This is a genomic window from Mesorhizobium sp. Root102 (assembly GCF_001425625.1).
Taxonomy (GTDB): domain Bacteria; phylum Pseudomonadota; class Alphaproteobacteria; order Rhizobiales; family Rhizobiaceae; genus Mesorhizobium.
Genome location: NZ_LMCP01000007.1, coordinates 1 through 57671, shown reverse-complemented (window position 1 = coordinate 57671; position 57671 = coordinate 1). Strand labels below are relative to the sequence as shown.

The window sequence follows — 57671 nt, the reverse complement described above, 5'->3', positions numbered from 1 at the left end:
GCCGAAGATCGTCGTGCCGGGGCACCAGCTTAAGGGTGCGCCGCAGGGACACGACGCGGTTGCGTTCACGCGCAAGTACCTCATCACCTTTGACAAGGAGGCGGCCAAAGCCAAGGATGGTGCCGCACTGATTGCGGCAATGAAAAGGCATTATCCCGCTCTCGCCAACACGTCCTCGCTTGAGCTCGGCGCCAAGGTGGCCAAAGGCGAAATGAAGTGGGGCTGATGTCCGACATCGCTTGCCTGGAACGACTTCGGGCGTGTCACCTACCCGCTGTGGGGCGACATGCTTTCGCCCACAGCTGGCGAGCGTTCCGCGGGATTCCCAGCCTCGAGCGCTCGGATAAACCCGATCGGTCTCCCATTGCGCCGGCGCGTACGTCGGTCCCAGAGACGCCAGATTTGGCGTGACTTTTCGTCACCAACTCAAGATGCACGCGCGCTAAAGTAGCCAGCCTTTGACCCACCATCGATCACTAGAATTGCACCGTTTATGTAGGCACTTTCAGGAGGGGTCAGAAATGATACGAGCTCGGCGACATCGTCGGGCTTGGCAAATGGGCCAAGGGGAATTGCTTTTGCGTAAGAGCTGCGATTATCGGGAGTCTCAGAAAACAAACGGTCAAGAGGCGCACAAAGTTCAGTATTGGCCTCTAAAGAGCAGGCTTTCATCAATGTCGGCGAGCGTACGGCATCCGCTAAGATCCATAGTCATCGCAAGTTCGTCTGAGAGTATCTGCATCATCTGCATGGCTCCCTGACGCCCACCCGCTGCAGTCGCGTAGAGCATGCTACGTCCGACAAGCACCGCCTTGGCTCCCGCTGCAATAAGCTTGAAAATGTCACTGCCCCGCTGGATGGAGCTATCGGCGAGAACTGTTAACTCGTGACCGACGCTATCGGCGATCTCTCTGAGAACCTCGATCGGCGGGACCGAGCTATCGAACATCCGGCCGCCGTGATTTGATATCACGATACCCTGGGCCCCGACGTCGATCGCCTTAAGCGCATCTTCCTTCCGCAGAATTCCTTTGACGATCAGATTGCCTTTCCAATGCTCTCGCACCTGGCAAACATGGTTCCAACTAAGTTCAGGCATGAGGTTAAGCGATGGTCCCCCACCGCGCTTTAGGAGGCTCTTTCTATATTTTAGCGGATAATTGGCGAAATTCGGGAGCCCGGTTGTCACCATATACCGCCCGAGCACTCCGCACGCCCAACCAGGGTGCAGCGCCACGTCAACGATATTCTTTGATGAAAACCGAAATGGAATGTCGAAACCGTTCCTTCGGTTGAATTCACGTTTCGGCATCACAGGTGTGTCAGCGGTAAGGACGAGAGTCCGCGCTCCTGCTGACCATGCCTTATCCATCAACTCGTAAGAAACGGCTTCATTGTCCCAGAGATAAAGCTGGAACCAAACCGGCGCGGGACTTGCGTGTGCGATTTCTTCAACAGACGTAATTGCCTCGGTAGCAGCGCAGAAGGGAATCCCGAATTCTGCGGCGGCTTGCGCCAACTCGATCTCACCGCGATATCGAACAAGCCCAGCAAAAGCCGTGGGAGTCACGATCAAGGGGGCAGGATATTCAGATCCAAAAAGACTTACGCTGGTGGAACGAGGTTTCACCCCTCCCCGCAATACGTATGGCTGGATTTTAACGCGATCAAACGCTAGCCGATTTGATGTCAGCGCTCGCTCATCTTCAGCGCCACGATCAATATACTCAAATATTCCTCGCGGCAGTCGACGCTTGGCAATCGCGCGAACCTCCGCGAAATTCTGAAAATCCAAAGACTTACTCAACGCCTTGTCCCATCGACCTTGCTCTAAAACAGATATTCGCCGTGCAGATTCGAGAGCTTCACAGTCGCACCTGATCATCAGCAACTGAGAACCGCATGGCAATGCGTTGCTCAAAACGGGCCGTTCGCTGGCGGCAATCAAGCCGCCTGGGGCACTGACAATGCATCAACATTTGGACTTGAACCACGCCGGCATGCATCTATGCATCCAGAAATATTGCGTCTTACCGTCCGCCCAGTTCTCGTTCGTACAACAACAAATCTGCTAATTGCGATCGCATAGCTTCGGTTACCTTTGTTGATGCATTCTTGTTCGGAAGCCGTACGGGACCGGAGTTGAAGCCAGCAATGGCCTGCGCGGCCTTCATCGGGCCAGGATTGGGCTCCGAATAAACTGTTGCAATGAAGTTTGACAAACGTGCCAGCTGCCGCTGCGCCCGAACCAAATCACCACTCTTCGCCGTTTCAAAAATCTCTACCCATGTGTGCGGAAGGATATTACTTGATGCGAGTACGCCCCCGACCGCGCCCAACGCAACCTCGACGGCAAACAAGTCCTCGTCTCCCGACATAACGGCAATTTCGGATCCGACGAGATTTAGCAGTTTTGTGAAGAGGACTTGATCTGGATTAGAGGCCTTCATCGCGAAAATCGATCCATCATCGACAATCGATCGGACCGTCTCGGGCTGGATGGAAACAAGCGTCAAGTATGGGATGTCATAAAGCATGACGGCTTGGCCGAGACCGTCGGCGACCGCTTTGTAATAGTCTCTAATCCCCTGCTGACTCGGAGCGGCACCGAATGGCGTGATCACCATCAACGAGTCGGCGCCGGCATCAAGAAAAGTGCGGCCGGCTTTAAGGGTCTCAGGAAGACCAGGGGTGACAACACCGGCCACAACCGGCACTCGCCCCTTCACAGCCTGTACCGTCGCCGCAACCACCTCCGTCCGCTCCTCAAGCGCGAGCGCGGCCCCCTCACCCGTTCCACCTACGGGAACAAGTCCGGTAACACCTGCACTTAAGAGAGCCTCAACCTGTTGTGGGATGGCCGCAGTGTGCAACTGACCGTCTGCCATCAGTGGCGTGGTCGTTGCGGTGAATAGCCCGCGCGTCGAATCCTTACTTAGCGTCATCAAAGCTCTCTCTCTAGACAGAATAAGCGCGGCAGCAGAAACGCCGCAAAGGCGAAGTTAGGCAAGGCTTGAACGGGGTCACTGTCCGGGCTTGAGGTATCTGCGATCATAGTCAGAGACATGCTATTCCGCCAGTGGGAGTGTTCAAAAAAATATGTTGTATGTTGAAATTTTTCGACATACGTTGATCGAAGTTGGGATACTGAGGTGCGGCATAAATCCAGTCGTAAGCGCCATCCTGGAAATGCTCGGAAGACCATGCTTCGGGCACGTACGGCTGCGCGATGAGAACTGCAGCAGTGCTGCGCGGCAAACACAGCACATGCCAATATGACATCCAAGGTATTCACCAACTTCACAACCCGTTGCCGAGCAAGGCTTGGCGATAACAATTTCGAGCGGCTTTAGAAAAGCGATCGCGCGATCAAGGAAGGGCCCAGCGTAGCTCTGTCCCAGCTCTTCGGCACCGTCAAAGGACTGCGACAGGCCTCAAAACTGGACAAGAGGAGAAGACAATGTCGTTTCAGCATGAATTTGATCGACTATCAGGAACGCTGTTCGTCGATGGGCAGTACGTAAAAAGCAAATCGACGGAGCAGTTTTCTGTCATCGATCCGGCTACGGAAGATCGCATCGCTGAAATCGCGAACGCTTCGGAAAATGAAGTGGACGATGTCATCGACATCGCCAATTCTGCTCGCAAAGCCTGGCTCGCCTTCGACCCGCGCACCCGGTCCACCATGCTGCATGAAGTCGCCGCGAGAATTCGTCGCGATAAGGCAATCTACGGGTACTTCATGACCCGCGAGGAAGGAAAGCCATTCAAGGAATCGGTCGACGAAACCTCATGGTGTGCAACGGCTATTGACTACTACGCCGAACTGGGCCGTCACGATGCTGGCCGTGTTGCGGGAACGACGGTACCTGGCCAATTGCACTATTCGATCAAAGAACCGCTTGGCACGGTCGTCATCATCCTCCCCTTCAATTTTCCTCTCGTCCTCATGTGTTGGGAACTTGCAGCAGCGCTCGCGGCCGGGAACTCGGTCATCGTCAAACCCCATGAGCAGACCAGCATCACGACCCTGAAGTTCATGGAGGTCTTTACCGACCTTCCAAAGGGCCTTGTCCAAGTTGTCACCGGTGGGCCTCGCGTGGCCCAGCAACTGGTCAGAAGTCGCAAAACCCATTGCATCGCCTATACCGGCACTGTTCCAATCGCGCAGGAAATCATGAAGGTCTGCGCGGAGTCGTTCAAGCCGGTCCTTATCGAAGCTTCCGGCAATGACCCATTCATTGTTATGCCCTCCGCACCCCTCGATATAGCCGCGCGTGCCGGCGCGTTCGCCGCCTATCTTAATTGCGGCCAAGTGTGCACTTCTGCCGAACGTTTTTACGTTCATCAGGATATTCACGATGAATTCGTGGAACGTTTGGTGATTGAAGCAAAGAAGCTGCGTATCGGTAATGGCCTCGACGCCGTTGACATCGGTCCTATGGCGACTTCTCGTCAGAGGGACCGGTTCGAAGCACTTCTGTCGCGCGCACGTAGTGAAGGTGCGAGATTTGCGACCGGCGGCAACAGGCCGACTGGTCTCAACCATGGCTGGTTTATTGAGCCGTCAGTGCTGACTAATGTCTCGCCGGATTCAGAGATCTTGAACGGCGAATCCTTCGGACCGGTAGCGCCGATTTGTAAGATTGCGAACTTTGAGGAAGCCCTCGTGCTTGCAAATAGATCGGATTTCGGACTTGGGGCGACTCTATATTCCCGTGACATGCGCGAAATCATGCGCGCTGTAAACGAAATCGAAGCAGGGATGGTCTGGGTGAATACGCCCGTTCTCGATAATGACGCATTGCCGTTCGGCGGGCGAAAGATGTCAGGTGTCGGACGGCAGCTTGGCCCAGAAGGCCTGGCGCAGTTTCAAAGCTCGAAGTGGGTGATGATCGATCCCGAGGCCAAATCTCAAGACTTCTGGTGGTTTCCCTATCCTGAAGCAGAGACGTACAAAACCACAAAACAGCTATAGGCTTGAAGGGCCCAGCGTAACCCCTGGCCCTTTACATTCATACTCAGCGAAGTGTTCATCAGCATCGAAGCGATCAACCGCTTCGGTTTCTTGAAAATTGACTGTGGGTTCTGCGCTATGTTCTGCCCCGCGGTTCGAACCGGACAGATGAGCCTCGCGAGGGTGGGCCCTATCGTCTCCAGGTCGGGCTCAAAATGGTTGCTTTCGCGGCCTTTTTAGCTTCGACCGGTATCTCCTTCGTGAGAAAGCGGGCGCGGTCTCGCGTTCGTTCTGGTCTGCGGAAGGGGACCTGCGCCAGTCGTCGTAGTTCAGGTAGCAAAGGCCACTGCCGGCACCGACTCCAGCGTGACAACTCTGCGGTTGAACCCTTCAATATCTTGGCAGGCCGCCGTTGCCAGCCTCCCGTGTCGTAGGGCGGGACCGGTCGGCCTTGGTGGCGTGCATCGCTTCGTGGCATTGATCAGTGCTGCGGCAGGGGCATGAAAAGGACGAAAGACGAGCCGAACTCGGTGGTCAGTCGTGTGTTCAATTTTTTGCACACGCAACTTTCATTGGCGCTGGTCGCACTATATAGGAAATATGGATCGCGACTATGGCGGAGAAAATTGTGAAAGTTACTAAGGACGCTGAGACACATGCCGATGTCAGCGAGGCCGTCTCCGCGAAATCCCGGGCAAAGAGTGAAGCTACCGACTTGGCCGTCGGGGCGCGCCTAAAGGTCGTTCGTGAGCAAGCGGGCCTGTCACAACGAGAATTGGCCAAGCGCGCTAAGGTGACGAACTCAACAGTTTCTTTGATAGAGCAGGAATCCCACGCCCCGTCACTCGCTTCGCTGCACAGAATTCTGAACGCGATCCCCATATCAATGGCGGATTTTTTCGCGCTACCCGCATCGAGGCAAAACGTGCTCGCGTATGACGCCAAAGATATGGCTGTGGTCACGCGTGGGAAAGTTGATATGCGGGTGATGGGTAGTGAAAGGCGAGACAAAAGACTTCAGATGTTCATTGAGCATTATTCGCCAGGAACAGATACGGGCAAGACGCACATTTCTCACGAAGGTGAGACCGCGGCTTTGATTATCGAGGGGGTCATGGAACTTGAGACCAGCGAGGGCGTCCGGCGAATTGAAGCAGGTGGGGGGTTCCATATCCTTAGCGCCGTACCATATCGATTGAAAAATATCGGAAAAACAGTCGCGGTTGTGGCCTGTGCCGTCACCCCTCCCATGTTTTGACGAGCGCAGTTTTCTTATCCGTATCGACCACGCGCACGATTGTCTAAGACGCTAGTGAATTTGCGGCACATGTCTTCGACGTCCTCACCGAGCCGGAAACGCTTCGAAGGCTGACGGCACTGGCGACGAGATCCCGCCTAGCTGTTCCACTACGAGCCGCTGTTGCGCGACGGCGTCATTGTAGGCTCGATCATGCTGGGAGCATATTGGGGGGCATCGCGTGAAAGCTTCGCTGGGCCTAGGTCACGTATTCAAGAAAAAGGCGTCACGAGGGAATGGCTCGCGAGCGGAGAATGGGAAGTCGAAGCCGCCAAAAGCGATATCCCGTTGATATTCAGCTCGGGCCTTGGCGCGGTCCCAGGGGCGATCGGATTCGTAGCTGACGTTAGCGGGCCGGAGGCAAGCACATCACCTCCGGTTTCCATGGAACCGTGCAACGCGGCCAACCGGAATTAGAGATTTAGTTGTCGAATATGCCGATCGAGAATTCAGCGCCACGATGCCTGCCCTGGGGGATGTTCTGGACGAGACAACGAGGACGCGCGTTTGACCCATTTATGTAGGCGTGAGTGGTAACCAGGATCGGTCCGCACGCTCACATTGAGTCCATTGGGTGTTTAAAAAAACGTGTTGCCCGTGCTAAAAATTTGAACTATCGTTCCTCCAACACAATGTACAAAATCAGGGAACATGAGGCCGGGCGGGTCGGCGTCCTTCGAGGAGATCGAGAAGGCGACACGCAATTTTCCCGGCCAATCTATTAGATCAAGCTAACTGGATCTGCGCACCGGAGCCGCGAGGTCGCCCATTGCGGTCGAGCATATGCAAAGCTGTGCGTGGATTATGTTTGACCTAAGCGAAGACCGTGTTGGCAGTTCGAAGAGCTCGGCCGATTAGCTTCGGTGTGCATACGGCTTATTGCTGGGGCCGTTAGGTTCAGCTCATCTTTCATCTCTAGAGGAGGAGTGTTTCAATGCGAATTACGCGATCAAAATTCCTGCAAATCTTGGCAGCCGCCACGCTCAGCGTGTCCTTGCCGAGTCTTTCATTGGCGCAAGCCTCGAAAAAGTATGTCTTCGTGACGGGCGGCGATTTTGCTCCGTACGACATGACAAACCCGGACGGCACGTTCTACGGATTTGAGATTGACCTCCTCCAGCAAATATCGAAGCGCGCCAAATTTGACTACGAGATTCGTCAGATGGCGTGGGACGGCATGATGCAGAGTTTGATGGATAAGAAATTTGACGCGATCATTTATAGCGTCACCATCACCGACGAACGCCTTAAGGTTGTTGATTTCTCGCTGCCATACACATCGGAGGCCTCATCATTCGTCGCTTCCAAGGGCAGCGGAATCAAACTTCCCGATACAGGCGGTAAAGTAGACCTTGGTCAGCCCGAGGCACAGGTCTTCATCGATTCCCACGTCCTTCCAGCTTTTGCGGGAAAAGCAATCGGTGTTGAGGCAGGGAGTACCCAACTAGACTTCGTCCAGAAGTATTTTGGCGACAAAGGAATTGAGATCCGACAGTATGTAGGCGTTCCTCAGGCCTACCAGGATCTGCAAGCTGGCCGCGTCGACGCTGTTGTCGCAGCAGAGACAAGCCTCGCTGATTTTGTAGAAAAAAATAAGGACACGGCTGAGATCGTCGGGCCAGGGTATTCTGGCGGGATGATGGGCCATGGGCTTGGCATTGTAGTGCAGAAGGGCAACAGCGAGCTTCTGAACCCAATCAATGCCGCACTTAAAGAAATGTACGCGGATGGCAGTCTCAAGGAATTGACCGTGAAATGGTTCGGCCGCGATCTGTCTCCTCATCTCTGAGTAACATATGATCGAGAAGCTATCACTCGTCGGTTTTGGATCCGCGGGCTGGGGTTGGGTCTTTGCGCAGGCCGGACTCATGACGCTTTTGGTCGCGTTTACTGCCTTCGGCATCGGACTTATAGTTGGGACTCTCGTGGCGTGGGCGAGGGTTTCAGGTTCGAAACCAGTTCAAATGGCTGCCTCGGCATACGTAAGCGTATTCCGGGGGGTGCCCGACATCTTGGTCATCTATCTGTTCTTTTTTGGCGGCAGGCAGGCGGTAACCTTTGTTGGAACAGTGCTTGGCATGCAAGGCCCCTTTGAAGTTAGCGCGTTTGCAGCAGGTGCGCTCGCCGTCGGACTTATATCCTCGGCAAGTCAATCAGAGGTTCTTCGGGGCGCCTATCAGGCGGTGCCCAAGGGCACCATTGAGGCGGGCGTCGTTGTGGGCATGCCACCGCTGACGCTTTTTCGAAGGGTTATCGCGCCTCAAGCGCTGGTCACTGCAATACCTGGAATGGGCAACCAATGGCAAGGAACGGTGAAGGATTCGGCCGTGGTTTCGGTCACCGGTCTCGTTGAAACAATGAGGCAGGTCGCCATCGCCTCCGGCACAACACGTGAATACCTTCTTTTTGCTGGTGTAGGTGCAGTAATCTATCTGCTGATAACAACGTTTTCGGACCACATAATTCGCATTACTGAGCGGATGGTAAGATATGGCGAAGAAGTGAAGGTGGCGTAGTGGATGGCACCTTTCTGATCGATATCGTGACCAAGCTCCTGTCGGGATTGCCGCTAACCCTGAATCTAACGATCATCGGCCTCATCGGAGGCGGCTGCTTGGCCCTCATTCTGAACGCAATTCGCACGTCTCCGTTCGGAAATTCGGTAGCATCCGCCTATGTTTTCTTGTTCCGTGGAACGCCACTGCTGATTCAGATTTTCGTAATTTATTATGGTCTCAGTGCCGTCCCTTTCATCCGTCAAAGCTTTCTGTGGCCAGTCCTGCGGGAGCCATATTGGTGTGGTTTGCTGGCTCTAATCCTCAATGACGCAGCCTACACGTCAGAAATCCTCCGGGGCGCTTTTCGTGCGGTTCCACACGGGTCTCATGAAGCAGCCAAAGTGGTCGGTATGACTCGTTGGGAAACCTTCCGTAGGATTAGCTTTCCGATCGCACTAAGACAGGCTTTGCCTGCCTACTCCAGTGAGGTTGTCGCGCTGCTGAAGGGCACTGCCCTGGTGTCGACCATCACGTTAATGGACGTTACAGGTATAGCTAGTGCGGCCGTTAGGCAGACTTGGCGCGCCATCGAGGTATTTCTTTGTGCAGCCTTAATCTACCTCGCATTGTCGCTGCTCGTGACATGGCTATTCGCGTATGTCGAAAAACGTCTTTCCCCTTGGCAGTTCCGAGAAGCGCGATGAAATCGTCAAATGCAAAAGCGGCGATATCCATAGGGTCTCTTCGCAAGTCGTACGGTACCCATGAAGTACTGCGCGGAATCGACCTGACGGCCAACGATGGCGATGTGATATCCATTATTGGCGCAAGCGGATCGGGCAAAAGCACGCTGTTGCGCTGCATTCCAATGCTCGAAGTACCAAACTCTGGTGAGATTGCCGTCGGCGACGATCAACTGCGGTATGTCGGTAAAAAGCTTTCAAAGTCGGAGGCAAATACCGTTCGTCGCATCAGGAGAAACCTCGGCTTTGTCTTCCAGAGCTTTAATCTCTGGCCCCATCGAACCGTCTTGCAGAACGTTATCGAAGCGCCAGTGCATGTGCAGGGGCGGCGACGTTCCGATGCAATAGAAGAAGCTATGGCCCTACTAGAGAAGGTTGGGCTTGCGGACAAAAGACACGCCTGGCCGACTCATCTTTCTGGAGGTCAGCAGCAACGCGTCGCGATTGCGCGGGCGTTAGCTCAGCACCCTCGTGCAATACTGTTCGATGAGCCCACGTCTGCACTGGATCCAGAATTGGTCGGAGACGTACTTCGGGTTATTCGCGAACTTGCCGAAGAGGGTCGTACGATGATTATCGTAACGCACGAGATGGGCTTTGCGCGCGAAGTTTCATCACGAGTGGTCTTTCTGCATCAAGGCATGATTGAGGAGGATGGTGCGCCGGAGCAGGTGTTCGGCAATCCAATGTCAAGCAGGTGCAGGGCCTTCATTGGCAGTCATTTCGACCGGAACCGATAATGCCACACCAACGGATCTGTCGTTGAGTTCTCTTGGCCATGATCAAAGTTGCCGTGAAGGATTTGATGGAGGCGGCTGGACCGTCATCCCAAACGTCATCCTGGAGCGGCAGAAAGCACTCGGGCTTGACGCAATCGACATCAATAGCGGCTCCATCGCGGAAGCGATCTCGTCAAGCTCGTCTCGCTCGGGCCAAATCCGTGCTGGTCGGCCGCGCCTTCCTGTTCGGGACGGCGACCGGTGACGAGAAAGGCGTGCTCGGCGTCATGAAGAAGCTTCAGGACGAAATCGATCGGTCGATGGCGTATTTGGGATTTCTCAACGTCGGCGAGTTGCACGCCGATCTTCTCTTCAGCAAGCTTAGCACGACCATTGTAAAACTGACCGAGATGCGTGCGGCCGATGCGGCCTGAGGGACGACTCGTCTCGAACCCGTCTTCTCGGGATCGACTTCAGACGACAACAGCAAGGTGAGGATTTGATGTGAGCGCAGATCCCATAAGATCGGTTCTGGTCCTTGGCGCCAGGGGGCAGACGGGGCGGCAGGTGATCGCGTCCCTCAGGCAACGGCCCGACGTCCGCGTTCGCGCGGCGGTTCGAAACATGTCGACCCCGGCCATGCCGGACACCGTGCTGGCCCGCTTCGACTGGAACGATCACGCAACCTTCGCGTCCGCCGTGGAGGACGTCGACGCGGTCTATGTGGTCAAGCCGACCGACACGCTGACGAACGCCGATGGCGTCGATCCCGCCCGGACCGTGGCGACCTTTCTATCTGTGAGCCCGCGCCTGAAGCGGATCGTTCTCCTGTCTGAGATCGGTGCGGGCTCGAGGCCCGAGACATCCGACGAACGGCAGGTCGAGCGATTGATCGAGACCTCCGGCGTGGACTGGACGATCCTGAGACCGAACTGGTTCCTGCAGAACTTTACGGACCCCGCCTACTATCTCGGCGATCTGCGGGAGATAGGCGAAGTCGCGGTACCGACGGGTGGACAGGCCACGAGCTTCGTGGATACCCGCGACATTGGCGAGGTAGCCGCGGCGGCGCTGCTAAATGCTGGGCATGCCGGCCGGCACTACACCCTGACCGGGGACAAGGCTCTGACATGGCACGAGGCGATCTCGCGGATCGCAGACGCGGCTCGGCACGACATTAAGTATATCGATCCGCCGCTCGAAAAATACTTGCGATTGCATGCTGAACACAATGTCGCTCCCCATGTCCTCGAGCATCACCGGGACGTCTATGAGACTCTTCGCGGCGAAGACGGCGCCAACGTGACGTCCGACATCCGCCAGATCACGGGTCGTGCGCCACGATCTTTCGAAGCGTTTGTGACGGAGAACGCCGATCTCTGGAGAAGAGGGGGCGCCTAGGCAGGGAGACTGCCATTCCAACACGGAGCCAGGATGCTGCTTGCCCGTCTCGGATAACACCTGGCCCATTCGAGACCACGTGGCGAATGGAGGAAGGGTCGGGGCGCGGGGGTGCCGATGGCCGGCCGCCGCGCGATCAGTCTTCATGGCGGTAGAGCCCTGAGCCAACGCAAGGGATAGGGATCTATCGGTTGAACGCCATTACGAGTGGCCGATCGAACAGGGACGCCCAACCCTGCGAGCTCGCACTCTGAATCGCCACGATGCCGGTGCCCTCCGTCCACCAGCCATTTCCGCTCGCGACGATGATATCGGGGCGATGGAGCATGGATTGGATCACTGGCCAGACGATGAGCTGCTCGTAGCAGATCAGCGGCGCAACCTTCACACCCTCGACATCGACGACCGGATTGGCAAAGACATGCGCCCTCGCCCCGCTGCGCTGCCCGACCCACGCGAGCCACGGCTGCCACATGGAGACCGGTACCGGCATACGCTCACGATAGAGGATTTCGCTTCCCTCGGCCGAGATCCGCATCATGACGTTGTCATAGCCAGCTTGGTCGACCACGGCAGCCCCGGCAATGACCGTCACGCCGCTCCCAGCCAGCTCCCGTGCCCAGAGCCGTGCCGCGGTTGGGGTCCAGAAGCCGGCTGCACTTTCCGGCAGGACGGCGATGCTCCCGCCGTCCATCGACGTGGTCTTGGCGAGAGCAACTGTCTCGAGTTGTTGTGCGAAAGTGGCATAGTGGACGGCTGAACCCCCAAACCGTGTATCGACACCGACCCACCCTTCTGGCAGATCGGGAGGCGTCCAATTTGCGGCGGACCAGGCCCAAAAACCTCCCAGGAGCGCGGCGGCGATCAACCATCGCTTCGTCGTCATTGCGAGCATCAGGATCGCGGCCGCAGCCAACCCGAACCAACCCCATCCTGGAAACAGAATTCCGGCGGCCGTGATCGGATGCGCCCACCCGACGATACCGAAGGGCGGGATACTCATCACCAGCGCGGCGATCGCGTAGCGGAGCGCCTGTCGCCAGCCCTTCGTGGAAGTCCAGAGTGTCGCGTGGACGGCAACGAAAACGAGCGACGCAGCAGACCAAAGCCCGATGCCGAACGCGAATTGCGATCCGTAGAAATTTGCGACGCCCTGTGGCAAACCCCGCGAAGCCGCCAGGAAGTACCCAGCAGACACGCAGGCTGCGACCATGCGGGAGGGCGAAAACGTCCACAGCGCTGGAAACACCATCGCTGCTGGAAGAGCGAGCGGATTTCCGCTCCAGCCGATCGTGCCAATGGCAGTGCTGGCGGCTATGAGCGCGAGCGTCCGAAGCGCGTCACGGCGTGAAGGTGAAGACCGGTCTTGCGAGGCCGAGAATGCCGTCGGCCGGAACCGGCCCAAAATAGCGCGAGTCATAGGAACCTGGATATTTCGAGTGAATGAAGATGCTGCCAGCCGGAACCACGCCGCCGGCAAAGGCCGGCAGTGACCTGCCCTCAGCGTCCGATGTGCGGACATCGGAGTGTTCGAGGAGGCGGCCATCGATACGCACGCGGCGGTCGATCGCGATGTCCCGGCCGGCGAGCGCTGCAACCGTCTTGATCAACGGACCGGTACCACCGGTACAAAGACCTTGCGGTAGATAGCCGCGCTCAAGTGCCAGATCGAACGCCGGCTCGACCGGCGGACAGATGAAGACGATGTCGCCCACTTTCGGTTTGCGCTGCAGGCCCTCGATCCGCCAGAGCCCGAGCGGATAGCTCGGCGTCATGTTCAGCCGATATCCACCCAACGCGCCGGCAACGGCGATCGACGCGATCAGCGCGGCTCCGACGCCAAGTGTGGCGATAGCGTTTCGGCGCTGATGGCGCATCGTCACAGTCCGTGTTTCAGGGTCGGGCGCTGAACAGGCTTTGCGGTTTCGGCCTGCTTCATCGCCTGCAGGGTGCGCTCGTGCGCGGCGAGTTGCTGTGCGGTTCGCAGCGTTGGCCAGGCTTCGGCCAACTTCAGTTTCTGGGCATCGGGCATGTTCGCCGCCAGCACCTTGTAAGCTGAGCCATTGATCGTCTGAGCATCCAGTCCAAGCAGGGCGCGATCGCCGAAGCGTTGCCCGAGTGCCGCGTGCAGTCGGTCGATCTCGGCCTTGACCATGCGGTCTGCTAGCGCGAAGCCGAGTGCCGCCGGCAAATCGTTGCGGTCGATCGCATCGCGCACCCGCTCCATCACCACGATCGCGGATTGTGAGAGCGCAGGGATATCGATCGATGCGCGCCGTCGCGCTTCGGTTTCGGTGCTTTCCACCCGAGCAGAAACTTCCGAACGGAGGCGGATGTAGCGCTCGATCTCGGCCTTGAGCGCAGCACCCCCTTCCATTGCCTGTTGCCGTTCCTGCCTCTGCGTCTTCGTAGCAAGCAGGCCGATCTTGCCGCGCAGCTCGCCGAACATTTCGGGACTGGCTGCCAGCTGGTCGAGCACCGCACGATGCCGATCGGGCGCCTCGACGATGGCGTCGATCTTCATAGCGTTCGCGGCCCCATGCGGGTCCCGATAGACGCGCGCAAAGCGGTCCGACACTTCACGCCATTGCTGCTTCACGGTCGTTTCGGACATCACATTCTCCCTGACGATTTCGTTGATCGACCGAACCCATTGCGGCACGCCGCGCAGCAGTGGTTGGGTCTCCGTTGCAGACGCACCGAAAGTGGAGGCACGATTTGAGATTGACGACCGGAAGCCCGCCAGCACTGATGCGACCGGGCTAAGACCCATGCTTGAGGCGAACGCCGCGAGCTTGGCACCGAGTCTTGCCACCTTCTCCCTTGTGCGCACGATGAGGCGCAACTGATCGTCGAGCAGCGCGCGAGCGACGCGGACGGCATAGAGGCCACGGTTCATCGCGTAGTGGAGCGCGTCGAGATAGTCGCGCGAACCGGCGTAATCCAGTGTCGTCTCCTTGGCGTTGCGGCGCGACAGAAGCGGGATCAGACCGCCCGCCTTCTCGAAGGAGCGGCGACCGTAATAGAGCGCGACATCCTCGCGATGACGGGTCATCGCGACATAGGAAAGGTGTTTGTCGAGCGACAGCGAGGCGAGCACTTTTACCTGGTCGACGGTCGCGCCTTGCGACTTATGGATTGTCGTCGCGTACCCGTGATCGATATCGCGATAAAATGCCTGTGCGATCTCTATCCGGTGTTTGTCGTCGCCGATTTCCACTGCGATGTGGCCGGCTTTCGCCGCGACGACGCGGCCGATCATGCCGTTTTTCACACCGAGCGAATTCTCGTTTCGCAGGAACACGACCTGGTCGCCGGGGGCAAAATTTCGTGCGCCCTGCTCCGTCTGGAAACGAAAGCCCTCTCCGATGACGCCGCGTTCGATCAGCGCGGCGCGCGCCTGCTCGTTCAGCATCCGTACATCGCGGCGAAGATGGGCGAGAATGAGCGACGTTTCTTGCGGATCGTAGTCGCGGGTCCAATCGGCGATCAGCGCCTTGATCGCTTCCGCCTTAGTCTGGCTGCCGAGAACTTTTCCGTGCTTGCGGTAAGCATTGATCGCATCCGCCGTCCTGCCGCGTGCGAAATCGACGCTCGCCTTGCGCATCCAGTCCTGTTTCTGGCGGCGGACATTTTCGAGCACGACATAGCCGATGCGGTCGTGTATTGCGCGGAAGGCGGCGCCCGCCTCGATCGGCTGAAGCTGCTCCCCGTCACCGACCAGAACAAGCTTGGCGCCGCCGCGGGCGACCGCATCGACGAACAGTGCCATCTGTCCAGAGGCGACCATCCCGGCCTCATCCATGACGAAAACGGTGCGCGCATCAAGGCGATCTTCGTTTCTCTTCCAACGCTGCTCCCACGACGCCAAGGTGCGGGATGCGATGCCGCCTTCCGCCTCCAGGCCTTCGGCCGCCTTGCCGGCAAGTGCGCCGCCTACAACACGAAAACCTTCGCGTTCCCAGGCTTCGCGCGCGGCCTTCAAGGCAGTGGTTTTGCCGGCACCTGCAAGGCCGACAATCGCCGCTACGCGGGAGGCGCCGGTGATGTATTCGACCGCACTACGCTGTTCATCATGCAGATAGGCATGCTCCTGGAATGTCGCCGCGAGCGCGTTTTCCGACACTGGGAACGCGTCGTGGCCTGACAGGTGCGATGCTTGGCGTGCCATGTCGGCTTCCGTGCGGATCATGGTCCGTGTGGCCAGCTTTTCCGGGATACGCTCGCCCGTCTCGAAGTCGAGCGTCTCGCGCTGCAGTCTTACCAGTTCCGGGCTCGCCATCAGCCGCGCCATGACGTTGGAGAACATGCCGGGGTCATCGACATAGCGATGCACGAGCTTTGCCAGATCGCGCTCGGCAAAAACACTGCGCTCGCGCGCGATCATGTCGAGGATGATTTCCGGGCGGCGTTCGATGCGCTTGGCGGATTCCAGCCGTTGCGCCTCGAAGATGCGCAGCCGATCGAGCTCGGCCTCACGTTCCCGGGCTTCGGCCTCACGGGCGATGTTCTTGGCGCCGACGCCGATCTTGGAGGTCGGCGCGAGCTCCAGGCCCTGCTCGTGGAAAGACCTGTGATCGACGCGAATGTCGATCCCCTGTTTCGCCAAATGGCGGTTCTGAAGAATCGCCCAGGCTTCGCGCCATTCGTTCAGCGTCTTTCCGTCGCCGGCCCATAGCCGATACACGATCTTTCCGCGTGGATGGAGTTTCGATTTGATCCGCAGCGGGTTGCCGTTCTCGTCCAGCACCGCGATCCGCTTCGGCCCGAATCCGTTCTCAACGAGCGGCCTCAGCGTCGTCATCAGATGGATGTGGGGGTTGCCAACACTGTCATGATACGCCCAGTCCGCGACCATCCCGCGCGGCAGGATCTGCTCGGCGACGAAAGCCCGCATCAGCTCAATGTTCTGTTCTCGGCTGAGTTCGACTGGCAACGCCAGATCCATCTCCCGCATGAACTGCGCATCGGCGCGTTTCTCGAATGCCTCTACCGCGTTCCAGAGGGCGGCCGAGGCCCCAGCCGCATCCCGGCCGTCGATTAGGGTGCGAAACCAGGCCGGCGTTTTGTCCGGCAGCGCGAACTCGGAATGGGCAAGCCCCTCCTTGTTCGAATAGTCGGCGACACGCGCCTCCGCCTCGATCTCCATCCGCGCGCAATGCCGGTAGGCGGCGGATGCGACGGCGCTTCGGCCTTCTCCCCGGCCGATGATCTGGGCATGAAAGTGATAGATCGCCATCCGGCTCCCTGGCTCCCACCGGGAGCACAACGTCGCGCAAGCGACGTATAAGTGCGCCCTTAGGTCCTCTCTTTGTTCGGCGGGATACTGCGTCGGCGCCTGGCACGAGGGCACCTTCGGAAATCCGCAGGTTCCTGCACCACGCGCCACCGCCATGATCGGCTTCTGAAAATGGACGTCACCAGGGAGCGCAAACATCATGAGAAAATCATCGTCAAAGATCCGCGAGGAGATCGAGCGCCTGCATGATCAGCTGAAGGCCGCCGAGACCAAGGAGGCCGAGCGGATCGGCCGCATCGCGGTCAAGGCCGGCCTCGGCGATTTCGACATCGACGAGGCGAAGCTTGGCGAGCTTTTCGCCGAGATCGCCGGACGATTTCACACAGGAGGTGAGAAGCGCCGGCAGGCCGCGCCGAAGCCGGCTCAGTCTCCTGAAGGCGATGCTTGAGCGGACGATGAACATGCAACGCCGGCAATCGTCGCAAGGGCGTAAGCGCGATACTCGCGAAAAGATTCAGCTCGGCGGTCTGGTCGTGAAGGCAGGCCTTCGGACGGCCGATCGCGCCGTGATCCTGGGCGCACTGATCGACGCCGCACGACGCATGGACAAGCAATCGGAATTGGCGCGCCTGCGCGCGGTCGGAAAGGCAGCGTTCGGCAATGACAGCCAAGAAGCTCATGCTCACGATCGCGCCGGCAGAACTGATGATCGCAACGCTGTGGGGTCTGACTGGGATTGAGTCCTGGCTGGCTTCATTTGGAACATCCCATGCCGCCTATCTGTTTCTGGGCAAGCTCGGGCTTGCGCTTCCCTACGCCGCCGCCGGCCTTGTTGGCCTGATCTTTCTGTTTGCCGCCGCGGGCTCGGCATCGATCAGGTCGGCGGGCTTGAGTACGCTTCTCGGCGCGATGCTCGTGGTCGTGATCGCCGCGATCAAAGAAGGCGACCGGCTCCTTTCATTGACAGATCGTGTCGCCAAGGGAACGCTGTTGTCCTATGCCGATCCGTTTACGATCGGCGGCGCAACGATCACGCTGTTCGTCGGCGTGTTTGCGCTCCGTGTTGCCCTGCGCGGCAACACGGCCTTCGCGTCGCCATCACCAAAACGCACCATCGGCCAGCGCGCGATCCATGGCGACGCCGACTGGATGAAACTGGCCGAGGCAGCAAAGCTCTTTCCCGAAAATGCGGGCATCGTCGTCGGCGAGCGGTATCGCGTCGACCACGACAGCGTTGCCGCAAGCACGTTCAAGACGAGCGACCACGAAAGCTGGGGAAGCGGTGGCAGGAAACCGCTGCTGTGCTTCGACGGCGATTTTGGCTCTGGTCATGCGATCGTCTTCGCAGGTTCCGGCGGCTTCAAGACGACATCCGTGACTATTCCAACCGCACTGCAATGGACAGGTGGACTGGTGGTCCTCGATCCCTCGATTGAGGTTGTGCCGATGGTTGGCGCACATCGCACGTCACGCAACCGACAGGTCCATGTGATCGACCCAAGAGGCGCTGGAACCGGCTTCAACGCGTTAGACTGGATTGGAAGGTTCAGCGGCTCGAAAGAGGAAGACATCGCCGCGGTTGCCTCCTGGATCATGACCGACAACCCGCGGATTGACGCCGGGCGAAACGATTTCTTTCGCGGATCGGCGCAGCAGCTGATCACGGCCTTGATCGCCGACGTCTGCTTGTCCGGACACACTCCAGCGCAAAACCAGACGCTGCGCCAGGTTCGCGCCAATCTCGCCGAGCCGGAGCCGAAGCTGCGGACCCGGCTGCAGGAGATTTTCAATTCCTCTCAAAGCCCATTCGTCCGCGAAAATGTTGCCCCTTTCATCAACATGACGCCGGAGACGTTTTCCGGAATCTATGGCGCCGCATCGAAGGAAACCCACTGGCTGTCCTATGAAAACTATGCGGCACTCGTTTCAGGCAGTGGTTTCGCAACCGACGAGGTCGCTGCCGGCAATACCGACATCTTCATCAACCTCGACCTGAAGACGCTGGAAAACCATCCCGGACTTGCCCGCGTCATCATCGGCGCGCTGATGAACTCCATCTACAACCGCAATGGCGATGTTGAAGGCAGGACACTGTTCCTGCTCGATGAGGTCGCGCGGCTCGGCTTCATGCGGATTCTCGAAACCGCCCGTGACGCAGGCCGCAAGTACGGCATCAGCCTGCTGATGCTGTTCCAATCGATCGGCCAGATGCGCGAGGCCTATGGCGGGCGCGACGCCTCCTCGAAATGGTTCGAGTCCGCCTCCTGGATATCGTTTGCAGCCATCAACGATCCTGAGACAGCCGAGTATATTTCAAAGCGTTGCGGCGACACGACAGTCGAGGTCGGACAGACCAGCACGTCCTCGCGGATGAACGGAACGTCGAGAACCCGCTCGAAGCAACTCGCCCGACGCCCGCTAATCCTTCCACACGAGGTCATGCAAATGCGCACCGACGAGCAGATCGTGTTCACCGCCGGGAACCCGCCGTTGCGTTGCGGCCGCGCGATCTATTTCCGGCGCGATGACATGACCGACAGAGTCGGCGCAAACCGGTTCGGGCCGAAGAAGAAATGACCTGCCCGATCGGGCAGGCACTTCTCGTCAAGAAAGCTCCGGGGCTTCTCTACGGCGCATTTTGGATAGCGCGTTCAGCCCCTCCGCTTCGCCGCCCGGCAAGCGAGCGGCGGCCCTTCGGGCGGAAACACCTCCTTCACAATGAACTGCATCGCTGACGCAGATGTTCTCCGACAGGGATCGGATACGGCCGCCAGCTGAGGAGATCCCACGGCCCCGAAACTCGCTCGGCGAGCGTCATGGTCGAGGTAGGACTTGCGCGCTGCTGGAGCGATCCGGAGTTTGGCTCGTGCGTTCCCGGGCAAAACCAGGGCGCAGGGCAGCAATCGAGAATGATCAGCGCGATTAAGGCAGCCATGGTTCGGGACTTGGTCGTTATGTCATGACGCCAAAACAACGATGTCCACCCGGCGTTTGCTGTGGAGTGCTGTGTAGTACGGCGGAGCCGGAGCGACTGACCCATCACCACCACGAATCGATCACCATCGACCGATTCACGGAAATCGTTGGACGCCGCTTCCAGGGGAACCGAGAGTCCGGTCATGTCGAATGAACAAACAAGCCAGGTTCACCTGCGCCGTATCGATCCTACGCAGAACATGCGTCGGTTCTATATGCTCGCAATCCAGCCGACATTGTTTGGCGGAGCCTCGGTCATCCGCAACTGGGGCCGGATCGGCACAGGCGGACAATCGATGATGCAAACCTTCGATCAACCGCAAGAGGCGCAAGGCGCGTTCATGCGGCTCGCCCTGACGAAACGGCGTCGCGGCTATGGCGACGCCGACGCTAGCGGAAGCGGTTGACCCGGTACGGACTTCGGCCGGGCGATGAGCGCGAGCACGCTCGGCAAGAAGAGGCCTCTCTGGAGCAGCCGGTCTGTGGCTCGGGCTCCGGGCGCCGGTTCGTCAAAAGCGGCGGACAGGCCTCGCGCTTGGCCTTCAAGTGCATCTGCCGAAGAAGGCTGAAGGCCCCGCCTTGCGGCGAGGCCCTCTGTCCGGGGCTTCAGTCCCGGTTTGGTCGGGACCAGATCAGCTGGAGACCTTCCTCACCTTCCACCTCGATCAAGGTGGCGTAGATCGGAGCTGGGAAGCTCGGGTCGTCCAGCTTGACCGAGAGGTAGTCGCGGCCTTCGGCGGAGACCTTCTGCCAGGCGGCGCCCAGTTCGACATTCGCCGCTGCGAAGATGCGGAAGTGCGGCCCCTTGTCCGAGGGGTTCTCGACGCGGATCAGTTTGGCTTTGACGTTGAGGTTGAGGGTTTTGATCGTACCGGTGAAGCCGTTGCCGGTGGAGGTGAAGGTGCCGATGGTAGCCATTTGTCGTCTCCGTGAGTTTCTCGGGCCGCGACCACCGCGACCTCGATGGCGGTCGACAGACCGGAGGCGGTCGGCCCGCACCCTCCAGGCCGGAACGCCAGTGAAGGGCAGCTAGGACGAGACTTTCTTGTCGCGCGAGGAATGCCGGCGATCCGGGGTCCCACCACGTGGTGGTGGGGTGGTCCCGGCAGGGGAAGAAAGTAGCGGCCGGCTGTTGCGGGCTTGAGAACGAGGCGCAGCGCAGCGAAGACGGCCTTCGGTCAGACCAGCCACATCGAGGACGCAGGCGGTTGTGCCCTTCCATGAAACCACTTGCCAGACGAGGGGGACATTCGATCGCCATGATGACCGACAACGGCGACATCGGTCAGGCGGATCAATTCGCACCATCTCCGTCATGCGCATTGCACCGCGACAGCCAGTTTGGGGCGAAAGGGGCACGATCCGCTCCAATCGCCGGCCGAGAGACAACAGACGTGCTAGTGGAAACCGTTGAACCGTAGTCTGCTATATCAAGCAGGCGAGATCATTTCTCGCTCGGGAACTACGCTGACGAACAAGAAGACGCCGGAGAACTTGTCGATTTGACCTGCAGCCAGACCGACGCCTCTCGGGAAGCTGCCCCATGGCGGAGCCCCCAGGCATCGTTGAACGGCATGTTGCTGCGATTGGCTCCCATCCCATATCTGAGAAAATCGCACACTCCACGGAGCCAAAATGACAATGAGCCGCCATCAATGCGTGCGCGGTTGACTGAACCTGTGCGCCGAGATTGAGCCCGCAGAAGGATTTGGGATGGCCGAGCGCCATCCCGTTGAGCGGTGAGCGCAACATCACGCGGCCTCCGCGACCTGTGTCGCCTGTGGCTGGAGATCATGTAGATAATTGACCGCCCGCTGGGCATGGGCTGCCGCGGCGAAGATGAAACGCTTCTCGTTCTTGAGAATTTCGAGCCAGCTCGCAAGATAGCTTGCGTGATCGGGCCTCGGCTCGAGCTCAGGGACGATGCCGAGATCAGCCGCCAAGAAGCAACCACCCAGATCGGCCACGAGTTCCTCATGGGCCCTGGAGGAGCGATCCTTGTGATATCGCGAGAGATTGCGATCAAGCCGCTTCTCAGCACCAGCCCAATGGGTCAGCTCGTGCCCGAGGGTCGCATAATAACTGGGCGCGTCGCGGAAACTCTCGAACGCAGGCATTTGCACAATATCGAGAGCTGGATTGAAATAGGCCTGGTTCCCACCATGCCGGATGACCGCTCCTGTGTTGGCAAAGAAGATATCCGCATGTTCGATCCGCTCCAGATTGGTCGACGGAGCGGGACTGACGTAATATTGATCGGGAAGGCCCTCAATCTGGTCGGCGCAAAACACCGTGTAGGCCTTGAGGAACGGGATACCCCGCTCGACTTCCTCGCCATGTGCGTCGGTTTCGGTCCTGGTGAACCGGCTGGCGTAAACAACCATGGTGCCGGCCTCGCCCTTGCGAACGTGCCCCCCGAGCTCTGCGCTCTGCTTGAACGTCATCCAGACCGGAGACACAAAGCCCCTGGCGACTGCCTCCGCCCACAAAAGCAGTGTGTTGATCCCTTGATACGGCAGGCCGTTGTGACGGAGCGGCCGCGTGATGCGACCCGTCGTATTCGCAACGCTCCACGGTTTCACCCAGGGACGCACTCCCTTCTCCAGATCCGCGACGATGCTATCGGTGATTTTCGCGTAGATATCGACGCGGGGCTTGTTGCTTTTCCTGTCCATTTCAAACCTCCATTCGAGGCCGCGCCAATCGCGGCCGTCACGAGGTCCGCATGCGCAGGACCGCAGTCCGCGAACCGGCAGGAGATCGAAGGGGAAGCTGAGAACCGTCGCTTGCCGGCCGCAACGTCAGTGGAGGACGGCGCAGCCGTTTCGCGGGACGAGGACCGGAGCAGGACCATCATTCGTGGTGGCCGCGATTGGTGCGATCGCGACGACAGGCCCATTTCCATTTTCAAGTTCGGGGCTTTGGCACACGCAAAGAGGCCGGCGCCTCGAACGGACACCAGCCTCAGTGTGAGCGATCAGGCGGAGCCGAAGCTCCGCCCATTGGGGGGTTAGCCAAGGGCGGCCATCTGGAGATCGGCCGCCTGCCGGTTGAGGGTCTGGCCGGGGTTCTCGGTCTGGCGTTCGTAAGGCTTCCAGCTTTCGCCAACAACGTGCTCGTAGGCGGCAACGGCGCCCTCGGCCGCCATGCGCAACGCATGGGCCTGCAGGCCCATTTCGGCGGCGAATTCCCGCTTGCGCTGGGCCTTGCTGTCGAAGCCGACCGGACCGTCAATGTCCTCGTCGCGGGTGTCATTGGCGAGCTTGGCCGTGGCATCCTTCGCCTCGGTGACGGCCTTCGAGTAGAACTGGCCTGCTCCGTAGGCGGAGCCGACATGGGAGCCGACGATCCTTTGCAGGTGGATCTGCATGGCCTTCTCGGAAAGACCCTCGGAGAGCGTATCTGCGCCTTCGATCAGGCTGCGCTCATGGAAGTCACGGATGCCGTCACTGTCAAGGACGGGAAGGCCGAAGCTCTCGGAGATGAGGGACGCCTGGTTGCCATCCGGGCAGCAGAGCCGGACCATTTCGAGGGTCGTGCCTTTGCGGAGCTGGACGACACGGGCCTTGGACTTGGTGGAGCGGGTTGGACTGGACATTGAGCTTACCTTTCTAGCGATGCCCTTCAGGTGATCCGGCCCTTGCCGGTCTTGCCTGCGGGTGCGGTCAAAAGGAACCGGCGGAAGCTGGACGCTTCAGGGTCCGGAGCCTGCCAGGCGAGCGAGGTTGGCTTGCGGACAAGCGGGGCCAGTTCTTCACTTGCCCTGCGCAGGACGCGGGCCAGCCTTGCCGAGATCGGCGGGTTCCGGCCGCTCCGCGGCGCGATAGCGGCCTTGAAGCAACCAGCCGCAGGTTCAGACCGCAGCAAACCCGCCGGCAAGACGGGCAAGAGGTAGAAAACCGATAACGGCATTCGAGGGATAAGCTCCTGTTCAGCTCGGGACGCCCTTGGCCGCTTTTCCGCGTTGCCGCGTGAGGCATACCGCAGTTTGAACTTCGGCTCCGGCTGGTATAGGTGACCGGTGCCGGTCCGCCGTTGCGGATCAGATCTTTGGCCTGCTCCCACGTCGGACTGACGGCGCACGGTGTTCAATTCCGCAGCGAGGACAGTAGTGACAGACCAGAACGACGACTACGTCTATGACGACACGACAGGGGAATGGCGATCGGCTTCGGAGATGGCTGCCATTGTAGCTTTTGCCGGGCATGTCGAAGTTCGCGATGCTGCCGGCAATGTGCTTGCCGACGGCGACTCCGTCGTGCTCGTGAAGGACCTCAAGGTCAAGGGCGCGGGCCAGACCCTGAAGCAAGGCACGGTGATCAAATCGATCCGGCTGACCGACAATCCCGAAGAGATCGATTGCCGGCATGAAAGCCTCAAGGGTCTCGTGCTGCGGACCGAGTTCGTGCGCAAGCGCTAAACAAGGACAATTATCAGGCGCGCAACAGGTCTGGGGGCAGTCCGGCGCGCAGCGCCGCGCGTCCTGCCTTGCCAGTTTGCGCGACAGCGCATCGATCTCCTGCAGCCTTTACAGTGTGATTCGCGGCACGGCTCGACCGATACCGTTTCCAGAAAGGTTCTGGCATCGACAGGTTTGCCGCGTCGGTGGCCGGTACGCTGCGGCTTGAGCTGAGGAATGAGCGCGGTCATCCGGCATGACGATCTGTCGATCGATCACATCAAGCTGACGCTGGGTCTTGCCGGCGCGCCTCCTCCATAAGGAAAAGCTGCGCACGATGGTCTCCGGGGAACATCATCTGGCCCTCCCCTGCCAGCTGACGAAGCTGGACGGCCCGCCGTAGACGGCGTGGCGCTCCTGATCGATGACGAAGCCGAAGCGACCGACACGGTATTCATCCGAAGGAACAAGGAAGCGTCGCTCCTCGGCGCCCGGCCCGCGCTTACCGCCCGGGGTCGCGATGACCTCGGTGAAACCAGGCTCGTGATCGGAGAAGATCGCCGACACCACGATCCAGTCATTGGCGTGGTTGTCGAAGAAAGCGCGCTGATCCTTCTTCCAGGATTCGCCGGGTTCCAGCACCGAACCTGCGATCGCTTCCCAGGCATCCGGGAAACTGTCCTTCATCGTGCGTTCGGCGCAACGGCGCTCGAAGCCGGTGAAGAGGTGCGGGAAGGTGAAGGCGACGATCGCCCAGGCCTCGTCCTCCTCATAGGCTCCGCCGTGGACACGGAGCGTCGGATGAATGTTTCGATTACGCTGCGGCGAAAGCACGAACCCACCATGACCGGCAGTCGAATGAAAACCCACACCGTCGGCGTAGACTGTCGCCCCCTGCGACGGTCCCCAAGGCGTGCTTGCCGTTGATCGCTCTTCCCGCCGGCCGAGCGCGAGCTTCTCGCGCTGGTGTTGCGCCTGTTCCAGCACCTTAGCCCTGAACTCCGCCTCGTCGGCGAGATGTCCGGAATGGCCGTAGAAATCGCTGTGCGTCCATTCCGGCATGGGACGCCGCATGTGCCAGCCGGTGGCAAGATAGTGTCTGCCGTTTCGGGCAGGAACCATCGCGAAAGCCATCTCACCGACAAGCGCCACGGGAAAGCCGTCGGCGCTGCGGCCAAAAGAAACCCCCGGAAATCCGGGGGTTTCGTTGGTGCCAAGCTGAGATGCTGTCGTGGTCATGCGCCCATCCTCCCTTCGATGGAGGCAGACGCGACCTCGTCGGCCGTCACCTCGTCCAGAACGGCTTGCGGATATCCGTGCCGGGTCAGCCATTCCCCGGCATCCTGGCGGTTGGTGGCAAGATAGACGAGCTCGGCATTGTCCCCGGCGCGGTCGAATACGCGGACAGCGCCAGGCGAAGGTCGTTCGACGACCTTGAATGTCAGATCGCTGCCGAGCGAGAAGGTGCGATGGATCCGGATGGTGACGATGCCGTCGGCGCCGAGATCGCCCTCGTGGATCGTAAAGCGCGAAAACGCGATGCTGCCGACGCCGCGCTTGCCCTGCTTGCGGATCAATCGGCCCTGGCTGTTTCGAGTTTTCCAGGCTGAGAGTTTCTTGTTGTGCCGTTCTGGAGGACGAGAGGTTCCATCGGACCAGGATACGATCGAGCCGATGGGGGCGACATCATAGATCAACGAGGCGGACATGAGAGTACTCCTTCGATTTTGAGTTTGAAACGAAACCGCCGCCAGCGATGGCTGGCGGCGGGGGTGCATCTGGATTGATGGTTGAGGCGAAGACGACCTATTCGGCCGCGACTTTGTAGGCCTCGACGTTCTCGTCGGTGAGGGTCTCATCCTGGGTGGCAGGATCATCATCAATGCAGTCATGTGCCGGCTCGACGATGGCATCGCCGTCAGGCTCGTCCTGACCCTGCGAGATGGCATTGTCCTCGGGTTGCTCGACCGCCTCGTGCTTCTTCAGCCAGCCAGTGAGCTTTTGCTGATCGGGCGCAAACAGCGCCGACGAATGAACGAAGCGATCCTCCCTGAAATGCTCGGCCAGAGCCGCTCGGGTGTCCTTGACCCGCTGGCGGGGCAGGATTGGAGTGCCCTCGCAAGAACCCTCGAGCGCCGGGCGCGACAGGCACGACAGAAATTCTTCTGTGCCCATGTTGGCTAAGAAATTGTCCGCCCGGATCACGTCACCCGCGATGCGGGCGACCACGCCACTGGCCGAGCGGTTCTCCCGGCAAGACAGCACGTCGATCAGCAGGGAACGCACCACGATGCGCAGCGTGTCCATCTCGAACTCCAGCCGGCCTTCTTCGTTGAAGAGGCGTACCGCATGTTGACCAAAGCTCGCCGCCCCGTGATGAGAGATGTCGCGCGTGCCAGAGGCCACGGTCACGTTCTGGCCGGCAAAAGCCAAAACCAGCAGCGCCATTAGCGTGTCGTCCTCGATCGATGCCCGTGACAGCGCTTCGTGCAATGCGTCGGTGCGCAGGTCGCCGATCATCTCGATGCCCTTGCGGGTGACATCCGGGCGCGTCGTCACGGCGACCAGGGAATCGTCATCCCCGGCTGCGGGCGGCTCGCCCCTCTTGCCCTTGGACTTCTTCGCCTCGGGCATGCGATAGGCAACCGACTGCACCTTTCCATCACGGTCGAGATACATGGCTGTATGGTCGGACTTGCCGGTCTTGCCATAGACGCGCTCGGCCTTGGCAGGGAGCTTCGGCTCGCCCCACGGACCGCCTTCCACGATTACACCGCGCTTGGGCAGATTGTTTGCCATCCATTCCTGCTGGGCGCCGAGGAAGGCTTCGACATCGGTCGTGTAGCGGCAATCTTCGTCCGCCGGCGCAAACAGGTCTTCGACCCAGGCGATGCCATAGGCCCGCGCCAGGTCGTCGCCGAAGCTGGCGTGCCTGGCGAACATCCGGGTCTTGGCCAAGCCCTGCGCCACGTTCCACCACGACACCTGCGGATCGGCCTTGGACGGCTTGTGCTTCTTCCAGACCTCCTTCTGCTCGTCGAGCGACGCGGCCGCGATCGTGCGCAACTGTTGCTCGTTGGGCATGTCGCCCTTGGCCATGTGGTCGAGCATGGCTGGGAGCACGTTCGCCAGCAGGCGCAGTTTCCTGATCTGTCGTACCGGCAGCGCCAGCGCCACGGCGATGGCTTCTTCGGTCCAGCCCAGTGCTACCAGACGCTCGATCGCGCGCCACTGGTCGACAGGATTGAGCTGCTCGTGCGCCAGCGTCTCGGCCAGCGACCGCATTGCACCGCCATCCTCGGCCCTCTCGATCACCAGGACCGCGATCTCTTCCAGACCGGCCGCGATCGCCTGCTTGACCCGGCGATGACCGGCATCGATGACATAGCCATTGCCGCCATCCGTCTCCAGCGCAACGACAGGCGGCTGCACGATGCCGACGGCCCGAATAGTCGCAAGCAGCAACGCGTCTGCCTGCGGGTTGGACTTTGAGCGCCGGGCCTTATCGGGGTTTTCCTTCAACGCGCGCGGGTCGACAAACTTCAGTTCCATGGGATGTGCTCCTTCAAGCGTTTGCGGACGCGGCCTGTCGCCCGTCCTTTCCCGTCTTCTTCCCGAAGACACCCCTCGGACCGCTGAGCAGGCGGGCCGGTGCAACTGCGGCCGAGCATCCCTGTCCGGCTGGCCGAGCGGGGTTCTTGAGCCCTGCGCAGGACGACGGGCCGGGATCGCGAGCGGCGCGGTTGAGCGTCAGCGGCGACGGCTTGCCTGGTCTGCGACTGATTTTTCTCCTCCTTTCCCTCCCCGCTGAATCCGGATTGAATTCCACTTTCTGATGCTGCGTCATAATGATTGGCGTGCAGGATTCGAGATCAGCTACCTGGGACTTGCGCAGAATGCGGACGGACCACTTCCTGACCATAACCAGAACCGGTTGCTGCGGTAGTCGGGTGGGAATTGATGAAAGACACGAAAATGGCCGGTCGGGCCTGACGGCACGGCCGGCCTAAAACAATTGGATCAGGCGGCGACAGCTTCGATGTCACCCGCGCCTGCGATATCCGCCGCCAGCGACTTCTCGACGCCGGCAAGCTGCCTGCGCTTTTCGGCCAGTTCTGCCGCGAATGCGAAGTCGCCGCCATCACGAGACTGGTAGGAGGCGAGCCGGCGGCGCGCGTCGGCCAGGCTCTGGCGATAGCGTTCCTGCTCACCCTCGAAGTCGTCGAGCGAGTGTTCGAGGCGGGAGACGGCTCCGAGCGGCGTGACGGTGATCGGAAGCTCGATCTCGTAGCCGGAGCCCATCCGCAACAACTTTGTGGTATACCGATATCCGTCACGGCCGAAGCGTTCGCCGGCATATTCCAGGTCGAAGCCGCCGATCGCCGCGATGGTGGTCTCGCCCTCTTGGCCGAGCTGCACCAGGGTCAGGATCTCCTTCATCAGCGCCCTGCCCGCCTGCTTGCGCTCGCCATAGGCCTTGCCCATGACAGTCATGGCGAAGGCCTCGCCAGCAGTCGGAATCAGGCGCTCGATATCCTGGCCAACCTCCGCGATTCTTCGCATGCAAAGCTCGACGTCGCGTTCGGCATCACGGATATGCCGGCGAATGGCATGCCTGTCGTCGATGTGCGCCGCGCGCAGCCGCTCCAGCCGTGCGATATCGGCTTCCAGGCCTGATTTCTGCATAAGGCGCTGATCGCCACTCGCGATGGCTTTCGCCATAGCGAACTGGTTAGCCTGTCCCTCGCCGAGATCGTCCAGCCGGCGGATCGATGTGTCACCGGAGAGCGCGGCTGTGATGAACCGGGCCTTGCGCTCATTGTTCTGCCACATGGTCGCGTCGAGCGAACCTTCCGTGGCATAGGCGAAGATGTCGACCTCGTCGTGCTGGTTGCCTTGGCGCACGATCCGGCCCTCGCGCTGTTCGATCTGCGATGGCAGCCAGGGCACGTCGAGATGGTGCAGCGCTTTCAGCCTGAGCTGTGCGTTGACACCGGTCCCCATCGTCTCTGAACTGCCGACAAGGAAACGCACCTTGCCGGCGCGAACATCAGCGAACAGGCGCTGCTTGGCCTCGGTCTTCTTGAAATCCTGCATGAAAGCGATCTCGGACGACGGCACACCCATGCGGATGAGCTCGTCCCGAATCCAGCGGTAGGCCGAAAAGCCCCGCCTTTTCTCGACGCTGATGGTGCCGAGATCGGAAAAGATCATCTGCGCGGCGCCCCGAAGTTCGAAAGGTTTGCCGTCCGGCCGGACATAGGCGGCGGGTTCGGTCTCCTTCCAGATGCGCAAGGCGTTCGAGATGAGATTGTTGAGCTTGTTGTCGGGCTCGTTGTCATTGTCGGGATCGACCAGGCGCAGGTCGATTGCCGCGTGACGGCCGTCGGTGATGACCGAAAGCAGGATGTCGTCGCCAGGCTCGGGCGGCCGGTCGCGTTCCTCGATGGCCTTGATGCGTGCATCGAGCACCATCTGGTAGTGCCTGAAAGCCTGGCTCGGCTTCGATGTGATGATCTGCCGCTTGCCATTCGAGATCGCCGGCACCTTGACGTACTGGTGCAGGTCTTGCGGCATCACGACATCGGCGAAGGAGCGGAACAGCGAAATCAGTTCCGGCACATTGACGAAGCTGGCGAAGCGGGTGACTGGCTTGTACTTGCCCGACGGCTGAAGCTCCAGTTCTGTCGTGCTTTCGCCGAATGTGCTCGCCCAGGCGTCGAACTCGTGCAGGCCCCGCTCCAGCAGGGCAGCGTGGTCCATGAGCCGCTGGACGGTGAACATTTCGCCGAGCGTGTTGGTAATCGGCGTTCCCGACGCGAGCACCAGCGCCCGGCCCGGGTTCTTGGTCTCGATGAAGCGGGCCTTCACATAGAGGTCCCAGGCGCGCTGCGAGCCGTTCGGATCGACACCCTTCAATGTCGACATATTGGTCGCGAAACTGAGTTTTCTGTACTCGTGTGCTTCGTCAACGATGATCTGGTCGACGCCGATCTCGGCAATGGTGAGGAGATCGTCCTTGCGGGTGGCAAGTGCTTCGAGCCGTTTCTGCAATCCTTCCTTCAGCCGCTCGAGGCGCTTGCGCGAGACGCGATCATCGCTTTCGACCTTCGTCAGCAGATCTTCATAAAGGTCCACCTCATCGTAGACCATCTGCTGTTCAAAGGCTGAGGGGACACCGATGAAGCGGAAGGCCGAATGCGTGATGATGATGGCATCCCACGTCGCCGTCGCGGCGCGGGAAAGAAACCGCGCCCGCTTGTCCTTCGTGAAGTTGGTTTCATCGGCAACGAGAATGCGGGCGTTCGGATAGAGCGCCAGGAACTCGCGTGCCGCCTGCGCGAGGCAATGGCCGGGAACCACCAGCATGGCCTTGGCGATCAGGCCGAGACGACGCTGCTCCATGATGGCGGCCGCGATCGTGATCGTCTTGCCAGCGCCAACCGCGTGGGCGAGATAGGTCGCTCCGGCGGAGATAATGCGCCAAATTCCCCGTTTCTGGTGCGCGTATAGAACAAAGGCGCCCGAGGCGCCTGGAAGCTTCAGATGGGAGCCGTCGAAGGCCCGTGGCGCGATGTTGTTGAAGCGGTCATTGTAGACGCGCGCCAGACGGTCGGTTCGATCGGGATCGAACCAGATCCAGCGCTGGAAGGTCTCCTTGATCTTCTGGAGCTTCTCCTTGGCCGCCTCGGTGTCGACGACATTGAGAACTCGGCGTTCTTTGTCGCCTTCCCTAGAAATGTCGAAAATCTGCGGCACGCGGCTGTTCAGGGCGTCGGCGAGCAGCTCGCCGGCGTGGCGGCGCTGCGTGCCCCATTCGGATGTGCCGACGGCGAGATAGGCAAGTTGTCGTGAATCGACAGTCCATGACGCCAGTTCCGGCATGTGATGGATTCTGATGTCGACGTTCATCGTCTCGAGCACGAAGGCGACGACATCAGCTGCGGGGATCCAGGGTGCGCCGAGACGCGCGGTGATGTCGGAGGGGCGCAGATCGGCGGGCTGCACGCCCTGGAGCGCGCTGACGTTGCGCTCGTAGTCCGGATCTAGCGCGGCGGCCGCCTCCGCGATTTTCAGCTTGTCGCGGACATGGCCGGACAGATAGGCGTCGGCCGTCTGCCAGGAGCCGTCTGCGGGATCGCGGAAGATGGCGCTGCCCAGCTCCGCGACAGCGTCCTTTGCGTCGCGATGCAGCAGCTCGGCGATATGGTCGAGATCGACGCGGCCGCGTTCGTTTAGAACGACGGCAAGTGCATCGGCCGCGCTGACGATCACCGGCGGGGCGGGCGTAGAGATGACCTGTCCCGTGAAGATCGCGCCGGGTTTTGCGGTGTCATTTTCGAGATCGTAGTCCTCGATCGAGGCCACCAGCCAGCAATCAGGGTCGTCGGCAAAGGGCTGGAGGTTGGGCCGTCGATGGCTCTCGCGCGCCTCGCCGGTGTCCGGGTCCTCGGTGATCGAAATTTTGGTGTGGTTGATCGGGCCAAAATCGCGCACGAAGCTCGACCAGGCGATACGCAGCTTTACCTGCAGGTCCTTCCACGGCTGGTCGAGTTCCTGGGCTTTTAGGACCTCGCGCACCGCGTCGCGGACCGGGATCAGCTTCTTGATGATGCGGACATGCTTTTCGGGAACGCCGTCGGCGCTACGACCCTTCCGGACTTTCACCGTGACCGGTTCGCCGTCGATGACCTGCATGAGGCCCTGCCTGTTGTCGAAGAAGAAGCTGCCTTCGCGCACATGCCGCTTGACAGGCAGGTCGACGACGCACTGATCGGCAGCATTCTCCAGGTCGAAATCGATCTCGGTGGGATTGCCGTCATAGCGGTCTTCCGGAAGGAGATCGATGACGGCCGACAGCGAGGCTGAGAGGTCCTCGCCGACACGGGGCAGGCATGTATAAGTCTCGCCGAAGGGCCCGGAGGTAAGCGCGTGCGTGCCGAGCACGAAATCCGGATGCTGCGCGAACCACCGGTTGACGCGGATCGCGCCCTCATCTGCGGTTGCTCCCCGGACCTCCTCGGTGTCGAGCCATGACAGGTCGCCCTCTGGCTTGCCGATCTTGCGCTTGCGGAAGAACAGGATGTCGACCACGACATCCGTGCCGGCGCCGGCCCGGAAACTGCCCTTGGGCAAGCGGATGGCCGCGATCAGGTCCGCGGTTTTCGCGATATGCTCGCGGGCGGTCCTGTCGGCCTTATCGAAAGTGCCGCAGCTGGTCACGAAGGCAGCGAATGCACCGGGCTTTAACAGGTCTACGGAGCGCGCAATAAAATAGTCGTGCAGCCGCAGGCCGAGCGAGCGATACGTCCGATCGGAGCGCACGGTGCGATCGGAGAACGGCGGATTGCCGATAGCGAGGTCGAAGCTCGGTGGCAACTCCGTGCCGGCAAAATCGCCTGTGACGATGCGCGCCAGCGGCTGTAACAGCCGGGCGATGCGTGCTGTGACGGGATCGAGTTCGATCCCGGTGACGTGGGAAACATCGCGCAAGGACTGCGGCATCAGCGCCGCAAACAAGCCCGTACCTATGCCCGGCTCCAGCACGCGGCCGCCGCGCCATCCGAGACGCTGGAGGCCTGACCAGATCGCCCGGATGATGAACTCCGGCGTGAAGTGGGCATATTGGGTGCAGCGCGCTAGCGAGGCGTAATCGATCTCGCCGACGGCATCTTCCAGGTCTGAGCCGATCTCGCCCCAGCCCTTGCGGAAATCAATCTCGCCGGGGCGTCGGAATACACCATTGGCAAGGTCGGATGCCCCGAAGCCGGTGAACCGGATCAGCCGCTCCTGCTCCTCACAAATGGCAGGACGCTCGTCGGCCTCGCTCTCGGCAGCGAGCCGGATCGAAGCGATGTTATCGCGGGCACGATCCTTCCAGCCCCGGGCGAGACCGCGATCACCGGCAAGATAGAAGTTTGTGCCGCGCGTTTGGCACGGGGTCGATGGCGGCCGTGCGACTGCCGCGACCGGCATCGGTCGGGCTGGTGACGATGGATCGGGATCGTCGCCCTCTGGCTCGAAATGACCTGCAAACGCGGTAACACCGAGACCGAGCCCCGACGAATGCGCGGTATTGCCGAAGAGGTTAAGTGTAAAGGGGTCGTCATGAGACATGGGAAATCTCCTTGGATTTGAGGGCGCGCACGATCGCGCGGACGGCGTTGGCGGCCGCGTGAAGGGGCTGGCATGGTTGCAAGCGGGTTAGCGGGCGATCAGCGACAACGAGACTTCGGTCTCGGTAAGCTGCACGCTGAGATGCGTGCAGCGCAGGTTGCGATCGAATAGCGGGATCAGTTGCTCGGCATCGATGAATTGGATGCCGTCGTCACCGCCGAAATGGTGCTGCTTGTAGTGAAACCAGTCGGGATTGCCGATCGGGTGGCACTCTTCGGAATAGACGACGAGCGGGCGCTCGCCGTGTGGGAGTTTTCCGTTCGACATGATGTAGACCCCCTGGTCCCCAACCAGCCATACGCCGGGGATCTCGCCCTGACCGGGCTTGAAGCCATAATAGGGATTGCGGAAACCGCCGCTTTTGGCGGCATCGGTTTTCCCGCGATCGATGATCTTGCGAACGGCAAAAATGGGAAAAGTGAACATCGCCTCCCCCTCACGCAGCTGCGGCCAGGGGAAGGTGGCGCAGATGAACCGGTAGCTTGTCGGCAATCTGCTCTTCGGTCAGGTCATCGAGCAGCGTGAGCGTCGTGCCGCGACGTCTGCCATAAACAAGGATGGTTCGCTTGCCGCGATGCTCAGGCATCCAGCGTTCGCCGGCGTAACCACGATACTCGTCGTGGGTGGCGCTCCAGATATGCTCGATCCGTTCATCACGGGTCATCGCGCGGACCGCGCGTGACTCGCGTTCGATGATCGTGTCGCGCATCTCGACGGCGGAGCGGGAAACATCGAGATCGCAATAGCCGTGGAAGTAGCGCAAACGGCCGTCGATGCGGAGCGTGTAAAAAATGCTGGTGATGTGATCGGTGAGGAATTCGCGCAGCGCGAACATCTCGCCACGCATCCATAGCGGCGGCAGGATCTCGAGCATGTAATCGTGCTCAACGCGGGCGACTTCGAACCATTCACCAGCATAGAGCGGACCGGCATCGTCCTCGAAACGATTGGGGCGCTGCGCGTGTCGATCGAACATGCAAAACATCTGCCGGCGGTCGGGCACACCTTGGTAGATCTTGCGGATTGGAGAGGTAGCATTCATGAGGGGTCTCCTTTTGGCCTCGTGGGGCTGGAGTGCTCATCCTTGCGATGTCGCCATCCTCTTCAGCCCTTCCTGACCCCTCCCCGCGGCCGCCTCTCCGTCCGGCCGGGTCAAGGGCCGCGCAGCGGGCGAAGCTTCACCCTTGACGCGGCCGGCGGGCATGCGGCAGCCGGGTTTATTCTCCATTCCCCTCCTGCCCTTTCCGGTCGGGCTTGTGCTCCAGATCGGCGTTCCAGTCATCGTCCTGCGGACGCAGACGCTCGAAGTCGCAACTGGCCTGGACGGCAATCGCCAGGAGGCGATCCGCGTAGATGTCGCCTTGCGTGTTGTTGTCGGTTGCAGCGACCAGGAGCATCCCTACCCGTGCCGCTAGAGCGCGGATCGCCGCTTCGGTCGCCGGTGCCCAACCTCCGCCGGTGCTTACATAGAGAGTGTCGCAACGAACGCGTTCCAGTGCGGCGAGGCTCAAGGCATCGATCGCCGCTTCGGTCACGCATATGCGTCGCGCGTCGACCGGGCCGAGACGGAACAGCACCTTTGCACCAGCGGTGGAAAAGCCGCGCCATTGCGGACCACGTTCCTCCCAGCCGGTGATGGCGCCCTCGCCGTCCCTATGCGCGGCCCATATGCTTCCACGCGGACCTTCGCGCAGAAGATTGTCCCGCACGGCGGCGCGTACGACGCTCTCCGGAAGGTGACGCTTGTTACGCAGGTAGCGCCAGGTCATCGACCCAGGCCATGGCCTACGGCGCATGACCCATCGTTGGGGAATGGATGCGGTGGGTTCGATGTCACGCGCGGGCCGGCTCCAGATCGGCCCTGTCGGAACGAACCCGACCAGTGAAGCCACGCAGGCGAGGACCTCGACAAAGGTCACGCCCTCCAGATGCCCGACCAGGCTGAACACGTCGCCTTTGGCAGCGGACAGCGGATCGAACCATCCCCTGCCCTCGTGGATAACGATAATGATGTCGCAGTCGCGTCGGTATTTGACCGCCCTTCGAGTGCTTTGCTTCAAATCGATGGCAAATCCCGCCTGCTCCAGGACGGCGGCGCATTCCACACGGTTCCGCAGTTCTTCCAGTTCGTTCTTTTCCATTGTCTTGCCGGCGCTCTCGCGGCCGCCTTCCTTCCGGTTTCCTTTCCCCGCACCTTGCGGGATCGCTTCTGGACGCCGCGAAGAGCAAAGGAGGCAGGGGCGCGGCTGGCAAGATGAGCTATCGTGCGCCTTGCGCCGATCGCCGCTTGCGAGCCGCGGCGCAGCTTCCCTTGCCGCCGCTGCTCGCAAGCGGCACCTGGGGAAGAGGAAGCCGGCTCAATGAGCCGGCCCATACTGGAAGGGATCGAATTCGGCGATGGTTTCGACCTCGCCATCTTCGAGCTCGTCGCTCGGGAGAACACCGAGTTCACCACCGGACCTGAAGAGCGTGACCGGGACCATAAGGGTGCGGGCGAGGTGGAAGGCGTGGTTCTGCGCAAGGGAAAGGTCTTGAGACATCCGAGGGCTCCATCTTTGGAGCGGGCCAATTCCCGCTCGATGGCTCCGTCAGTGTCCGGCCCCGGTCGCGATCACCGCGAATGCGAAGCCGAGCGGCGGCAGCTTGCTAGCCGACCCCCAGCGGGTTGATCGTGGAAGATCCGGGGATGGACCAGGCAGCCATTACCGAAGAGCGGGATTGGATCGCGTCCTCAGAGGCGCTCGGCAAAGGTCATGCCTACCGCGAACCTCCAGGCGGCGCCCGATTCCGGCGCCTCCCAACGCCCGGAATGCATGCGTCCTCAGGGAGTGCAGGGAGCATCATTTGGCGAACTGGGTTCGATCAGGGCACCCTTTTCCCGTCAGTCGGGTCGGCGCTTGGGCTGCATTTCCATGTCGAAGTCGCGACGGCTGACAGATTGCCATTGGCATCATTCAGTCTGGACTCCAGGAATGCAATGCTTCTCCCGCGTCGCAGGAACTTGGCTATGCATGTGGCCGATCCCGTCTTCAGGGCGCTCAAGTACTGAAGCTTCATTTCCAGTGTCGCGCCGGCGCCACCGTAGGCATGACGCAGTAAATGCCCCATCGATATGTCCATCACGGTCGCAATTACACCACCATGCAGCGACCCCTGCGGATTGAATAGGAAGTCCCGAACAGGAAACTCGATGACACACGTCTCGTCCGGATACGAGATTTTCAGGCCAAGCAAGCGCGCCAGGAAAAATGTCCCGAACTCGGGCCTGTGCTCGTCCAGAGCAGTGTCGAAGGCTTGCCTCGCCAAGACCTCATCCATCTTACTTGTCTCCTGCGCGCCGATTTTAACTGCCATCGGCTAATTGGGCAGATTCTCGTCAGCCACGTCCGAAATCAGATTTCCAAACTCGGAAATAAACTCAGTGACGACCCTGAAGGCTTGTTCACGGTGGGCGCTGGTCATTGGGAGAGATTGGTAGAAGTCTCCGCGCCCGGCGATGGCCAGACCATTGAGCAGCCCATACATGTGGAAGAGTTGTCCGACCTGCCGGCTCAAGGGCGTTACCTGTGCAGCCCTTTGGAGCACGTTCGCGCCTAGATGCATTGTAAAAAAGGACCCATGCCCGCAAAATTGTAGGGGAACGCCACGGCTCTCGACATAAGTCTGCAAGCCTCGGCGCATCGCTTCGCCCTCCTCGTGGAATGCGTCTGCACGCTGCGGAGTGAACACCTTGGTCAGTCCGGCAAGACCGGCGGCCATCGTGCAGACATTGTTGTTGAACGTACCGGCGTGACGCAGAGCATCGGCCCTATAAGGGTTGTATGCTTCCATGATGTCGGATCGTCCCCCGAACGCACCCGTAGGCAGCCCCCCGCCCAAATACTTGCCGAGCGTGGTCAAGTCTGGCCGAATATCGAGCTGCCCTTGCATGCCACCCGCTCCGCAGCGTGATGTCTTGACCTCGTCGAAGATAAGCAGCGAGCCCCCGGCTTGCGTCTCCCTCCGCAGCGTCTGCAGAAAATCGCGCCCTCCTGGAATATTGCCGGCAGCGCCGAGGATTGGTTCGACGATAACAGCCGCCAGCTCAGCAGCGTTCTGTCGTATCAGGAGCGTGGCTGCTTCGCAGTCGTTGTACGGCGCGACTACGTAGTCGAAGGGAAGATTGATCGGGCTTCCGGCGTTGGCGAAGACAAGGACCCCTCCATGGTATGCACCATCGAAGACCATGATTTTTTGCCTTTGCGTGAAGTGCCGAGCAGTAAGCAACGCAAGAATGTTTGCTTCGGTCCCTGAATTGCAGAAGCGGAGCAGTTCCATGCTTGCGAAACGCTCTTTTATGACCTGCGCAAGCCTCGCCTCGTATTTGTTGGGCGCGGCCAGGACAATGCCGCCATCCAACGCCTCGACAATCGCCTCGCGGATTGCCGGGTCCGAATGGCCATATAGGCCGGCAGAAAACTCGCCTACGAAATCGATGTAATCGTGCCCATCCAAATCCGTGACTTCGGCTCCCTGTCCAGCGATCATCGTCAGCGGAAAGGGTTCGTAGAAAAGGACCGAGCGCGTACTGCCTCCGGGAAGTGCGCCCCGCGCCTCCACCGCCGCGTTCTCGCTTCGCGGGTTCCTTGCGGCGAAGTCGCGTCTTAATCGCTCGGTGGAGTCTCGGAGCTGTTGTGTAGCGCAACCGTTCGACCGCATGTTCATTGGTCCTGTCAAAATTCGTCTCTAGAGCGTTCAATCAAGCCGAGGGACGTCAAAACCGCCAGTGCGAGGCACGGGATCATCCGGTATTCGCCACTCCCCGCGCTGCGCTCTTAGTAGCCATTTCTCCTATCCCGCTCGAGCCGGGCCGGGTCCCGCTCATTCGGGTCTCCGTACCCGCCGCCGCCGGGGGTATTGACGTCGATCCAGTCTCCAGGTCGCAACACGTAACCCTCCCCCTTGGAAAGATGCTCAGGGACTTCGATCTTTCCACCGCGCGAGATAACGATCTTGTTAGGAGCACCTGCCTGCCCCCCAAGAGTGCCCGGGGGACCTTGCCTCCCATGGTCCATGAGGAATGATGCGGTGCCGGTTCCGCGCAGCATCTTCATACGGTAGCTCACACCAAGGCCACCTCTGTACTTTCCGGGGCCGGCAGATCCTTCGCGAAGCGAATAGTGTTCGAAAAGAACCGGATGTCGAAGCTCGAGCACCTCAACGGGCTGGCTCTTCGAGATTCCGATAGTGGCGCATCCATTGCTTATGCCGTCGCCGGCCCACCATCCTCCGTAGCCGCCGCCTGAGAAATTGTACATCACGTACGGCTCCCCAGTGTCTGGATCGATGCCGCCAAGGCTGAGATTGCCGCTCGTTCCAGCGGGTGCCGCAAAAATTTTGTCAGGGATAGCAGGAGCAAGTGCGAGCAGTATCGCTTCGATGATGCGCTGGGAAACCTCGGCGGCTGACCCGGCGGTCGGCCTTGGATATTCCGCATAGAGGAATGTTCCGTGTGGCTCACGGACCATGATTGGGCGAAAGCATCCCGCGTTCATTGGCACATCAGGAAAGATGTGTTTCAGCGCGATATAGACAGCGCTGAGCGTCGTCGCCCACACCGTGTTCATCGGCCCCTCACAAGGCTGGCTTGAACCCTCGAAATCGACATGAATGTCGGAGCCAGATACCTCAACGCTTGCGCGAATTTCGAGAGGCTCGTTAACAACCCCGTCGCTGTCTACAAATGCGACGCCCCCATATGTTCCGTCGGGAATAGTTTCAATATGCGACCGCATGAGCCGTTCCGAGCGGAGCTCAAGCTCGGCGATCGCGCTGTCGACAATTTCCTCGCCATATCGGTCGAGCAAGGCAGTCAGGCGCCTCGCACCGGCTCCGAGCGCCGCGATCTGGGCCTTTACGTCGCCAAGCGAGTCCGAGGGAACGCGAATGTTGGCGAGGATGAACTGGAGAATGTCGTTCTCTATTGCGCCTTTCTTCACCAGTTTCACCGGCGGTATGCGCAGTCCTTCCTGGTGGATTTCAGTCGACTTTGTCGTGAACCCACCTGGGACGACGCCGCCAGTATCTCGCCAATGGCCAACATTGGACAGGTAAGCCCACAAACGTCCCTTGTAGAAAAATGGACGCACCATCCGCACATCCATGAGATGTGAACCGCCCAGATATGGATCATTCACAATGACGATGTCTCCGTCTTCGAGATCATCTCGCAGTTTGATCACGGCGTTCGTTGTGACAGCCAGTTGGCCGAGAAAGATCGGCAGTCCAAGTTCGCCCTGAGCTATCATCCGCCCGTCCTGACGGTGATAGATGCCGTTGGCTCGGTCGTAAGCCTCGGAGATAATGGGTGAAAATGACGTCTTCTCATGGACCAGGTCCATTTCCGTGCAGACCTGCTGAAGCCCCTTCTCAACAACAGTAAGCGTCACCGGATCGACGTTCACCGGCCCGGAGGGCTTCTCTTGACGGAGTGCTGCTTCAGACATCTCATTTTCCTCAAGCGGAGTTGCTTTGGGTTACACGTAGACGAGAATGTTGCCGATATTGTCGACATGGGCTGTAGACCCTGGGTTCAGGACTAGTGTGCTGTCTGGCTGCTCTACGATAGCGGGACCTTCGATGACGGCGCCTTCAGGCAACTTCTCCCGGACATAGGTCGGGGTTCTCAGCCACATTCCATCGAAATACACATCCCGCGAACCGGTCACCGCATCTTCGATCGTCCCGGGCTGCGGCTTGAAGATCTGCAAATCGATACGCTCGCGAACGCCCGTAATTGATGTGCGCACATTCACCAGCATGGGGCGCATTTCTGGAAGAGACAGGTCGTAGCGGGCCTTGTACTTGGCCACGAAGGTTTCGTGCAAAGCCTCCGGGTCGAAGCTGGATCCCGGCATCGCGACACGCAGCGCATGCGATTGGCCACGGAAAAGCAAGTCGAACTCGTGCATAATTTCGACCCGGGTGACGCTCACCTTTTCTTGCGCCAGTAAATCGCGACCGGCCTGCTCCTGGGCATGCAGGATTCCTTCAATCGTAGCGGGGTCAACGTTGGAAAGCACTTCGTTGACGGTCTGGACAAAGTCGTGACGAACGTCAGCGAGAACGCATCCCAGGGCCGAATTCAGGCCAGGATAGCGCGGCACCAGAACGCGAGGAATGTTCAACTCGCGCGCGATTGCCACGGCATGCAAGGGCCCTGCGCCACCAAATGGCATCAAGGCGAAATCCCTGGGATCATGCCCCTTCTCGATCAATACCAGTCGGATCGCCCCTGCGAGCTCGGCATTCGCTACTTCGAGGATCGCCGCAGCGGCCTCATATCCATCAAATCCAAGTAATCGGCCGATCCTTTCTTCAAGGATCGAGGCGATCCGGTCGAGCGGGGCATCCTTCGACGAGCCGGTAATTGCGTGCGGATTAAGCCGTCCAAGCAGGAAATTGGCGTCGGTGATGGTTGGCTCGGTGCCACCGCGCCCAAATCCAATTGGCCCGGGGAAGGAAGCCGCGCTTTCAGGCCCCACACGTATCATGCCTGCTTTGTCCAGGCGGGCAATGCTTCCGCCGCCTGCTCCAACGGTATGGATGTCAATCATGGGAATTCGAATTGGCACGGAGTATGCCAGATCTTTCTCCGCGGAGATTATCGGTTCCCCATTTGCAATGATCGCAACGTCGAAACTCGTGCCACCCATGTCTCCGGTGACAAGATTATCGATGGAAGCGTGCCTTGCGATGGCGGCAGCAGCCAGAACACCGGCGGCGGGTCCCGACATGACCGTGTGAACGGCGTGGCGACTCACCAGCGACGACGCCATCATGCCGCCATTGGCCTGCATGACGAGCAATTCCTTTTTGAACCCCCGCTGTTTCAACTGGGCGGCGACGTCGGAAATGTAACGGCTGACCACCGGCCCAATTGATGCATGTATCGCCGCGGTGCTTGTGCGCTCGAATTCCCGCATCTCGCGCATCACTTCGTGACTGGCAACGACATGCTCATTCGGCCACATCTCACGCAAGATTTCGGCCGCGCGAGCCTCGTGTTGTTCGTTGATATAAGAGTGTAAGAACATCACGACGACGGCTTCAGCGCCCATCTCTAGCAGGCGGCTGGCGGTGGCGCGCACCCCTTCTTCATCCAAAGCGGTGATGACGTTACCTTTTGCATCAATCCGCTCAGCGACCTCCAGGCGCAGATCGCGTTCTATGAGCGGCTCGAATGTACCTGAAAGACCATAGGCGTTCGGCCTGGTCCTTCGGCCGATCTCCAGAACGTCGCGGAAGCCTTGAGTGGTAATCAACCCGCAACGTGCGCCCTTTCGCTCAAGAACCGCGTTAGTGCCCGCGGTAGTCCCATGAATAAGCCAATCGATTGCTTCGGGCCGTGCATCGAGCGCTTCCAGCCCCGCCAGGAAGCCGCGCGAGCGATCGTCGACCGTGGTCGGCACTTTTGCCGTGCGAAACGTCGAGCTTTTGGAGTCTATCAGGAAGAAATCCGTGAACGTGCCGCCGACATCCACACCAACGCTTATGCTCATGACAGCCCACCTAGCAGGAGACTTTTTCCGAAAATCAGAACTTTGTTCTAATAAATGATATGAAACCAGAATTGCTGGAATTTGTCAATGAGCGGTTTCAAGCCGGACCGGTTTCGACTGGTCGTGGGATTCGGTGGAAATTGCGCCGCGGCCTGCAAACAGGCGCGACGGCATCTGGGAATGGGAAGTTGGCGCCGGTCAAAGCCGAACATTGAGATTCAAGCGCTGCCGATACGAGCTGCTTGTCCTGACGAAGTGGGTATGTCGACGGAGTCGATGTGCTGATCGCTTTGGCTTGCCCTCTAAGGCATGAACAGCAATCCTCGTCGAGAATTCGGCACCGTCGATCGGCTCTCGAAACTATCCCGAGTATGTCGATACAGGTCTGGATCTTGGGGGCTACTCGTTCCGTTTCACGCCGAGCTGGTTTCTTGCTTCTGCGGGGGTGGCGAGTTCTCCACCTAAAATCCTGATTATCGTGGCGGCCTTCTCGACGAGCTGTGCGTTGGATGTCGCTTCGATACCCTTCTCCAGGTAAAAGTTGTCTTCCAGACCGACCCTAACATGACCGCCCATAAGGTGTGCTTGCGCAACCATCGAGAACTCATGTCTGCCGACCCCGAAAGCCGACCATCGTGTGCCATGCGGCATAGCTCCCAGGAAGTATGAGAGCATCTGGGCTGTGGCCGGCGCGCCCCATGGTATGCCCATTGCGAATTGAAAGAAGGCGTCCTCGGGCACCACTTTGTCGGCTATCATCTTCATTGCCAGCGCGAGATGGCCGGGTTCGAAGATCTCAAGCTCCGGCTTGACGCCGGCATCCCGAATTCCCGCCGCAATTATCTCGATCTGGCTCGGCGTGTTGATGAGCGCACCACGACCGAAATTCAGGGAGCCCATATCCAGGCTACAGATTTCCGGCTTCAAGGCCACTACGTGACGAACCCGTTCGACGGGGGGCCGAACGTTCGACCCATCGTCAAAGCCGTTTCTCTCATCAAGCTTTGGGACAAATCGCCCGCCAGGACCTGTGGTAAGGTTGATGACCAGGTCGGTATCGGATTCTCGAATTCGTTCCACCACCTCTCGATAGAGATCGGGCTCCATGCTCGCCTTGCCGGTTTCAGGATCGCGCACATGTATGTGAGCGATCGCGGCTCCGGCCTTGGCTGCCTCAATGGCAGAATTTGCAATCTGCTTGGGCGTGATTGGCACCTGCGGGTATCTACCGGCAACGTCGTCGCCACCCGTCACCGCGCACGTCAAAATCACAGATTTTGCCAAGACACTGCCTCTCTCATGTCGCTGATAAGTACCGAAAAACAGAACTAAGATCCGTTTTACAGTACCATTTCACGAGCTTGACCGGCTGTCAATCGATGACCCGCCGTGCGGGCCTGGCCAGTCCAACTGAACGCCTATGGAAAGCTATTAAAGCGCTGGAAAAAGCGGGCGACGAAGCGTTTGACGCCCGCCCAAGACATAGTCGCGAGTATTACGAGTTGGCGACCTAGCCGATCATGTAGCTCGTATGAAGGCGCTCGCGTGGGTCCGCCTTATGCCGCGGCTTCGTCGGTAAAACCGAAATATGCTGCCTCAACAGCTTCACCGTCGGACAACTTGTCGGGCGTCCCCTCAAGAACGACGTGCCCGTTGCGGAAAACATAGATACGGGAGGCCAATTCCATGATGCGGCCCGTTGACTGTTCAACAATGAGGAGCGTTAGGCCGTTGGAATTGAGCTTGCGCAGGCTCTCATAAACCTGGTCGATAACCAATGGCGCCAAGCCCAGCGAAGGCTCATCGATCATCAGCAGCGCGGGCCGCTGCAGGATTGCCCGAGCGATGGCAAGCTGTTGCTGCTCACCACCGGATAGATGGCCGGCTATTCCCTTGAATCGGTCACGCAGAACCGGAAAAGTGTCCAGCACCTGTTCGAGATCTTGATCTCGAGCATGCGATTTTCTTCGGATCATTGCGCCAACCGCAAGGTTCTCCTCAACTGTGAGAGTCTTGAAGATGTGTCGGCCTTCGGGGATCAACGCCAGGCCGGCTCGACATAGCTGCTCGGGCGCCTTCCCGTTGATCAGCGCATTTTGAAAAATGATCTCCCCCGACGTCGGAGACATGAGTCCGGCAATCGTCTTCAACAATGTGGACTTTCCGGCGCCGTTCGGGCCTACGACAAACACAACCTCGCCCTGCTGAACTGAAAGGTTGATCCCCTTCAAGGCTGCAAGACGGCCGTACCCGGCAAAGACCTGCCTAATATCCAGCATATGCAACCTCCCTAAATTAAACCACGTCTGGCATTTCTGCAGTCCGCGGTCACGGCGGCTTTGGCCCTTTTGGTCAGGCACATAATACCGCTCGCCGTTCTATCCTGCAGCATACCGCCCCAAGGAGAAACAAAGTCCCGAAAAATGGTACTCAGTTTCGGTTTTTCAAATTTGGCATGGCCTCATATGTTTGTCAAATCGTTCGCCAACGGAGCGACAATCCGTCCGCTTGTCTCGGACATATCCGTTGGTGGCACCACGGCATATCCGGCTCTTAGGTTGTGCCCGTCAGCCAAGGCAGCTATATCTTGAAAAATACCGAGTTGTTGAACGAAGTCCCGATTTTCGGATGTCCTTAGGAACTGACCAAGATGCTAGATGAAACTGACTCTGCTGCGGGTCCGCTGGAACGGTACGTCTCGCTACTGGAGTTGATTGCAGCCTTTCCGGGGGAATTGACACTAACGGGAATCGCGCAAGCCCTGCAGTTGCCTAAATCAACGGCGCACCGACTCCTAAGGGTGCTGGCCCGATCCGGGCTGGTAGAAGGAGGAGATAACAAGGAGCGAACCTTGTCGTTGGGCAAGCGCCTTACTCGCTTGTTGCACGCTGCGGGTCAATCCGACTGGATCGAAGCCGCGGTCCTTCCAACATTGATTCAGGCCACCTCCAAGCTTCCAGATGGCTCGTTCTATCTCGCAAGATTGGCAGGCCATCGCATGTTTGTCGTGGCTTCGGCAGCCGGTGATCCTCGTTGGCGGAGCTATGTCATTCCTGGCCAGGAACTTCCAGCGCACGCTGCAGCCAGCGCTAAGATTATCCTTGCACATCAAGATCCGGCGCTAATTGATGCTGCGCTATCCCAGCCGCTTGAAGCGTTGACCCGAAACACCAGCACTGACCCAGAAGCGGTCAAGCGAGAAATCGTGGAAGCAAAGGCCCTTGGATATTCAAAGTGCATCGAATGCATCCATGAGGGTATGTCAGCCGTCGCGGTCCCTATAAAGATACCTGTGGATGGAGTTATTTATTCGGTGGGCGTCACAGGACCCATCACGAGAAGGATACATGAAGAATTGGAAGGAATCCTTGGCATTCTAAATGACATGGCAAACTCGCTTGTCCCGCTCCTGTCTCTCAGGGCGAATTCGAAACAAAAGTGACTTTGGCAATATCGGACCGATGGATGCCGCCCGCCTCGACGGCGTTCAGCCTAGCGTTTCGTCCGCTTCTTTCACTCCAGTTGCCAACAGCTTTCCTGGGTTGAACATGCAAGCTGGATCGAGCGCGGCGCGAATGGCGCGCATTAGGGACAAGGACAGTTCATCCTTGTAGCGGGGAAGAAGTCCGACTTTGGACAGACCTATCCCATGCTCAGCGCTGATCGAGCCGCCGAGCTTGACCGCAAGATCGTAAACGACGGCGCTGATGGCCTCGCTTGCTTCCTCAGGCGCCAGAACGTTGAAATGGATATTGCCATCGCCGACATGACCGAACGCAAGTGGTCTCGCACCGCAGGCCACGGCCAAGACCGTTGCCGGGGCTTCGGCCAGGAAATCAGGTATGCGTGAAACTGGCACCGATATGTCGTGTTTTACACTCGGGCCATTTCGTCGCTCAGCTTCGCTGATCTCTTCGCGAATGCGCCAGAGCATGGCGCGCTGATTTTCGTTTTGAGCAAGGGTAGCGTCGGTAACAAGGCCCAGTTCAAAGGCTGTTGCCAAACTTTCTTCGACCATTGTCCCGATCGCCAAACCTTTCATCGGTGTCGAAATTTCGGCAAGGACGTACCATGGCGACGACGAGTTCAGCGGGCTTTGCGTGGCCGGGTTTGATTCCAGCACAAGGTCCACACACGCGCGTTCGATCAACTCGAACGCGGAAAGACAGTCTCCCACCTCGGATTGAAGGTGACGCAGCAGCTGGATCGCAGCATGCGGGCCTGGCACAGCCAAGAAGGCGGTGGTCTGCGCTTGCGAGAGCGGATATAGCCGGAAGGCTGCAGCTGTGACGATGCCAAGTGTCCCTTCCGCGCCGATGAAGAGTTGTTTGAGATCGTAGCCTGTATTGTCTTTTCGCAGTCGCTTCAGGCCGTTCCAAATCGAGCCGTCGGCCAATACAACCTCCAGGCCCAGCACAAGGTCGCGCGTATTGCCGTAACGCAGGACATTGATGCCCCCGGCGTTGGTCGATACGACCCCACCAATTTGCGCGCTGCCTTCCGCGGCAAGACTGATCGGAAAAAGCCGCCCGGCATCGCGCGCTGCTTCCTGTGCGTTCTTGAGGATGACACCAGCTTCAACGACGAGGACGTTGTCCAGCGCGTCGACATCAAGGACGCGGTTCAACCGTCGCAAGGACAACACAACCTCAAATGCCGCCGGTTCAGAGCTCGGTACGGCACCTCCGACCAATCCGGTGTTGCCCCCCTGAGGCACGACCCTGCCGCCGTGGCTTGCGACCAGGCGGACCGCGGCCGACACGCCTTGCACATTGCAAGGCTCAACGACGCAAACAGCCGCTCCGCGATAGCGCCCGCGCCAGTCGGCAACATACGGGGCCATATCATCAGCGCCAGACTTGACCGCGTTTTGTCCAAGTGCGGCACGGAGCTCATTTAAGAGGGGATGCTCTGCCAATGTCGAAAACTTTCTCAGGCCAAAAGGCGGAATTTGGGTCTTGCCGCAGCCATTGCCTCGAGAAGCCAAGGGTTGTTCCTGGCTAGGGCAACGAAGGGCAATGGTCCGACAGAGTCCATCGTTAGCTGCCCGTGGCGGACCTCTTGGACGAACGAAGATCTCTTGGGTCCTTGGTGGTGTTCAATAGCTATGCTCATCGTAAGCGACGGGTGCACTCACGTTACGGCGCACGTAATGGATGGCCTCCTCAACGGCCGACAGGTACTGTGGGACAGAGGCCAAATGAGCCGGGTTGACCCCCTGCTGGATGGCCTTGGGATCGCGCATGCGACCACGCAACCAGCCGCGCTCCTCCAGACGATCGGCGACGGCGTAGATATCAAGCCCCCGATCAAGCGATACAAACGAGATCAGATTGCTCTCTCCGTTGGGCGACAAGCACTCGATATCGGGAATACTATTCAGTCCAGCGATGAGCTGCGCCGTAGCCTCCATGGTGAGTTTCGCCGCCCTCAGATAGCCTTCCATGCCGAGGTAGTGCATCACGGCCCATGCCGATGCTATGGCACCGCCTGCCCTGGTCCCGAGAAATGTAGGTGTGGAATATGTCCCCCGCGGCCATCCGCTGAAAGAAAATGCTTCATGATCCTGATCCTCGGCTGACCTGTACAAAACCAGGCTGGCGCCCTTGGCTGCATAGCCGAATTTATGGAGGTCGGCAGACAGGCTCGACACGCCGGGCACTCTGAAGTCCCACGGGGGTATCGGATAGCCGAGCCGCTCGGCAAAAGGCGACAGAAAGCCTCCCCAGCAACCGTCGACGTGAAGCCGAAGACCTGATTGCTGTGCCAGCTTCCCTATCTCGCCGATCGGGTCAAAGGTACCGAAGGGATAGTTGGGGGCCGACGCAAACAGCATGATGGTTCGGTCGTCGATGGCCGCTCGCATCAACGAGGGATCCGCCCTGAACTCCTTGCTGTGCGGCGTGCGAATGACGTCAATGCCAAGAAGCTCACCCGCCTTGTTGAGGCAAGGATGAGCAGTGACACATGCCACGATGTTGTAGCGTCCTTGCGGCTCGCCTCGCGTATGCCGTGCTAGGTCGCGGGCGGTCTTTACCGCCATGAAAACGCTTTCGGTCCCACCTGATGTGAACGAGGCTCCAGCACCTTGGGGCGCATTAAACAGCGACTTTGCCATCGACTTGATATCGTTGGTCATCACTTCGAGGCTTTTGAAGGCCCGCCCTGCTCCAAGGCCATTTTCGGCGATATAAACGCCATAAGCTTCGCGCTGGACGTCCAGGGCTTCGTCATCAAGGAAATAAGTATAGGATGGCACGCGGCCGGCCCGCCAATCGAAGTCTAGCGACTTCATTTGCTTGAGTTCCTGCATCACCACGTCTTTGGCGACACCCTTTTCGGGAATGGTTTTCAATTGCGCCTCCTTGTAACGAGTTTGCTGCACCCGCCCATGGCAGATGAAAGGTTTGCCAAATGCCAAAGGCATCGAGCTGATGTGAAAAGCCGCGGCCCCGAGCCTTATTGGGGCGCGACTTAGCTTCGCTTGGCTGTAGGCTCCTCTAGCGAGACGAACTCGCTTCGTGCGGCCCGTTGGTTACCGATGCTGCTCTCGCCTTGGGAAAGGCCTCGGTCAGGCAGTGTGCGCCACTGGAATTCACGCCCCCCCATGATCCCGTCCTTGCGGAAGATGAGGATGAGCAGCATGATCCCGGCCAGGATCAATTCCTGGGTTCCAGGAGGCATTGAGAGCTGCATTGATCCAATCGAAAGGCCAGCCTCGGCCCGACGCAGGATATCGATGACGAGGCTGATAACGGTGACGCCAACGACTGCTCCAGCCAGGCTGCGCATTCCGCCGACAACCAACATAGCCACGATCAGGAATGTAAGACTGAGGTAAAACGAGGTGATCGAAACCGTCCCCATGAAGTGGGCGAGCAAGACGCCGCCGAGGCCGGCGACAAGACCGGAGACCGTAAAGGCAAAAAGCCGTGTCCAATAAAGTGAGATGCCGCATGCGGCCGCCGCCACCTCGTCCTCGCGAGTAGCCCGAAGCGCTAGACCCCAGCGCGACACCTGGAACAGATAGGCAATAACGATCGCCGCGATAGCGCAGCCGAGGACTATCCAAGGCTTAGCATAGATTGGCAAGCCGACGATCGTCGACGTCCCCATGGTGACACTTTCCCAATTGGAATAAACGACATTCAAGATAAACAAGAGAGCCAGCGAGGAGATCGACGCCCCAAGAGCGGACAGCCGCATCAGGATTAGACCCGACAGGAAAGCCACGAGGCCGGCGAGCGCAACCGAGGTGATGGCCGCCGGAAGGAGTGGGAAAGTGTTGTCGCGCAGGAAGGCCGGCAGCCCCGACATGGTAATCGGCTTCAACATCTGACAGCAGGTTTGCCAAGCAGTAGCATAGGCGGCGATGGCCGCGAATGCCATGTGACCGAAAGAAACCACCCCGGAATTGCCGACAAAGATGTAGAGCCCGACCGCGAACACAAGACGGATCAGAGCCTCTGTAACAAGACGCTGCACGCCGGCGGACGCGAACTGGCCGGACAAAAACACCAGCAGCAGCAGTGGAACTGCAAGAGCAAGCACCGGAAACCAGAAGCGGAGGTGTCTCATCACACTCTTTCCTTCGCCGCGCTCGTCACGATAAGGCCTTGGGGCCGGACAAGCAGTATGAGGATCACCAATCCGAAGACGCCCGCATCCCGGAATGCGCGCAAGTCAACCGGCAGGTAAGTCTGCAGCAGGACACTGACGATCCCGACGATGAAACCCCCAAGGACGGCGCCAGGTAGGGATCCCATGCCGCCGATGACGGTGGCAAAAAACCCATAAACCACGGGCATCATGCCCATCCTGATATCCAGCGTTCCGGTCTGGATGACATAAAGGAGCGAGATTGCGCCGCCCAACAGACCGCTGATCGAAAAAGCTATGGCGATGACGCGATTGGCCGGAACGCCCAGAAGTCTGGCCATCTGAAAGTCCTCGGCTGCGGCGCGCAATTGGATGCCAATCGGGGTCCGCTTGAGGAAAAACACCAGCGCTAGCAGCAGCGTGATCGCCACGCCCATCGTAAGAAGCTGAACGCCCGGAATCCGAATTCCAGCAAACTCCACTGCCCTTGTCAGACTCCCTCCGATGCTGACCGCCTTCGGGCGGCCACCATGGAGCAACATGACGAGGCTTTGGAGGAAGTAGCTCACAGCAAAGGAAGCGATCAGAAGGGTCGTCGGATTGGAGTTGCGCAACGGTCGAAATGCGATGCGCTCCGTGAGCAGCGCCAATAGGGTCACCGTGATCACCACCGCTGCAATCATCAGTCCGGTTGGCAGCGCGCCGAACAACAGCGACGGTGTGATGGAGGCGGTCGGCACGACCAGCGAATAGGCGCCTATGGTAACGTAATCGGCCTGCGCAAAATTGATAAGGCGCATCACGCCGAAGACGAGTCCGATGGACAGCGCCACAAGCGCATAGAGGCTGCCCAGCGCGACGGCATCGATCAGGACTTGAAAGAAGTTAGCCATTGCAAACCTATATCACCGCGTTGGCTCTGGCCTTGTCACCTAGATAGGCGCGGAGCACGGCTGGATCCTTCTTGACGTGTTCAGGTGTACCTTCAGCAAGGCTCTTGCCACCATCAAGCACATGAATTCGTTCGCAAACGCCCATGATGACCTGCATGTTGTGCTCTATCAGCATGACACCACAGCCAAATCGCCTTGGTATGTTGACAATAATCTCCATGAGCTGCTCGCACTCGCGGTCATTCATGCCGGAGGCCGGCTCATCGAGCAGCGCGAAAGAAGGCTGCAGCGCGAGCGCCCGGGCGATACTTATGCGTCGTTCGTCGCTGTAGGACAGCGCTTCGCAACGGCGATCATAGCCGTTGCGGTAGCTGATCCAGTCGAGTATGTCCCGCGCCTGTTCGGTGGCCGCCGCTTTTGACAGGCCAATACCAAGACCCGCAACTGTGAGATTTTCTTCGACCGTCATGTCCCGAAACAGGCGTGCAGACTGAAAACTGCGACCAATTCCCGCCTGCGCAATCTTTCGCGGGCTCAGTGTCGAGACATCGACTCCATCCAAGCTCACCCGGCCTTGGTTGGGCCGCTGGAATCCGCTTAGCACATTGACCATTGTGGTCTTGCCGGCCCCGTTAGGCCCAATCAAACCCAGGATGCCGCCGCGCGAAAGCGTCAGATTGACACCGTTCAGCGCTCGCAAACCGCCAAAGACGACATGTATGTCCTTGGCCTCGAGAGTTTGGTGGGGAAGCTTTTCCATTGTGATGTCCGTTTCGTCGGATCCCTGAGGGCAGCGCTCTTTTGCTGCCCTCAAGACTGCCGCCTGCGATTTGGCTTCCGCAAGCGAATTCAGCAGGTCGGACAGAAACTACTGGCCGACCCTGAACAGCAGCTTCATGTCCGGAACAAACTCGTTCCGGAACATTTCCAATGCGTGGAAGGAGCCGTTCTCGACCTTCATCATCAGTTGCGGACGGTCGACCTGAATGTGGAGCTGGTCGGTATAGGAGGTAAGACCGGCCGTGAACGGCTGGTCGTGATAGTGGTTCATGACATTGACGACAGCCTGCGAATCCGTGGTCTTGGCTTCCTCGACCGCATGCGCCCACTGTTCGATCGAGCTGTAGCCAAGGACGGCAAAAGAAGAGGTCAGATCCTCATTCCAACGCGCCTTGTATGCCTTCAGGAACTCGTTGATTTCGGGTCGCGGATCATCGCCATAAAGTGACATGATCGCGGGAATGTAGAAGTCCTTGAGGTCAGGCACAGCACCGAGCCAGTAGTTGTCGGTCATGCCTGTGACGGACAGGATCGGTGCGTCGATCCCGGCCGCCCGGATTTGGCGGACGGCTGAGCCGCCGCCCGGTGTATAGGTGCATAGAAAGATCGCATCGGGAGGCGTTGCCAAGCCCTTTATGCGCGTGATCTGGGACGCGATGGAGGGATCATCGTTCTTGAAGCTGTCCGTGCCAGCAACAGTTCCGCCTTCGGCACTCCAGGCAGCATTGAAGCCCGCGCAAGCTGACTTGCTGTATTCGATTGAGACGTCTTCAAGAACATAGGCGGACTTGAGCCCCATCTTCCTATGGCCATATTCCGCCATGACTATGCCCTGCGTCTGGGCGGAGGTGTGCGCGGTAAACACCAGCGGCCCGACACCCTGCACACCCATCTTGGGGTCGCCAGCGCCGGGTGAAATGGCAATCGTGCCAGCCGTTTGGGCTGCCAGCGCGGCCGGCGAACCATAGTCATAGTCGGTCGGCACGATCATCATGTCGGCGCCCCAATCCACCAGCGCATTACCCGCCGTGGCGGCCAACGTCTGATCGGTCTTGGTGTCTATGACTTTGTATTCGATTTGCCGCCCAAGCAGGCCACCGGCCTTGTTGATCTCTTCAATCTTGAGGACCGCTGCTTTGAACGGTCCCACGTCGTAGTTGGCCATCCATCCCGACTGCGCGATTGCAAATCCGATCTTGATAGGCGCGGCATCGTCCGCAAGGGCGCTCGAGCTCATCAAGGCTGCGGTAAGTGCCGCCAGCCCGATTCGAAACAAATTCCCCTTCATTTTCTTTCCTCCCAGTTCGCCAACTTTTCCCGAAAACCAGAACTTAGTTCTAGTCTTTGGTATTTGAGCACAGGCCGAAATGGTTGTCAAACGGTTCCCGAGCGGCGTCGATTGATGGGTGCTTCAACGATGAACCAACGAGCAAGGCAGAGGAACGAGATGTTGTCCGGCGAGCCTGCACGCAGCGGAGCGCTGTCGCGCCAGCAAGCTCCCGTAAAGGAAGCCGTTCCCCGAGCATCTGCCGCGTGCGCGTTGTCATCGCCGCCCCGTCGAACTGCTCATGCTACGGTTCGGCAATGCTTGGCGAGGATACCACCGAGACGCTGGAGGTGGTCCCGCGCTCGTGAAAGGTGATCCAGACGGTGCGCGAGAAGTTCACCTGCCGCGAATGCGAGAAAATCATGCAGCCGCCGGCACCCTTCCAAGGTGACGCCGCGCGGCTTTGCCAGGCCGAACCTGCTGGCCATAATCCTGTTCGAGAAGTTCGCCCAGCATCAACCGCTGAACCGGCAGAGCGAGTGCTATGCCCGTAACGGCATCGACCTCAGCCTCCCGACGCTCGCCGACCAGGTTGGCACGTGTGCTGCAGCGCTGAAGCCATTGCATGCGCTGATCGAGGCGCTTGTGCTCGCCGCCAATTGGCAATCCCTTGAATTCAGTCAGAATGCTCGACGCTCTAAGCAAACCGATCGCCGTCTTCACCAAGACGGCATCGACAGCCTTCGGCATATCGTCGACGAGCGCAGAGCTCGGAGTCACGCACCGACGAAGCCAACCGCAGAAAACCGTCGCCCGAAATCAAGTCACCGCCCCCCTGATCGAATGAATACTGCGGAGACCTATACGTCATCAATGCAAACGTATTTGATATTCAGGAATTCGCTAATGCCGTACTTTGATCCCTCGCGACCAAAGCCGGATTGCTTGATCCCGCCAAACGGGGCCAGTTCATTTGAGACGAGACCTGTATTTACGCCGACGATCCCGCATTGGAGCGCTTCGGCAACGCGCCAGACCCGCCCGACGTCGCGAGAAAAGAAATAAGACGCGAGACCGTACTCGGTATCGTTAGCCATGGCGATGACATCGGCCTCGTCCTTGAAGGTCATGATCGGCGCCAGCGGCCCAAAAGTCTCTTCCTTCGTAACGAGCATCGAACCATTGACATCCGCGAGCACAGTCGGGCCTCACGACACGAAAGTGCTGAATCTGTCCGACATTTGAGAACGTAGCAAGAACTCATGTCGCTGGGGTGCGTCGAAGCTTCGCCTTTTCAGTCTTGNGGCCTCACGACACGAAAGTGCTGAATCTGTCCGACATTTGAGAACGTAGCAAGAACTCATGTCGCTGGGGTGCGTCGAAGCTTCGCCTTTTCAGTCTTGAGTGCTGCGTAGAGCGCAGTTTTTCCGACTTTCACGCGGGCTGCAGCTTCCCTCACGTTCAACCCGGCAGCCAGATGGTGTTGTGCCTTGGCCAGTTTCTCCGGAGTGATGACGGCTTGTCGGCCGCCACGACGACCGCGCTGCTCTGCCGCCTGAAGCCCGGCTCGGGTTCGTTCCCGAATCAGATCTCGCTCGAATTGCGCGAGTGCGCCGAACAGGTGGAATACGAGGCGGCCGCCGGAAGTTGTCGTGTCGATGTTTTCGGTGATGGACCGGAAGCCGACGCCCTTGGCTTCCAATTCGGTGATGATCTCAATCAGGTGCTTCATAGATCGGCCGAGCCTGTCGAGCTTCCACACCGTGAGTGTGTCGCCCTCGCGAGCATAGTGGACGGCCTCGGCCAGCCCAGGGCGATCGGTTTTCACACCGGATGCTCGGTCTTCAAAGAACTTCTCGCATCCGGCCTTTCGCAGAGCATCGAGCTGCAGAGCGGTATCCTGATCGGTGGTGGAGACCCTTGCGTATCCGATTGAGGTCATGAAGGGCAATTTTGTCCGTTTACTCGCTGAACGCGGACAATGTCCGATTAGCCATCATGCAGCAAGGCGTGCGGACAAATTTTGGGGATACCGCATAAGGATCGTTTGCCGGACACGCATTTTCCATTTCGGTGCAGCGTCCGTGATGAGAGGGAGGGTGATGAATGGCTCGAAGAACGCTACTGAGCGAAACATGGTGGAACCAGGTAACCACGATCCCGGATGAGGATAGGGAGATCGCCAAGTACTACACGCTGGACCAGGCGGATCTCGATCTGGTCATGCGACAAAACCGTGCATCGAACCGGCTGGGCCTGGCCTGCGTTCTGGCGATGTTGCGATTTCCAGGCCGACCACTCGCGGATGGTGAGATCCTGCCTTCCGGCGTCTTGCTGTTCCTGGCGCGGCAGATCGGTGCCGATCATCGCGAGATCGACCGATATTTCGAACGTCCGCAGACACGCCGCGAGCATCTCGCCCTGCTGTTCGAGAAAATGAAGATGCGCCCATTTGCGTCTTCGGACGTGCGGGCACTGACCGGCTGGCTGACGCCCGCGGCGCAAACCCTGCGCCGGGCCGATGTTTTGGCGGATATGGTTGTGGAGGAATTACGACGTCGGCGAATTCTCCTGCCGGCGCGCGGAGCACTCGAAGCCATCATCCACGTTGCAATCCGGCGTGGCATCCGCATCGCTCACCGGGCCCTGGCTGGCGGGCTTTCGGAAGGCCAGAAGCGTGACCTCGACAAACTTCTCGACCCGCGTGCGGGGACGAATGTGACCATCCATGCCTGGGCGAGAACACCGGCATTGTCGCCTACTGCTATCAATCTCGACAGGATAGCCGAACGCGTTCAGCTTCTTCGGTCACTGAACCTGCCAATGGAATTGATGGAGCGCATTCCGGCCAAAGTTTTTGACGAACTCGCAGCGGAAGGGATGCGGATGAGCGCGCAGCATTTGCGCGACCTCAATCCCGAACGCCGGCACGCCGTTCTGGCAGCAACGGTCCTGCATCTTTCCCGCCATCTGACCGATTGCGCAATCGACGTGTTCAAGAAGCTAATCGGCGCCATGACGCGGCGAGCCGACAATCAGGCGACCGCCCGCATCACCCGTTCCGTCCGGGAGGTTCAGAAGCCGCTGAAGGACGTTTCGAAAGTTTGCCACGCGATCATCGAGGCCAGGCAGAAGGGCAAGGATATCGCCAGGGCGCTCGAAGCGGTCATTCAATGGCCGACCTTCCCGACCAGTGTCCAGGCGGTCGACACGCTGATTGCCCCGGACAGCATCGACGGGAAAATCGAAATGCTCCAGCGCTATCCAACGATCCGGAAAATGGCGCCGGAATTCCTGTCGACGTTCGTGTTTCGTGGCCACGCCGTGGCGGCGAATCTCCTGCGCGCGCTATCCATGGTCGCCGATCTGTACCGCAAAGGGAAAAGAGCGATACCCGACAGAGCTCCCATATCCTTTGCGCCGAAAGGCTGGATGCCGCTCATCCTGCAGGATGGCAAGATGGATCGCAGGGCCTATGAACTCTGCCTGTTCAGCGAATTGAAACGCCGCCTCGATGCCGGCGATGTCTGGGTGGAGGGCGCGAAGCGTTTCCAGTCCTTCGAGAGCTTCCTCATTCCGGCGCCGACATTCGAGTTGATGCGCGAGGAAGGTCCGCTTCCGGTCGCAGTCGATACCGATGTAGAAACCTATCTAAAGCAGCAGCGTCAGACTTTGAACGACGGGCTGTACGACCTTTCCCGTCTGGCGGAAGCCGGTGAACTCGACGATGTCGAATTGACCGGTGCGGGTTTCAGCGTCACGCCGCACAAGGCCGTGTTTCCGGACATCGCGAAGTCGCTGAAACCGAAGGTGGAAGGCCGCCTACCTGCGATCCGCATCACCGACCTGCTGCTCGAGGTCGACGCCCGCACGGGATTTTCGAATGCATTCACCCATCTGCGCACCGGGCGCACGGCCGACAACAAGGTTGCCCTGCTTACCGCCGTTCTGGCGGACGGCATCAATCTCGGACTCACCAGAATGGCAGATGTTTCCCCCGGGCTGACGATGCGCCAGCTCGCCTGGGCACACGATTGGCATATCCGGGAGGAGGGTTACACCGGCGCGCATGCCATCCTTGTCAATGCCCATAGGCAATTGCCTCTCGCGAAATTGTGGGGCGACGGAACCACCTCATCCTCGGACGGGCAGTATTTTCCGGCGGGAGGGCACGCCGAGGCGATCGGCGACCTCAACGCCCGCTATGGCCCTAACCCCGGCGCCAAATTCTATCGGTTCACCTCCGACCAGTATGGCGCGTTCCATATCATCGCCATGAACGCCAATGCGAGCGAGGCCATCTACGTTCTCGACGGTCTGCTCTATCATGGTAGCGATCTTGCCATCGAAACCCATTATGTCGACACCGGCGGGGTCAGCGACATGAGTTTCGCTCTTTGCCATCTTGTCGGGTTCCAACTCGTGCCTCGGTTGCGCGGCCTCAAGGATCGCCGGCTCTATCTATTCCCGGGCGACACGCCTCCCGAAAACCTCGCGCCGCTCGTCGGCGAACCCATCAACGTCGAACGGATCAAGGCAAACTGGGATGACATCCTGCGTCTCGTTACCACGATCCGTTCCGGCCAGGTGCGGCCTTCGACCTTGCTGGCGAAACTGTCCGCATTCCCGCGCCAAAACGGACTGGCGCTCGCGCTGCGCGACATCGGACGCATCAATCGATCCATCTTCCTGCCGCAATGGTGGCAGAACCCTGAAATGCGCAGGAATGCCACCGCGGGCCTCAACAAGAGCGAGGCCCAGAACACCCTGGCCAGGGCGCTGTTCTTCAACCGTCTCGGAGAATTGCGCGACAGAACCTTCGAGAGCCAGTTCTACCGAGCGTCCGGACTGAACCTGCTCATCAACGCCATCGTCTACTGGAACACGCTCTATCTCGAACCGACTTTCGCCGAGCTCAATCGCGAAGGCATTGCGACGCCGGCCGATGTGATCAAGCACATCACGCCGCTCGGATGGCAGCATATCAGCCTCACCGGCGATTACATCTGGACCCCGACTGACAGCCTCGACCTCAGGCCGCTTCGGCGCGAGACGTCCATGCTGGCCGCCTGATCACCATATGTTCTAAAATGTCGGACAGATGCACTACTTTCGTGTCGTGACGCCAGTCGGCTCGTAGAACGTGCCTCCAGGAGAGAACGCTTTCCGCCGCAGATAAGGCGCGC

At 59.4% G+C, this 57671-nt stretch carries 45 protein-coding genes and 2 pseudogenes (1 of these 47 running past the window's edge); 17 read left to right on the top strand and 30 right to left on the bottom strand.

What is annotated here, in order from left to right; translation table 11 throughout:
- Positions 1 to 226 carry the end of an MBL fold metallo-hydrolase gene (locus tag ASD12_RS08450; RefSeq protein ID WP_056584054.1) on the top strand. It extends 668 nt beyond the left edge of the window, so only the last 226 of its 894 coding nucleotides appear in the window; its start codon lies off the left edge, out of view; the stop codon is at positions 224 to 226.
- Positions 227 to 640: 414 nt separating this feature from the next.
- Here ASD12_RS08450 and ASD12_RS08445 read toward each other — a convergent pair whose 3' ends face one another.
- Together ASD12_RS08445 and ASD12_RS08440 are read right to left on the bottom strand one after the other, a co-directional pair.
- Entirely contained in the window at positions 641 to 1921 is a 1281-nt protein-coding gene (locus tag ASD12_RS08445) for an alpha-hydroxy acid oxidase (protein ID WP_156398547.1), read from the bottom strand.
- A gap of 109 nt (positions 1922 to 2030) precedes the next feature.
- Positions 2031 to 2945 carry a dihydrodipicolinate synthase family protein gene (locus tag ASD12_RS08440; RefSeq protein WP_056584049.1) on the bottom strand — a complete coding sequence of 305 codons (915 nt, stop codon included), beginning with the start codon at positions 2943 to 2945 and terminating at the stop codon, positions 2031 to 2033.
- Positions 2946 to 3460: 515 nt separating this feature from the next.
- Here ASD12_RS08440 and ASD12_RS08435 point away from each other — a divergent pair.
- From ASD12_RS08435 to ASD12_RS08400, 8 genes are all read left to right on the top strand, one after another.
- Complete coding sequence (locus ASD12_RS08435) at positions 3461 to 4978, top strand: aldehyde dehydrogenase family protein (protein ID WP_056584046.1); 1518 nt, start codon at positions 3461 to 3463, stop codon at positions 4976 to 4978.
- Between the two features lie 592 nt (positions 4979 to 5570).
- A complete protein-coding gene (locus tag ASD12_RS08430; RefSeq protein WP_082525316.1) occupies positions 5571 to 6215 on the top strand; it encodes a helix-turn-helix domain-containing protein in 645 nt (214 codons plus the stop codon).
- A gap of 973 nt (positions 6216 to 7188) precedes the next feature.
- Positions 7189 to 8043 carry a transporter substrate-binding domain-containing protein gene (locus ASD12_RS08425; RefSeq protein WP_056584043.1) on the top strand — a complete coding sequence of 285 codons (855 nt, stop codon included), beginning with the start codon at positions 7189 to 7191 and terminating at the stop codon, positions 8041 to 8043.
- A 7-nt stretch (positions 8044 to 8050) separates the two neighbouring features.
- Entirely contained in the window at positions 8051 to 8770 is a 720-nt protein-coding gene (locus ASD12_RS08420) for an ABC transporter permease subunit (protein WP_056584040.1), read from the top strand.
- Positions 8770 to 9456, top strand: coding sequence for an ABC transporter permease subunit (locus tag ASD12_RS08415; protein WP_056584037.1), 687 nt, complete (start codon positions 8770 to 8772; stop codon positions 9454 to 9456). The genes ASD12_RS08420 and ASD12_RS08415 overlap by 1 nt, the downstream gene beginning before the upstream one ends.
- Positions 9453 to 10235: an ATP-binding cassette domain-containing protein gene (locus ASD12_RS08410; protein WP_056584033.1), complete on the top strand. Its 783-nt coding sequence runs from the start codon at positions 9453 to 9455 to the stop codon at positions 10233 to 10235. The genes ASD12_RS08415 and ASD12_RS08410 overlap by 4 nt, the downstream gene beginning before the upstream one ends.
- Positions 10236 to 10435: 200 nt before the next feature.
- Entirely contained in the window at positions 10436 to 10648 is a 213-nt protein-coding gene (locus tag ASD12_RS34570) for an alpha-hydroxy-acid oxidizing protein (RefSeq protein ID WP_056584029.1), read from the top strand.
- Positions 10649 to 10718: 70 nt separating this feature from the next.
- The gene (locus tag ASD12_RS08400; protein WP_244482790.1) at positions 10719 to 11615 is read left to right on the top strand and encodes an NAD(P)H-binding protein; all 897 of its coding nucleotides are present in this window, start codon (positions 10719 to 10721) and stop codon (positions 11613 to 11615) included.
- Between the two features lie 184 nt (positions 11616 to 11799).
- On the opposite strand, the gene ASD12_RS08395 is transcribed toward ASD12_RS08400, so the two are convergent.
- From ASD12_RS08395 to traA, 3 genes are read right to left on the bottom strand one after another with little or no spacing between them, the layout of a single operon-like run.
- Positions 11800 to 13035 carry a conjugal transfer protein TraB gene (locus ASD12_RS08395; protein ID WP_082525314.1) on the bottom strand — a complete coding sequence of 412 codons (1236 nt, stop codon included), beginning with the start codon at positions 13033 to 13035 and terminating at the stop codon, positions 11800 to 11802.
- Complete coding sequence (gene traF, locus ASD12_RS08390; protein WP_056584023.1) at positions 12956 to 13492, bottom strand: conjugative transfer signal peptidase TraF; 537 nt, start codon at positions 13490 to 13492, stop codon at positions 12956 to 12958. Before traF ends, ASD12_RS08395 begins: the two co-directional genes overlap by 80 nt.
- Before the next feature lie 2 nt (positions 13493 to 13494).
- A complete protein-coding gene (gene traA / locus ASD12_RS08385; RefSeq protein ID WP_056584020.1) occupies positions 13495 to 16854 on the bottom strand; it encodes a Ti-type conjugative transfer relaxase TraA in 3360 nt (1119 codons plus the stop codon).
- A gap of 199 nt (positions 16855 to 17053) precedes the next feature.
- Between traA and ASD12_RS08380 the strand changes: the two genes are divergently transcribed.
- The 4 genes from ASD12_RS08380 (at position 17054) to ASD12_RS08370 (ending at position 20237) form a co-directional block, all read left to right on the top strand.
- A complete protein-coding gene (locus tag ASD12_RS08380) occupies positions 17054 to 17302 on the top strand; it encodes a TraC family protein (protein ID WP_056584017.1) in 249 nt (82 codons plus the stop codon).
- A gap of 7 nt (positions 17303 to 17309) precedes the next feature.
- Complete coding sequence (traD, locus tag ASD12_RS32895) at positions 17310 to 17594, top strand: conjugal transfer protein TraD (protein WP_348271712.1); 285 nt, start codon at positions 17310 to 17312, stop codon at positions 17592 to 17594.
- Positions 17515 to 19431, top strand: a complete 1917-nt coding sequence (gene traG / locus ASD12_RS08375) for a Ti-type conjugative transfer system protein TraG (RefSeq protein ID WP_056584014.1) — start codon at positions 17515 to 17517, stop codon at positions 19429 to 19431. Before traD ends, traG begins: the two co-directional genes overlap by 80 nt.
- A 542-nt stretch (positions 19432 to 19973) precedes the next feature.
- On the top strand, positions 19974 to 20237 hold the full coding sequence (locus ASD12_RS08370) for a WGR domain-containing protein (RefSeq protein ID WP_056584011.1): 264 nt from the start codon (positions 19974 to 19976) through the stop codon (positions 20235 to 20237).
- A gap of 199 nt (positions 20238 to 20436) precedes the next feature.
- Here the strand turns inward: ASD12_RS08370 and ASD12_RS08365 are convergent, their stop codons facing one another.
- From ASD12_RS08365 to ASD12_RS08350, 3 genes are all read right to left on the bottom strand, one after another.
- The gene (locus ASD12_RS08365; protein ID WP_056584009.1) at positions 20437 to 20748 is read right to left on the bottom strand and encodes a DUF736 domain-containing protein; all 312 of its coding nucleotides are present in this window, start codon (positions 20746 to 20748) and stop codon (positions 20437 to 20439) included.
- Between the two features lie 833 nt (positions 20749 to 21581).
- Positions 21582 to 22505: a zincin-like metallopeptidase domain-containing protein gene (locus ASD12_RS08360; protein ID WP_056584006.1), complete on the bottom strand. Its 924-nt coding sequence runs from the start codon at positions 22503 to 22505 to the stop codon at positions 21582 to 21584.
- 335 nt (positions 22506 to 22840) lie between these two features.
- Entirely contained in the window at positions 22841 to 23428 is a 588-nt protein-coding gene (locus tag ASD12_RS08350) for a hypothetical protein (protein WP_056584000.1), read from the bottom strand.
- A gap of 513 nt (positions 23429 to 23941) precedes the next feature.
- On the opposite strand from ASD12_RS08350, the gene ASD12_RS08340 reads away from it, so the two are divergent.
- Positions 23942 to 24250, top strand: coding sequence for an alkylphosphonate utilization protein (locus tag ASD12_RS08340; RefSeq protein WP_056583995.1), 309 nt, complete (start codon positions 23942 to 23944; stop codon positions 24248 to 24250).
- A 333-nt stretch (positions 24251 to 24583) separates the two neighbouring features.
- Here ASD12_RS08340 and ASD12_RS08335 read toward each other — a convergent pair whose 3' ends face one another.
- The 14 genes from ASD12_RS08335 to ASD12_RS08270 form a co-directional block, all read right to left on the bottom strand.
- A complete protein-coding gene (locus ASD12_RS08335; protein WP_056583994.1) occupies positions 24584 to 25468 on the bottom strand; it encodes a hypothetical protein in 885 nt (294 codons plus the stop codon).
- On the bottom strand, positions 25465 to 25938 hold the full coding sequence (locus tag ASD12_RS08330; RefSeq protein WP_056583993.1) for a hypothetical protein: 474 nt from the start codon (positions 25936 to 25938) through the stop codon (positions 25465 to 25467). The genes ASD12_RS08335 and ASD12_RS08330 overlap by 4 nt, the downstream gene beginning before the upstream one ends.
- A 97-nt stretch (positions 25939 to 26035) precedes the next feature.
- Positions 26036 to 27781 carry a ParB N-terminal domain-containing protein gene (locus ASD12_RS08325; RefSeq protein ID WP_056583991.1) on the bottom strand — a complete coding sequence of 582 codons (1746 nt, stop codon included), beginning with the start codon at positions 27779 to 27781 and terminating at the stop codon, positions 26036 to 26038.
- A gap of 468 nt (positions 27782 to 28249) precedes the next feature.
- A complete protein-coding gene (locus ASD12_RS08320) occupies positions 28250 to 33346 on the bottom strand; it encodes a DEAD/DEAH box helicase family protein (protein WP_056583989.1) in 5097 nt (1698 codons plus the stop codon).
- Positions 33347 to 33433: 87 nt separating this feature from the next.
- A complete protein-coding gene (locus ASD12_RS08315; protein ID WP_056583987.1) occupies positions 33434 to 33832 on the bottom strand; it encodes a DUF3085 domain-containing protein in 399 nt (132 codons plus the stop codon).
- A gap of 10 nt (positions 33833 to 33842) precedes the next feature.
- The gene (locus ASD12_RS08310; protein WP_056583985.1) at positions 33843 to 34448 is read right to left on the bottom strand and encodes a DUF1419 domain-containing protein; all 606 of its coding nucleotides are present in this window, start codon (positions 34446 to 34448) and stop codon (positions 33843 to 33845) included.
- A 175-nt stretch (positions 34449 to 34623) separates the two neighbouring features.
- Positions 34624 to 35547 (bottom strand): DUF3991 and toprim domain-containing protein, encoded by a 924-nt coding sequence (locus ASD12_RS08305; protein ID WP_056583982.1) that lies wholly within the window; start codon positions 35545 to 35547, stop codon positions 34624 to 34626.
- A 216-nt stretch (positions 35548 to 35763) separates the two neighbouring features.
- Entirely contained in the window at positions 35764 to 35946 is a 183-nt protein-coding gene (locus ASD12_RS08300; RefSeq protein WP_056583979.1) for a hypothetical protein, read from the bottom strand.
- Between the two features lie 322 nt (positions 35947 to 36268).
- Positions 36269 to 36724 carry a PaaI family thioesterase gene (locus tag ASD12_RS08295; RefSeq protein ID WP_056584258.1) on the bottom strand — a complete coding sequence of 152 codons (456 nt, stop codon included), beginning with the start codon at positions 36722 to 36724 and terminating at the stop codon, positions 36269 to 36271.
- 39 nt (positions 36725 to 36763) lie between these two features.
- Positions 36764 to 38110, bottom strand: a complete 1347-nt coding sequence (locus ASD12_RS08290) for an aminotransferase class III-fold pyridoxal phosphate-dependent enzyme (protein WP_082525312.1) — start codon at positions 38108 to 38110, stop codon at positions 36764 to 36766.
- Positions 38111 to 38220: 110 nt separating this feature from the next.
- Complete coding sequence (locus ASD12_RS08285; RefSeq protein ID WP_056583975.1) at positions 38221 to 39891, bottom strand: hydantoinase B/oxoprolinase family protein; 1671 nt, start codon at positions 39889 to 39891, stop codon at positions 38221 to 38223.
- 30 nt (positions 39892 to 39921) lie between these two features.
- Positions 39922 to 41946 (bottom strand): hydantoinase/oxoprolinase family protein, encoded by a 2025-nt coding sequence (locus ASD12_RS08280; RefSeq protein ID WP_056583974.1) that lies wholly within the window; start codon positions 41944 to 41946, stop codon positions 39922 to 39924.
- Positions 41947 to 42345: 399 nt separating this feature from the next.
- Positions 42346 to 43230 (bottom strand): 3-keto-5-aminohexanoate cleavage protein, encoded by an 885-nt coding sequence (locus ASD12_RS08275; RefSeq protein ID WP_056583971.1) that lies wholly within the window; start codon positions 43228 to 43230, stop codon positions 42346 to 42348.
- Between the two features lie 272 nt (positions 43231 to 43502).
- On the bottom strand, positions 43503 to 44225 hold the full coding sequence (locus ASD12_RS08270; protein ID WP_056583968.1) for an ABC transporter ATP-binding protein: 723 nt from the start codon (positions 44223 to 44225) through the stop codon (positions 43503 to 43505).
- Positions 44226 to 44596: 371 nt separating this feature from the next.
- Between ASD12_RS08270 and ASD12_RS08265 the strand changes: the two genes are divergently transcribed.
- On the top strand, positions 44597 to 45388 hold the full coding sequence (locus ASD12_RS08265; protein WP_056583965.1) for an IclR family transcriptional regulator: 792 nt from the start codon (positions 44597 to 44599) through the stop codon (positions 45386 to 45388).
- A gap of 45 nt (positions 45389 to 45433) precedes the next feature.
- On the opposite strand, the gene ASD12_RS08260 is transcribed toward ASD12_RS08265, so the two are convergent.
- The 6 genes from ASD12_RS08260 to ASD12_RS08235 all read right to left on the bottom strand — a co-directional run bounded on the left by ASD12_RS08260 (position 45434) and on the right by ASD12_RS08235 (position 52506).
- Positions 45434 to 46933, bottom strand: a complete 1500-nt coding sequence (locus tag ASD12_RS08260) for an FAD-binding oxidoreductase (RefSeq protein WP_244482789.1) — start codon at positions 46931 to 46933, stop codon at positions 45434 to 45436.
- Positions 46934 to 47044: 111 nt separating this feature from the next.
- A complete protein-coding gene (locus ASD12_RS08255) occupies positions 47045 to 48301 on the bottom strand; it encodes an aminotransferase class V-fold PLP-dependent enzyme (protein WP_162252220.1) in 1257 nt (418 codons plus the stop codon).
- 119 nt (positions 48302 to 48420) lie between these two features.
- Positions 48421 to 49524, bottom strand: coding sequence for a branched-chain amino acid ABC transporter permease (locus tag ASD12_RS08250; RefSeq protein WP_082525309.1), 1104 nt, complete (start codon positions 49522 to 49524; stop codon positions 48421 to 48423).
- Positions 49524 to 50438 (bottom strand): branched-chain amino acid ABC transporter permease, encoded by a 915-nt coding sequence (locus ASD12_RS08245; RefSeq protein WP_056583955.1) that lies wholly within the window; start codon positions 50436 to 50438, stop codon positions 49524 to 49526. The genes ASD12_RS08250 and ASD12_RS08245 overlap by 1 nt, the downstream gene beginning before the upstream one ends.
- Before the next feature lie 7 nt (positions 50439 to 50445).
- Entirely contained in the window at positions 50446 to 51198 is a 753-nt protein-coding gene (locus tag ASD12_RS08240) for an ABC transporter ATP-binding protein (RefSeq protein WP_056583952.1), read from the bottom strand.
- A 108-nt stretch (positions 51199 to 51306) separates the two neighbouring features.
- The gene (locus ASD12_RS08235) at positions 51307 to 52506 is read right to left on the bottom strand and encodes an ABC transporter substrate-binding protein (protein WP_056583949.1); all 1200 of its coding nucleotides are present in this window, start codon (positions 52504 to 52506) and stop codon (positions 51307 to 51309) included.
- Positions 52507 to 52717: 211 nt separating this feature from the next.
- On the opposite strand from ASD12_RS08235, the pseudogene ASD12_RS32880 reads away from it, so the two are divergent.
- A pseudogene (locus ASD12_RS32880) lies at positions 52718 to 53142 on the top strand (transposase); the annotation flags it as partial.
- Positions 53143 to 53345: 203 nt separating this feature from the next.
- On the opposite strand, the pseudogene ASD12_RS08225 reads toward ASD12_RS32880, so the two are convergent.
- Positions 53346 to 53687: pseudogene (locus ASD12_RS08225) on the bottom strand (aldehyde dehydrogenase family protein); the annotation flags it as partial.
- A 158-nt stretch (positions 53688 to 53845) separates the two neighbouring features.
- On the bottom strand, positions 53846 to 54427 hold the full coding sequence (locus ASD12_RS08220; RefSeq protein ID WP_056583940.1) for a recombinase family protein: 582 nt from the start codon (positions 54425 to 54427) through the stop codon (positions 53846 to 53848).
- Between the two features lie 164 nt (positions 54428 to 54591).
- Between ASD12_RS08220 and ASD12_RS08215 the strand changes: the two genes are divergently transcribed.
- Positions 54592 to 57558, top strand: coding sequence for a Tn3 family transposase (locus tag ASD12_RS08215; RefSeq protein ID WP_056583937.1), 2967 nt, complete (start codon positions 54592 to 54594; stop codon positions 57556 to 57558).
- Positions 57559 to 57671: the final 113 nt, after the last annotated feature.

Bases quoted from the DNA above. Each gene is read 5' to 3' on its own strand.
- ASD12_RS08270 (WP_056583968.1), bottom strand. From the start codon at position 44,225: ATGCTGGATATTAGGCAGGTCTTTGCCGGGTACGGCCGTCTTGCAGCC.
- ASD12_RS08280 (WP_056583974.1), bottom strand. From the start codon at position 41,946: ATGAGCATAAGCGTTGGTGTGGATGTCGGCGGCACGTTCACGGATTTC.
- ASD12_RS08320 (WP_056583989.1), bottom strand. From the start codon at position 33,346: ATGTCTCATGACGACCCCTTTACACTTAACCTCTTCGGCAATACCGCG.
- ASD12_RS08330 (WP_056583993.1), bottom strand. From the start codon at position 25,938: ATGTCCGCCTCGTTGATCTATGATGTCGCCCCCATCGGCTCGATCGTA.
- ASD12_RS08425 (WP_056584043.1), top strand. From the start codon at position 7,189: ATGCGAATTACGCGATCAAAATTCCTGCAAATCTTGGCAGCCGCCACG.
- ASD12_RS08395 (WP_082525314.1), bottom strand. From the start codon at position 13,035: ATGACTCGCGCTATTTTGGGCCGGTTCCGGCCGACGGCATTCTCGGCC.
- ASD12_RS08335 (WP_056583994.1), bottom strand. From the start codon at position 25,468: ATGACCACGACAGCATCTCAGCTTGGCACCAACGAAACCCCCGGATTT.
- ASD12_RS08380 (WP_056584017.1), top strand. From the start codon at position 17,054: ATGAGAAAATCATCGTCAAAGATCCGCGAGGAGATCGAGCGCCTGCAT.
- ASD12_RS08305 (WP_056583982.1), bottom strand. From the start codon at position 35,547: ATGGAAAAGAACGAACTGGAAGAACTGCGGAACCGTGTGGAATGCGCC.
- ASD12_RS08365 (WP_056584009.1), bottom strand. From the start codon at position 20,748: ATGGCTACCATCGGCACCTTCACCTCCACCGGCAACGGCTTCACCGGT.
- ASD12_RS08235 (WP_056583949.1), bottom strand. From the start codon at position 52,506: ATGAAGGGGAATTTGTTTCGAATCGGGCTGGCGGCACTTACCGCAGCC.
- ASD12_RS08325 (WP_056583991.1), bottom strand. From the start codon at position 27,781: ATGGAACTGAAGTTTGTCGACCCGCGCGCGTTGAAGGAAAACCCCGAT.
- ASD12_RS08315 (WP_056583987.1), bottom strand. From the start codon at position 33,832: ATGTTCACTTTTCCCATTTTTGCCGTTCGCAAGATCATCGATCGCGGG.
- ASD12_RS08350 (WP_056584000.1), bottom strand. From the start codon at position 23,428: ATGTCCAGTCCAACCCGCTCCACCAAGTCCAAGGCCCGTGTCGTCCAG.
- ASD12_RS08370 (WP_056584011.1), top strand. From the start codon at position 19,974: ATGTCGAATGAACAAACAAGCCAGGTTCACCTGCGCCGTATCGATCCT.
- traA (WP_056584020.1), bottom strand. From the start codon at position 16,854: ATGGCGATCTATCACTTTCATGCCCAGATCATCGGCCGGGGAGAAGGC.
- traG (WP_056584014.1), top strand. From the start codon at position 17,515: ATGACAGCCAAGAAGCTCATGCTCACGATCGCGCCGGCAGAACTGATG.
- traF (WP_056584023.1), bottom strand. From the start codon at position 13,492: ATGCGCCATCAGCGCCGAAACGCTATCGCCACACTTGGCGTCGGAGCC.
- traD (WP_348271712.1), top strand. From the start codon at position 17,310: ATGAACATGCAACGCCGGCAATCGTCGCAAGGGCGTAAGCGCGATACT.
- ASD12_RS08220 (WP_056583940.1), bottom strand. From the start codon at position 54,427: ATGACCTCAATCGGATACGCAAGGGTCTCCACCACCGATCAGGATACC.
- ASD12_RS08430 (WP_082525316.1), top strand. From the start codon at position 5,571: ATGGCGGAGAAAATTGTGAAAGTTACTAAGGACGCTGAGACACATGCC.
- ASD12_RS08295 (WP_056584258.1), bottom strand. From the start codon at position 36,724: ATGGATGAGGTCTTGGCGAGGCAAGCCTTCGACACTGCTCTGGACGAG.
- ASD12_RS08250 (WP_082525309.1), bottom strand. From the start codon at position 49,524: ATGAGACACCTCCGCTTCTGGTTTCCGGTGCTTGCTCTTGCAGTTCCA.
- ASD12_RS08240 (WP_056583952.1), bottom strand. From the start codon at position 51,198: ATGGAAAAGCTTCCCCACCAAACTCTCGAGGCCAAGGACATACATGTC.
- ASD12_RS08420 (WP_056584040.1), top strand. From the start codon at position 8,051: ATGATCGAGAAGCTATCACTCGTCGGTTTTGGATCCGCGGGCTGGGGT.
- ASD12_RS08310 (WP_056583985.1), bottom strand. From the start codon at position 34,448: ATGAATGCTACCTCTCCAATCCGCAAGATCTACCAAGGTGTGCCCGAC.
- ASD12_RS08410 (WP_056584033.1), top strand. From the start codon at position 9,453: ATGAAATCGTCAAATGCAAAAGCGGCGATATCCATAGGGTCTCTTCGC.
- ASD12_RS08300 (WP_056583979.1), bottom strand. From the start codon at position 35,946: ATGTCTCAAGACCTTTCCCTTGCGCAGAACCACGCCTTCCACCTCGCC.
- ASD12_RS08290 (WP_082525312.1), bottom strand. From the start codon at position 38,110: ATGAACATGCGGTCGAACGGTTGCGCTACACAACAGCTCCGAGACTCC.
- ASD12_RS08435 (WP_056584046.1), top strand. From the start codon at position 3,461: ATGTCGTTTCAGCATGAATTTGATCGACTATCAGGAACGCTGTTCGTC.
- ASD12_RS08215 (WP_056583937.1), top strand. From the start codon at position 54,592: ATGGCTCGAAGAACGCTACTGAGCGAAACATGGTGGAACCAGGTAACC.
- ASD12_RS08245 (WP_056583955.1), bottom strand. From the start codon at position 50,438: ATGGCTAACTTCTTTCAAGTCCTGATCGATGCCGTCGCGCTGGGCAGC.
- ASD12_RS08285 (WP_056583975.1), bottom strand. From the start codon at position 39,891: ATGTCTGAAGCAGCACTCCGTCAAGAGAAGCCCTCCGGGCCGGTGAAC.
- ASD12_RS08360 (WP_056584006.1), bottom strand. From the start codon at position 22,505: ATGGACAGGAAAAGCAACAAGCCCCGCGTCGATATCTACGCGAAAATC.
- ASD12_RS08265 (WP_056583965.1), top strand. From the start codon at position 44,597: ATGCTAGATGAAACTGACTCTGCTGCGGGTCCGCTGGAACGGTACGTC.
- ASD12_RS08440 (WP_056584049.1), bottom strand. From the start codon at position 2,945: ATGACGCTAAGTAAGGATTCGACGCGCGGGCTATTCACCGCAACGACC.